At 64.6% G+C, this 54,424-nt stretch carries 46 protein-coding genes and 1 riboswitch; of the genes, 22 read left to right on the top strand and 24 right to left on the bottom strand.

Going from position 1 to position 54,424, the window contains the following annotated elements; translation table 11 throughout:
• Positions 1-296: 296 nt before the first annotated feature.
• Entirely contained in the window at positions 297-902 is a 606-nt protein-coding gene (miaE, locus tag IN820_RS03195) for a tRNA-(ms[2]io[6]A)-hydroxylase (protein ID WP_193679598.1), read from the bottom strand.
• Between the two features lie 178 nt (positions 903-1,080).
• On the opposite strand from miaE, the gene IN820_RS03190 reads away from it, so the two are divergent.
• Positions 1,081-1,941, top strand: a complete 861-nt coding sequence (locus IN820_RS03190; protein ID WP_193679596.1) for a universal stress protein — start codon at positions 1,081-1,083, stop codon at positions 1,939-1,941.
• Between the two features lie 34 nt (positions 1,942-1,975).
• On the opposite strand, the gene IN820_RS03185 is transcribed toward IN820_RS03190, so the two are convergent.
• Positions 1,976-2,452 carry a DUF1289 domain-containing protein gene (locus IN820_RS03185; protein ID WP_193679595.1) on the bottom strand — a complete coding sequence of 159 codons (477 nt, stop codon included), beginning with the start codon at positions 2,450-2,452 and terminating at the stop codon, positions 1,976-1,978.
• 408 nt (positions 2,453-2,860) lie between these two features.
• Here IN820_RS03185 and acnB point away from each other — a divergent pair, with 408 nt between their 5' ends.
• Positions 2,861-5,473 carry a bifunctional aconitate hydratase 2/2-methylisocitrate dehydratase gene (gene acnB, locus IN820_RS03180; RefSeq protein WP_193679597.1) on the top strand — a complete coding sequence of 871 codons (2,613 nt, stop codon included), beginning with the start codon at positions 2,861-2,863 and terminating at the stop codon, positions 5,471-5,473.
• 363 nt (positions 5,474-5,836) lie between these two features.
• Here the strand turns inward: acnB and IN820_RS03175 are convergent, their stop codons facing one another.
• From IN820_RS03175 to ppsA, 7 genes are all read right to left on the bottom strand, one after another.
• Positions 5,837-6,829: an OmpA family protein gene (locus IN820_RS03175; RefSeq protein ID WP_193679594.1), complete on the bottom strand. Its 993-nt coding sequence runs from the start codon at positions 6,827-6,829 to the stop codon at positions 5,837-5,839.
• A 99-nt stretch (positions 6,830-6,928) separates the two neighbouring features.
• Positions 6,929-7,519, bottom strand: coding sequence for an RNA polymerase sigma factor SigX (gene sigX / locus IN820_RS03170; protein ID WP_193679593.1), 591 nt, complete (start codon positions 7,517-7,519; stop codon positions 6,929-6,931).
• A gap of 83 nt (positions 7,520-7,602) precedes the next feature.
• On the bottom strand, positions 7,603-8,427 hold the full coding sequence (locus IN820_RS03165) for a mechanosensitive ion channel family protein (protein ID WP_193679592.1): 825 nt from the start codon (positions 8,425-8,427) through the stop codon (positions 7,603-7,605).
• A gap of 2 nt (positions 8,428-8,429) precedes the next feature.
• Complete coding sequence (locus tag IN820_RS03160; RefSeq protein WP_011913182.1) at positions 8,430-8,672, bottom strand: hypothetical protein; 243 nt, start codon at positions 8,670-8,672, stop codon at positions 8,430-8,432.
• Positions 8,673-8,728: 56 nt separating this feature from the next.
• Entirely contained in the window at positions 8,729-9,724 is a 996-nt protein-coding gene (locus IN820_RS03155) for a zinc transporter ZntB (RefSeq protein WP_193679591.1), read from the bottom strand.
• 80 nt (positions 9,725-9,804) lie between these two features.
• Positions 9,805-10,293, bottom strand: coding sequence for a ribonuclease E activity regulator RraA (gene rraA / locus IN820_RS03150; protein ID WP_193679590.1), 489 nt, complete (start codon positions 10,291-10,293; stop codon positions 9,805-9,807).
• 137 nt (positions 10,294-10,430) lie between these two features.
• Positions 10,431-12,800 (bottom strand): phosphoenolpyruvate synthase, encoded by a 2,370-nt coding sequence (gene ppsA, locus IN820_RS03145; protein WP_193679589.1) that lies wholly within the window; start codon positions 12,798-12,800, stop codon positions 10,431-10,433.
• A 154-nt stretch (positions 12,801-12,954) separates the two neighbouring features.
• On the opposite strand from ppsA, the gene ppsR reads away from it, so the two are divergent.
• Positions 12,955-13,773 carry a posphoenolpyruvate synthetase regulatory kinase/phosphorylase PpsR gene (ppsR, locus tag IN820_RS03140; RefSeq protein ID WP_193679588.1) on the top strand — a complete coding sequence of 273 codons (819 nt, stop codon included), beginning with the start codon at positions 12,955-12,957 and terminating at the stop codon, positions 13,771-13,773.
• Positions 13,774-13,886: 113 nt separating this feature from the next.
• On the opposite strand, the gene prpF is transcribed toward ppsR, so the two are convergent.
• The 6 genes from prpF to IN820_RS03110 form a co-directional block, all read right to left on the bottom strand.
• Positions 13,887-15,074, bottom strand: a complete 1,188-nt coding sequence (prpF, locus tag IN820_RS03135) for a 2-methylaconitate cis-trans isomerase PrpF (RefSeq protein WP_193679587.1) — start codon at positions 15,072-15,074, stop codon at positions 13,887-13,889.
• Between the two features lie 4 nt (positions 15,075-15,078).
• Positions 15,079-15,531, bottom strand: coding sequence for an endonuclease domain-containing protein (locus tag IN820_RS03130; RefSeq protein WP_193679586.1), 453 nt, complete (start codon positions 15,529-15,531; stop codon positions 15,079-15,081).
• A gap of 87 nt (positions 15,532-15,618) precedes the next feature.
• Positions 15,619-18,219 (bottom strand): Fe/S-dependent 2-methylisocitrate dehydratase AcnD, encoded by a 2,601-nt coding sequence (gene acnD, locus IN820_RS03125; protein WP_193679585.1) that lies wholly within the window; start codon positions 18,217-18,219, stop codon positions 15,619-15,621.
• A gap of 76 nt (positions 18,220-18,295) precedes the next feature.
• Positions 18,296-19,423 carry a bifunctional 2-methylcitrate synthase/citrate synthase gene (gene prpC / locus IN820_RS03120; RefSeq protein ID WP_193679584.1) on the bottom strand — a complete coding sequence of 376 codons (1,128 nt, stop codon included), beginning with the start codon at positions 19,421-19,423 and terminating at the stop codon, positions 18,296-18,298.
• Positions 19,424-19,520: 97 nt separating this feature from the next.
• A complete protein-coding gene (prpB, locus tag IN820_RS03115) occupies positions 19,521-20,408 on the bottom strand; it encodes a methylisocitrate lyase (protein ID WP_193679583.1) in 888 nt (295 codons plus the stop codon).
• A gap of 3 nt (positions 20,409-20,411) precedes the next feature.
• Positions 20,412-21,131: a GntR family transcriptional regulator gene (locus IN820_RS03110; protein ID WP_193679582.1), complete on the bottom strand. Its 720-nt coding sequence runs from the start codon at positions 21,129-21,131 to the stop codon at positions 20,412-20,414.
• A gap of 280 nt (positions 21,132-21,411) precedes the next feature.
• Between IN820_RS03110 and rloA the strand changes: the two genes are divergently transcribed.
• From rloA to pabB, 4 genes are all read left to right on the top strand, one after another.
• Complete coding sequence (rloA, locus tag IN820_RS03105) at positions 21,412-21,948, top strand: retropepsin-like aspartic peptidase RloA (protein ID WP_193679581.1); 537 nt, start codon at positions 21,412-21,414, stop codon at positions 21,946-21,948.
• 5 nt (positions 21,949-21,953) lie between these two features.
• Positions 21,954-23,480, top strand: a complete 1,527-nt coding sequence (gene rloB / locus IN820_RS03100; protein ID WP_193679580.1) for an osmotic stress tolerance membrane protein RloB — start codon at positions 21,954-21,956, stop codon at positions 23,478-23,480.
• A gap of 3 nt (positions 23,481-23,483) precedes the next feature.
• Positions 23,484-24,467 (top strand): alpha-L-glutamate ligase-like protein, encoded by a 984-nt coding sequence (locus IN820_RS03095; protein ID WP_193679579.1) that lies wholly within the window; start codon positions 23,484-23,486, stop codon positions 24,465-24,467.
• A gap of 125 nt (positions 24,468-24,592) precedes the next feature.
• Positions 24,593-25,933, top strand: coding sequence for an aminodeoxychorismate synthase component I (gene pabB, locus IN820_RS03090; protein WP_193679578.1), 1,341 nt, complete (start codon positions 24,593-24,595; stop codon positions 25,931-25,933).
• Positions 25,934-26,405: 472 nt separating this feature from the next.
• Here the strand turns inward: pabB and thrH are convergent, their stop codons facing one another.
• On the bottom strand, positions 26,406-27,023 hold the full coding sequence (gene thrH / locus IN820_RS03085; protein ID WP_193679577.1) for a bifunctional phosphoserine phosphatase/homoserine phosphotransferase ThrH: 618 nt from the start codon (positions 27,021-27,023) through the stop codon (positions 26,406-26,408).
• Between the two features lie 195 nt (positions 27,024-27,218).
• Here thrH and IN820_RS03080 point away from each other — a divergent pair, with 195 nt between their 5' ends.
• Positions 27,219-27,953: a phosphoadenylyl-sulfate reductase gene (locus IN820_RS03080; RefSeq protein ID WP_193679576.1), complete on the top strand. Its 735-nt coding sequence runs from the start codon at positions 27,219-27,221 to the stop codon at positions 27,951-27,953.
• 166 nt (positions 27,954-28,119) lie between these two features.
• Here the strand turns inward: IN820_RS03080 and cysB are convergent, their stop codons facing one another.
• The gene (gene cysB / locus IN820_RS03075; RefSeq protein ID WP_193679575.1) at positions 28,120-29,094 is read right to left on the bottom strand and encodes an HTH-type transcriptional regulator CysB; all 975 of its coding nucleotides are present in this window, start codon (positions 29,092-29,094) and stop codon (positions 28,120-28,122) included.
• Between the two features lie 184 nt (positions 29,095-29,278).
• The gene (locus tag IN820_RS03070; RefSeq protein ID WP_193679574.1) at positions 29,279-30,232 is read right to left on the bottom strand and encodes a putative 2-dehydropantoate 2-reductase; all 954 of its coding nucleotides are present in this window, start codon (positions 30,230-30,232) and stop codon (positions 29,279-29,281) included.
• 256 nt (positions 30,233-30,488) lie between these two features.
• Between IN820_RS03070 and IN820_RS03065 the strand changes: the two genes are divergently transcribed.
• Complete coding sequence (locus IN820_RS03065) at positions 30,489-31,565, top strand: 3-deoxy-7-phosphoheptulonate synthase (RefSeq protein ID WP_193679573.1); 1,077 nt, start codon at positions 30,489-30,491, stop codon at positions 31,563-31,565.
• A gap of 41 nt (positions 31,566-31,606) precedes the next feature.
• On the opposite strand, the gene IN820_RS03060 is transcribed toward IN820_RS03065, so the two are convergent.
• A complete protein-coding gene (locus IN820_RS03060; RefSeq protein WP_193679572.1) occupies positions 31,607-31,888 on the bottom strand; it encodes a GNAT family N-acetyltransferase in 282 nt (93 codons plus the stop codon).
• Between the two features lie 407 nt (positions 31,889-32,295).
• On the opposite strand from IN820_RS03060, the gene IN820_RS03055 reads away from it, so the two are divergent.
• The gene (locus IN820_RS03055) at positions 32,296-32,550 is read left to right on the top strand and encodes an Lpp/OprI family alanine-zipper lipoprotein (protein ID WP_003294452.1); all 255 of its coding nucleotides are present in this window, start codon (positions 32,296-32,298) and stop codon (positions 32,548-32,550) included.
• Positions 32,551-32,633: 83 nt separating this feature from the next.
• Here IN820_RS03055 and IN820_RS03050 read toward each other — a convergent pair whose 3' ends face one another.
• The 3 genes from IN820_RS03050 to IN820_RS03040 all read right to left on the bottom strand — a co-directional run bounded on the left by IN820_RS03050 (position 32,634) and on the right by IN820_RS03040 (position 34,597).
• Positions 32,634-33,599 carry a L,D-transpeptidase family protein gene (locus tag IN820_RS03050; RefSeq protein ID WP_193679571.1) on the bottom strand — a complete coding sequence of 322 codons (966 nt, stop codon included), beginning with the start codon at positions 33,597-33,599 and terminating at the stop codon, positions 32,634-32,636.
• 67 nt (positions 33,600-33,666) lie between these two features.
• Positions 33,667-33,948 (bottom strand): hypothetical protein, encoded by a 282-nt coding sequence (locus IN820_RS03045; protein WP_193679570.1) that lies wholly within the window; start codon positions 33,946-33,948, stop codon positions 33,667-33,669.
• Between the two features lie 43 nt (positions 33,949-33,991).
• The gene (locus IN820_RS03040; protein ID WP_193679569.1) at positions 33,992-34,597 is read right to left on the bottom strand and encodes an arylesterase; all 606 of its coding nucleotides are present in this window, start codon (positions 34,595-34,597) and stop codon (positions 33,992-33,994) included.
• A gap of 11 nt (positions 34,598-34,608) precedes the next feature.
• Here IN820_RS03040 and IN820_RS03035 point away from each other — a divergent pair, with 11 nt between their 5' ends.
• From IN820_RS03035 to greB, 3 genes are read left to right on the top strand one after another with little or no spacing between them, the layout of a single operon-like run.
• Positions 34,609-35,310 (top strand): ABC transporter ATP-binding protein, encoded by a 702-nt coding sequence (locus tag IN820_RS03035; protein WP_193679568.1) that lies wholly within the window; start codon positions 34,609-34,611, stop codon positions 35,308-35,310.
• Positions 35,307-37,796: an ABC transporter permease gene (locus IN820_RS03030; RefSeq protein ID WP_193679567.1), complete on the top strand. Its 2,490-nt coding sequence runs from the start codon at positions 35,307-35,309 to the stop codon at positions 37,794-37,796. Before IN820_RS03035 ends, IN820_RS03030 begins: the two co-directional genes overlap by 4 nt.
• 39 nt (positions 37,797-37,835) lie before the next feature.
• Positions 37,836-38,333: a transcription elongation factor GreB gene (greB, locus tag IN820_RS03025; RefSeq protein WP_193679566.1), complete on the top strand. Its 498-nt coding sequence runs from the start codon at positions 37,836-37,838 to the stop codon at positions 38,331-38,333.
• A 129-nt stretch (positions 38,334-38,462) separates the two neighbouring features.
• Here the strand turns inward: greB and IN820_RS03020 are convergent, their stop codons facing one another.
• A complete protein-coding gene (locus IN820_RS03020) occupies positions 38,463-39,875 on the bottom strand; it encodes an MltF family protein (RefSeq protein ID WP_193679565.1) in 1,413 nt (470 codons plus the stop codon).
• A gap of 177 nt (positions 39,876-40,052) precedes the next feature.
• Here IN820_RS03020 and IN820_RS03015 point away from each other — a divergent pair, with 177 nt between their 5' ends.
• From IN820_RS03015 to IN820_RS02975, 9 genes are all read left to right on the top strand, one after another.
• Complete coding sequence (locus IN820_RS03015; protein ID WP_193679564.1) at positions 40,053-40,859, top strand: TatD family hydrolase; 807 nt, start codon at positions 40,053-40,055, stop codon at positions 40,857-40,859.
• Between the two features lie 101 nt (positions 40,860-40,960).
• On the top strand, positions 40,961-42,430 hold the full coding sequence (locus IN820_RS03010; RefSeq protein WP_193679563.1) for a methyl-accepting chemotaxis protein: 1,470 nt from the start codon (positions 40,961-40,963) through the stop codon (positions 42,428-42,430).
• Positions 42,431-42,800: 370 nt separating this feature from the next.
• A riboswitch (guanidine-I (ykkC/yxkD leader) is annotated at positions 42,801-42,899 on the top strand.
• A gap of 163 nt (positions 42,900-43,062) precedes the next feature.
• Positions 43,063-43,878 (top strand): ABC transporter permease, encoded by an 816-nt coding sequence (locus tag IN820_RS03005; protein WP_193679562.1) that lies wholly within the window; start codon positions 43,063-43,065, stop codon positions 43,876-43,878.
• Positions 43,875-44,672: an ABC transporter ATP-binding protein gene (locus IN820_RS03000; RefSeq protein WP_193679561.1), complete on the top strand. Its 798-nt coding sequence runs from the start codon at positions 43,875-43,877 to the stop codon at positions 44,670-44,672. Before IN820_RS03005 ends, IN820_RS03000 begins: the two co-directional genes overlap by 4 nt.
• 1 nt (position 44,673) lies before the next feature.
• Positions 44,674-45,402 (top strand): urea amidolyase associated protein UAAP1, encoded by a 729-nt coding sequence (locus IN820_RS02995; protein WP_193679560.1) that lies wholly within the window; start codon positions 44,674-44,676, stop codon positions 45,400-45,402.
• A 13-nt stretch (positions 45,403-45,415) separates the two neighbouring features.
• Complete coding sequence (locus IN820_RS02990; protein ID WP_193679559.1) at positions 45,416-46,051, top strand: urea amidolyase associated protein UAAP2; 636 nt, start codon at positions 45,416-45,418, stop codon at positions 46,049-46,051.
• A gap of 257 nt (positions 46,052-46,308) precedes the next feature.
• Entirely contained in the window at positions 46,309-49,983 is a 3,675-nt protein-coding gene (uca, locus tag IN820_RS02985) for an urea carboxylase (RefSeq protein WP_193679558.1), read from the top strand.
• Positions 49,984-50,101: 118 nt separating this feature from the next.
• Positions 50,102-51,904 (top strand): allophanate hydrolase, encoded by a 1,803-nt coding sequence (gene atzF, locus IN820_RS02980; protein WP_193679557.1) that lies wholly within the window; start codon positions 50,102-50,104, stop codon positions 51,902-51,904.
• Positions 51,905-52,209: 305 nt separating this feature from the next.
• Positions 52,210-53,181, top strand: a complete 972-nt coding sequence (locus IN820_RS02975) for an aldo/keto reductase (protein WP_193679556.1) — start codon at positions 52,210-52,212, stop codon at positions 53,179-53,181.
• A gap of 82 nt (positions 53,182-53,263) precedes the next feature.
• On the opposite strand, the gene IN820_RS02970 is transcribed toward IN820_RS02975, so the two are convergent.
• Positions 53,264-54,424 (bottom strand): DUF2235 domain-containing protein (locus tag IN820_RS02970; RefSeq protein ID WP_193679555.1); only part of this gene is annotated, 1,161 nt, incomplete at its 5' end.

The following is a 54,424-nucleotide window of genomic DNA, read 5'->3' as shown; positions in this document are numbered from 1 at the left end:
CGGCCCGCTCCTACGGACGCTCAGAACACCTCGACAATTCGAGCAACACGCAATTGGGACAGGGCAAAGGACAATCCGCGCTCATACCCGGCAGACGCGTGGGCAAGGCTTCGCCGTTGCCCACCCTACGAACTCACCGGTCATTAAGTTGTAGGAGCCGGCTGCCGGCGATCATCGGCAATGGTGATCGGGATCGCCGGCAAGGACTAGGCGCCCCAGGCTCCTACGCTCGAAAGGCGCTTGCGCTTCTCCCGAGTCGCGGCAACGCGTGGATAAACGAACGTCAAAGACAGCCACTAGGCTGCCAGTGGCACGCCGCTGTGGAAACGAAACTCGCTGTCCGGGCTCTCGATGAGTTCACGCTCGCGCTCGCGCACCCGGATGATCGTCGCATCCACATCCGTCGCTTCGCCGTACTGGTAGGCCAGCTTCAGATAATCCTGGAAGTGCCGCGCCTCGGACTTGAGCAGGCCGTGGTAGAACTTGCCCAACTCCTCGTCCAGATACGGAACCAGCAGCGCAAAGCGCTCACAGGAACGCGCCTCGATGAAGGCGCCGATGATCAGCGTATCGGTCAGGCGATAGGGCTCGTGATTACGCACCAGTTCGCGCAAACCCGCCGCATAGCGAGAAGAGCCGACGTTGCGCAAGACGATGTCGCGCCTGCGAATGATCGCCAGCACCTGTTCGAAATGACGCAGCTCCTCTCGAGCCAAACGCGACATCTTGTTCTGCAGGTCGGGCTTGTCGACGTAGCGGAACATCAGCTGGAACGCCGTTCCTGCTGCTTTTTTCTCACAGTTGCCATGGTCGATCAGCATGACGTCCTGATTCTGCAGCGCCGCATCCACCCAGGCCGCCGGGGTGGCACAAGCGAGAAAGTCGTTCAGATCAGGGAGCATGTCGAACCTTGCATATTCAGGAGCATGATAAGCGGGTGGCTGCATGGCACCGCCCGACGCCGGGCGGGCATTATTGCGAATGCCGCGCGGAGCAGCCAGCCTTGCTTGATATACGTCACGGCTGGCATCGCAGGCTTGTCTATAGTTGACCAACCCGCATCTGGAAATGGAGCCGATCATGCAAGCCATTCGCTGCATCCTCGTGGTAATCGACCCGAACCAGCCACAAGAGCTGGCACTGAAACGCGCGCGACTGATCTCGAGCGTCAGCCAGTCCCGCCTGCATCTGCTGGCGTGCGATTCCAAGCGCGACCACAGCGGGCATCTGGCAACGCTGCGCGAGCAATTGGAGAGCGAGGGGCACCCGGTCACCACGCAACAGGCCTGGCATGAGAGCGTTCACCAGACCATCATCAGCGTGCAGCAGGCTGAAGGCTGTGGGCTGGTCGTCAAGCAGCACGTGCCGGAGAACCCGCTGAAGCGTGCCCTGCTCACTCCCGAGGATTGGAAACTGCTGCGCTATTGCCCCTGCCCGGTGCTGATGGTGAAAACCGACACGCCCTGGACGGGTGGCAACATCCTCGCAGCAGTGGACGTCGGCAATGCCGACCTCGAACATCGCACTCTTCACGCCACCATCGTCAACCACGGTTTTGATATCGCCAGCCTGGCCGATGGCAAGTTGCACGTCATCAGCGCCCATCCCTCCGCCATGCTTTCGGCAGCCGACCCGGCCTTCCAGCTCAAGGAAACCATCGAGGCGCGCTATCGTGAGGCCTGCAAGCAGTTCCAGGCCGAGTACGGCATCCCCGACGCGCAGCTGCATATCGAGGAAGGCCCGGCCGACGCCCTGATCCCACGGGTCTGCCAACAGCTCAAGGCGGTGGTCACCGTTATCGGCACCGTGGCCCGTACCGGCTTCTCCGGCGCGCTGATGGGCAATACCGCGGAAGTGGTGCTCGACACGCTGGAAAGCGATGTCCTGGTGCTGAAACCCGACGACATCATCGATCACCTGGAAGACCTGGTCCGCCATTGAGCCTGCCGAGCGGAGGCCTCGGCGGTTTCCGCTCTCAGACGCGAAGATCCATACCCTCGGCCAGGAACCGCGGCGCGATGTAGCGCTCGTAATGCGCCTCGGACAACAGGAAGAACTCCCGGTCGATGGCATCCCTCAACTGCGGCAGCGACCAGTCGCGAAATTCGGGGAGCAGCACCAGGCCGTAGGCATCCAGTTGCTGGATGACGCGGGCACCGCGAGCGATCAGCTGGTAGGCCCAGCAATAGGGGGATTGCTCGATGACGAAGCGGATCTGCCGCGCCTCCAGTTGCTGGCGCAGCAGCTGCGCATCGAACACTTCCAGCTTCGCCGCCATCACCTGCGCCAACAGGATCTCCAGGCGTCGCCATACCGCGCGCTTCTCTTGCTCGCCGTAGGCGTTCCAATTCACCACCTCGTGATGGAAACGCTTGCAGCCGCGGCAGACGATATCGCCATAAACGGTCGAGCAGAGACCGATGCAGGGAGTTTTGATGCGCTGGGTCGACATGGGCAGAACAGGCTGATGATCGGTCGCGCATCTTAGACTTTTGTCCAACCAGGGTCACCCGCCTTCACCTCCGACGGCCCGGCGCGAGCGCCTCCAGCCCAGGCCAGCCGGCATCCAGGCCTTGTCGCGCGCAGCTCTGCCTGGCGATGTGGCGCCAGTCGATACTGGCACTCGACTTAACTTTACGGGCCCGTTCCAGTAGAATCAGTCCGCCGTTTTTTGGCGCCACATTCCATACGAAGCTGTTTTCAAAGCGTCACGAGCACAGTTGAACCGGCCGCGTGCCGGGTGCGCAGAACTGCCCGTTCCCTGCCCATCCGGCCTCGCCCATCCGGCGTAAAACTTTGAAAACAGCTTCCGGATGCGCGTCCCGAAACACCCATGGGACCAATGATGAGGGTAAAAACTGTGCTTGAAGCCTATCGCAAACACGTAGAAGAGCGTGCCGCCCAGGGCGTCGTGCCCCAGCCGCTGAACGCCGAGCAAACCGCAGGCCTGGTCGAGCTGCTGAAGAACCCGCCGGCCGGCGAAGAAGAATTCCTCGTTGACCTGATCACCAACCGCGTTCCCGCGGGTGTCGACGAAGCCGCCTACGTCAAGGCCGGTTTCCTGTCCGCCCTGGCCAAGGGCGAAACCTCATCCCCCCTGCTGAGCAAGCAGCGCGCCGTGGAACTGCTGGGCACCATGCAGGGCGGCTACAACATCGCCACCCTCGTAGAAATGCTGGACGACGCCGAACTGGGCGCCGTTGCCGCCGAGCAGTTGAAGCACACCCTGCTGATGTTCGACGCTTTCCATGACGTGGCCGAGAAAGCCAAGGCCGGCAACCCGCACGCCAAGGCCGTCATGCAGTCCTGGGCCGAAGGCGAGTGGTTCACCAACCGCCCTGCCCTTGCCGAAAAGATCACCCTGTCCGTATTCAAGGTGACCGGCGAAACCAACACCGACGACCTGTCGCCGGCCCCGGATGCCTGGTCGCGCCCCGACATCCCGCTGCACGCCCAGGCCATGCTGAAGATGGCCCGCGACGGCATCAACCCGGACGTTCCGGGTTCGGTCGGCCCGATCAAGCAGATGGAAGAGCTGAAGGCCAAGGGCTTCCCGGTCGCCTACGTCGGCGACGTGGTCGGCACCGGCTCTTCCCGCAAGTCCGCCACCAACTCGGTGCTGTGGTTCTTCGGCGATGACATCCCCTACGTGCCGAACAAGCGCGCTGGCGGCTTCTGCTTCGGCACCAAGATCGCCCCGATCTTCTACAACACCATGGAAGATGCCGGCGCCCTGCCGATCGAATTCGACTGCACCAACCTGGCCATGGGCGACGTGATCGACGTCTACCCGTATGCCGGCAAGGTCTGCAAGCACGGCACCGAAGAAGTCATCACCACCTTCGAACTGAAGACCGACGTCCTGCTGGACGAAGTGCGCGCCGGCGGTCGTATCCCGCTGATCATCGGCCGCGGCCTGACCGAGAAGGCCCGCGCCGAACTGGGCCTGGCACCGTCCACCCTGTTCAAGAAGCCGGAAGCGCCAGCCGACAGCGGCAAGGGCTTCACCCTCGCGCAGAAGATGGTCGGTCGCGCCTGCGGCCTGCAGGAAGGCCAGGGCGTACGCCCGGGCACCTACTGCGAACCGAAGATGACCACCGTCGGCTCCCAGGACACCACCGGCCCGATGACCCGCGACGAGCTGAAGGACCTGGCCTGCCTGGGTTTCTCCGCCGACCTGGTGATGCAGTCGTTCTGCCACACCGCCGCCTATCCGAAGCCGATCGACGTCAACACCCACCACACCCTGCCGGACTTCATCATGAACCGCAGCGGCGTGTCCCTGCGTCCGGGCGACGGCATCATCCACAGCTGGCTGAACCGCATGCTGCTGCCGGATACCGTCGGCACCGGCGGTGACTCGCATACCCGCTTCCCGATCGGCATCTCCTTCCCGGCCGGTTCCGGCCTGGTCGCCTTCGCCGCCGCCACCGGCGTCATGCCGCTGGACATGCCGGAATCGGTTCTGGTGCGATTCAAAGGCCAGATGCAGCCGGGCATCACCCTGCGCGACCTGGTCCATGCCATTCCCTACTACGCCATCCAGCAAGGCCTGCTGACCGTCGAGAAGAAGGGCAAGAAGAACATCTTCTCCGGCCGCATCCTCGAGATCGAAGGTCTGAATCAGCTGACCGTCGAGCAGGCATTCGAGCTGTCCGACGCCTCCGCCGAGCGCTCCGCCGCCGGCTGCACCATCAAGCTGCCGGAAGACTCGATCGCCGAGTACCTGAAGTCCAACATCACCATGCTGCGCTGGATGATCAGCGAAGGCTACGGCGATGCCCGCACCCTGGAGCGCCGCGCTCAGGCGATGGAAGCCTGGCTGGCCGATCCGAAGCTGCTGGAAGCCGACAAGGACGCCGAATACGCAGCCGTCATCGAAATCGATCTGGCCGACGTCAAGGAGCCGGTACTCTGCGCGCCGAACGACCCGGACGATGCCCGCCTGCTGTCCAGCGTTGCCGGCGAGAAGATCGACGAGGTCTTCATCGGCTCCTGCATGACCAACATTGGCCACTTCCGCGCCGCCGGCAAGCTGCTCGACAAGGTCAAGGGCGGTATCCCGACCCGTCTGTGGCTGGCTCCGCCGACCAAGATGGACGCCCATCAGCTGACCGAAGAAGGCTACTACGGCATCTACGGCAAGGCCGGTGCGCGCATGGAAATGCCGGGCTGCTCGCTGTGCATGGGTAACCAGGCCCGCGTACAGACCGGTTCGACCGTGGTCTCCACCTCGACCCGCAACTTCCCGAACCGCCTGGGTGACGCCACCAATGTCTACCTGGCCTCTGCCGAACTGGCGGCCGTAGCCTCCATCATCGGCAAGCTGCCGACCGTCGAGGAGTACATGGAGTACGCGAAGAACATCGACAGCATGGCTGCCGACATCTATCGCTACCTGTCCTTCGACCAGATCGCCGAGTTCCGTGAAGCTGCGGAAAAGGCCAAGATCCAGGTCGTCGAAGTCGTCTGACGGTGACGCAATGAAAAGAACCCCGCTTCGGCGGGGTTTTTTTTGTCCATGTCTCAATAGCCCTTGGCGATAAGCCGTGGATTGGGTTGAAGAGCGAAGCGACGAAGCCCAACGCGTCATGTCCATGCCTGTTGGGCTGCGCTGCGCTCAGCGCCAATCTACCGGCGGTGCGCCCGATCACCCGAACATCGGCCTGTCGCACGCACGTTCAACAAGACCCCCCAACATAACGGGGACATGGCCTTGCTGGCCGCCTTTCGCCCGAACGAACGATGCGGAACGATTGGGCAAGCGATCAGAGTCATTTCCCGCAGACAAAGAAAACCCGGCCAAGGCCGGGTTTCTCTCGGAGCGGGAGCCGGGTTACTGAACCTGGGCTTCCACTTCGGCTTCTACACGACGGTTGATCTGACGACCTTCTTCGGTGGCGTTGTCGGCAACCGGACGGGACTCGCCGTAACCTACCGAGTTCACGCGACCGCTTTCCACGCCGTACTCGTTGACCAGGACGTTGCGAACCGCTTCGGCGCGACGCTCGGACAGGCGCTGGTTGTACTGATCGGTACCGACGGAGTCGGTGTGACCTTCGACGGTGGTGCTGGTCTGCGGATACTGCTGCATGAAGTCGGCGAGGTTGCGGATGTCGCTGTAGCTTTCTTCACGGACCTGGGACTTGTCGAAGTCGAACTTGACGTCCAGCTCGACGCGCACCACTTCCGGAGCCGGTTCCGGCTCGGTGTCGACGATCGGAGCCGGAGCCGGTTCCGGAGTCGGCTCGACGGCCGCAACCTGGCGGGCACCGCCACCGAAGTTCAGACCGACACCGACGCCAGCCATCCACTCGGCTTCGTCCGCATCGATGTTGTACATGCCGTCGACGCTGGCCTTGGCGAAGAAGTTCTCGGTGAAGTAGTACTTCAGGCCGGTACCCACGTTGGCGAAGGTGCTGCTGTCACGGCCGCTGCGGGCAGCCTGGCCGATGCTCTGGTGAGCGACACCGGCGGAGACGTAAGGACGCAGGCCGATACCCGGGGCGCCGAAGTGGTAGGCGGCATCCAGGGAAGTCAGGCTGCCCTTGATGTTCTTGTGGCTGCCGTCGGTGCCAACCGGATCCTTGGAGGTCAGGTCGTGGTATTCGCCATAGGAAAGACCCAGCGAGACGTCGTCGGTGAGGAAGTAGCTGACGCCTGCACCGTAGAGTTCACCGTCACGCTGCACGTCGCGCGAGCTGTCGGTGAAGTAGTGCTTGCCGAACGCTTCCACCTCAACGGCGCCCTGCCCCTGGGCCAGCGCGCTGAGAGAAGTGGCGGCAACCATCGAACCGATTACAACGCCTAAGGTGTTTTTAAGTTTCATCCGTAAATCCCCATCTGGTGGTTAGTATCAGAACAATCTAAGGAAACCGGCTGTCTGTATGCCCAAGCTGTTCGCCAGACATAAGACAAGTTCCCCTCATTAAGTTTCAATTTTCTCGGAAAATTTTTCCCGAAGCTTATCGAGCGCCCGCTTGTAACGCATCTTCGTTGCGCTCAGCCCCATATGCATGATGTCGGCAATTTCTTGGAATTCTAATTCGGCAACAAAACGCAGCACCAATATCTCTCGATCGATCGGATTGACATGAACCAGCCAGCGATCCAGCCCGCCTTTGTCTTCGATCTTCGGCGCTTTCTCCTCGGAAGCTTCTTCAAGCGGATCGAGGCTCAGCGCGTCGAGCAAGCGCCGTTTGCGCCGCTCCTTGCGATATTGGGTGATGCATTCGTTGTAAGTGATGCTGTATAGCCAGGTCTTGAATTTCGACTTGCCCTCGAAGTTCTTCAACCCATAAAGGACCTTGAGCATTACTTCCTGACACACATCGTCGGCATCGCGCTCGTTTCCCAAATAACGCGCACATACATTGAACAGCGTACGCTGATATCGGCGCATGAGTTCTTCGTAAGCACGGGTAATATGAAACAGCTCGACATGAGCGTGCTGCACCAGCTCTTCATCGGTGAGCTGGCGAGGGTCGTAGCGCGGAATGGACGATTGGGTTTTAGTCAAGACGCTTCGAGCCGGCAATCATGGTCACGGCCGCCAGTCATGGAAGCCGAAAAAAGGCGACGTACTTTACCAGATATGCACGGCTAACGGCTGCCAACGCGCTGCTCGAGCAGCACTTTGTTGGCCACCGACGCCAGCTCGCCGTCATCGGTCAGCAGCAGTGTCTTGACCGTACCGATCTCCTCGATCTGCCCTTCGACATCCGCCAGCCTCACACGCTGTCCCACCTCGTACAGCTCACGCACGTAGATACCGGCGAGAATCTGCCCGACCAGCTCGCGACTGCCCAGGCCAAGCGCCAGCGCAACCGCCAGGCCAACGCTGATCAGCACGATCGCGATGACGTAGTTGAGCAGTTCGGTCTTGACCTCGAGCTGCCCGATGGCCACCGAAATGCTGATGATGATCACCAGCCCCTGCGCCATCCGGGCAAGCCCGTTGGCGTAGTCCAGCCCGACCCCTTCCGCGGCACCCCGCACCAGCCCGCTGAGCAGTTGTGCGAGCAACACCCCCGCCAGCAGGATCAATGCCGCGCCGAATACCTTGGGCACGTAGAGAGTCAGCATGTCGAGCGTCGCGGACACGCGTTCCAGCCCCAGCGATTCGGCAGCCGAGACCAGGAAGATCAGCAGCACGAACCAGTAGACGACCTTGCCGATCAGCGCCGAAACCGGGATGCGGATACCTGCCCGGCCCAGCAGCTTGGTGAGTCCCGTACCGGCCATCAGCCGATCGAGGCCGATCTTGGCGAGCACCTTGGAGAGCAGCGTATCGAGCAGCTTGGCAACCACGAAGCCGAGCAGTACCACGACCAGGGCGCCGAACAGGCGAGGAATGAAGGCCGCGATGGACGCCCAGAGCGAGCTCATCGCCGACAGCAGACTTTGGGTCCAGGGATCGAATTCCATGATCAATCAGCCTTATCGAACGAAGGGTTGGATGTTTCTCGGCGTGAAACCGGGGACAGATGCCGCGAGCCGCTGTTGAACGCCATCATCAGCGCCGGCAGCCACTGACCCATCAGGGCGAACAGATCTCCGGCACCGACCTGGCGGTTGGCCGTTTTGAGAACGCGCCCCAGACAAGCATCATCATCATGCCCCGATGGCTTGTTGAGGAGGTCTCGCAGGGATTCTTCGAAGGGATCGCGCATGCAAACCTCGCTAGAGTATTCCGTCTAGACGGCCCGGGGTCGGTTGAGAGTCACATTCAGAGCCAGCGCAAACGGCGAAATACCCACCATTGAAACAGCGCAACGGCACCGATGAGCAGACAGGCCAGGACGAACCCGTAGGGATTCTCGGCCCCCGGGATACCACCGACGTTGATGCCGAGCAGACCGGTCATGAAGCTCATCGGCAGGAAAAAGCCGGTGATGATAGCCAGAAGATACATCGTCCGGTTCATGCGCTCGCTGAGCCTGCGCTGCTCCGACTCCAGCACCAGATTGACCCGCTCGCGGACCAGGTCCAGTTCCTCGAGGTAGCGGATCAGTCGGTTGCTCAGCTCGTTCCAGTACTCGGTATCGTCATCGGCGAACCAGCCCAGTCGGTTCCGCGTCAGCTGGCCATAAAGCTCGCGCTGGGGCAGCAGAAAACGCCGCAGGCTGGCGGCGCGCCGGCGCAGGGAAAGCATCGAGTCGTGCTCGGGCGTATAGCGCTCGTCGCCTTCCAGTGCTTCCTCTTGCGCATCGACCCGTTCGGCCAGTTGGGCAACCAGATCGTCGACACGATCGGTCATGGACTCGGCCAGGTACAGCAAAAGCTCCGAAGCGGTTTTCGGCCCCCTGCCCTCGGACAGTAAACGGATCACCCTCTCGGTGGAGTGCAACGGCCTGAGCCGCAGGGATATGACGCGCTGCGGATCGGCGAATACGCGTACGGACACCATGTCTTCCGGCTCGGCATCCGGGTTCAGGTTCACTCCGCGCAGGAATAGCAGCAGCTCCTCGCGTGGCAGGGTCAGCATGCGCGGGCGGGTATTTTCCTCGAGCAGCACGTCGCAGGCGAACGCACTCAGGCCACTGTGCGTGCGCAGCCAGGCCTGCGCCTGTTCATGGCTGCGATCCCAGTGCAGCCAGAGGCTCTCGCGCTCGGCAAGGCGCAGGCTGGCCAGGTCGCCATAGGCGATGGCTCGCGCGCCACCGCTGCCGTCGAGAAGGAAGGCATGGATCAGCCCCCGCTGCTCGCTATCGATCACCAGCATCAGTCTGTCCGTCGCTACTCATGAAAAGCCCGGCATGGCCGGGCTCGAAAAATGGCATGAATCGCCGTGTCGCCGGCGGGTCACTCCGGCATGGACAAGGCCTGGGGCGATACGATGATCCCGTTGTTGTCGGCATAAACGTATTCGCCGGGACGGAACGTCACGCCACAGAAGGTCACCGGCACGTTGAGATCGCCGATGCCGCGCTTGTCGGTCTTCATCGGATGGCTGGCCAGCGCCTGGACGCCCAGCTCGGTCTGCGCGATGACGTCGACGTCACGGATGCAGCCGTAAATGATCAGCCCTTCCCAGCCGTTGCGCGCCGCCTTCTCGGCCAGCATGTCGCCCAGCAGCGCACGGCGCAACGAGCCGCCGCCATCGACCACCAGCACCTTGCCGGTTCCGTCGACATCCACCTGATCCTTGACCAGGGAATTGTCCTCGAAGCATTTGATGGTGACGATTTCCCCACCGAAGGAATCGCGCCCACCGAAGTTGCTGAACAACGGCTCGACGACCTGGACCAGCTCGGGATAGGCGTCGCACAGATCAGGGGTGACGTATTGCATGGGAAGCTCCTTTGCTTGGGAAAACGGCTCGAACCTGATGCAGCGCGCCATCATTCAGCGCAGCGCCCTGACGGGCCGGTGCATCACCAGCGGAAACGGGGCCTGAAGCCCCGTTTCCGCTGAAGCCTGGCAGATGATCAGATCTGGCGATCGGCCAGGAAGAACCAGGTATCGAGCACCGAATCCGGATTCAGGGATACGCTTTCGATACCCTGCTCCATCAGCCACTTGGCCAGATCCGGATGGTCGGACGGACCCTGGCCGCAGATGCCGATGTACTTGCCGGCCTTGTTGCATGCCTGGATGGCGTTGGCCAGAAGCTTCTTCACCGCCGGATTACGCTCGTCGAACAGATGCGCGATGATGCCGGAGTCGCGATCCAGGCCCAGGGTCAGCTGGGTCATGTCGTTGGAACCGATGGAGAAGCCGTCGAAGAACTCGAGGAACTCGTCGGCCAGCAGCGCGTTGGAGGGCAGTTCGCACATCATGATGACGCGCAGGCCGTTCTCGCCGCGCTTGAGGCCGTAGCGCGACAGCAGGTCGATCACCTGGGACGCTTCGCCCAGGGTGCGCACGAAGGGCACCATCAGCTCGACGTTGGTCAGGCCCATGACGTCGCGGACCTTCTTCATCGCCCGGCATTCGAGCTCGAAGCAGTCGCGGAACGAGTCGCTGATGTAGCGCGAGGCGCCACGGAAGCCGAGCATCGGGTTCTCTTCTTCCGGCTCGTAGAGCTTGCCGCCGATCAGGTTGGCGTACTCGTTGGACTTGAAGTCCGACAGGCGCACGATGACCTTCTTCGGCCAGAAGGCCGCGGCCAGGGTGCTGACGCCCTCGACCAGCTTCTCGACGTAGAAGTCGACCGGATCGCCGTAGCCGGCGATGCGCTTCTCGACGCTGCTCTTCACGTCGGCCGGCAGCCCGTCGAAGTTGAGCAGCGCCTTGGGGTGCACGCCGATCATGCGGTTGATGATGAATTCCAGACGGGCCAGGCCCACCCCTTCGTTCGGCAGGTGCGCGAAGTCGAAGGCGCGATCCGGGTTGCCGACGTTCATCATGATCTTGAACGGCAGGTCCGGCATGGCGTCGATGGAGTTCTGGCGCACGTCGAAGCCCAGCTCACCGTCGAAGATCAGGCCGGTATCGCCTTCGGCGCAGGAAACCGTGACGCGCTGGCCATCCTTCAGCAGGTCGGTGGCGTTGCCACAACCGACGACGGCCGGAATGCCCAGCTCGCGCGCGATGATCGCCGCGTGACAGGTACGCCCGCCACGGTTGGTGACGATGGCGCTGGCGCGCTTCATCACCGGTTCCCAGTCCGGGTCAGTCATGTCGGACACCAGCACGTCGCCCGGCTGGACCTTGTCCATCTCGGTGACGTCGTGGATCACCTTGACCGGGCCGGAGCCAATGCGCTGGCCGATGGCGCGACCCTCGACCAGTACGGTGCCCTTCTCCTTCAGCAGGTAGCGCTCCATGACGTTGGCGCTGCTGCGGCTTTTCACCGTTTCCGGGCGCGCCTGGACGATGTACAGCTGGCCGTCGTCACCGTCCTTGGCCCACTCGATGTCCATCGGACGGCCGTAGTGCTTCTCGATGGTCATCGCCTGCCTGGCGAGATTGCTGACTTCCTCGTCGGTCAGGCAGAAGCGCGCGCGATCGGCCGCATCCACATCGACGGTCTTCACCGACTTGCCGGCCTTGGCCTCGTCGCCGTAGACCATCTTGATCGCCTTGCTGCCCAGGTTGCGGCGCAGGATCGCCGGACGGCCGGCCTCCAGCGTCTGCTTGTGAACATAGAACTCGTCCGGGTTGACCGCCCCCTGCACGACGGTTTCGCCGAGGCCGTAGGCGCCGGTGATGAACACCACGTCGCGGAAGCCGGATTCGGTATCCAGGGTGAACATGACGCCGGCGGTGCCGGTCTCGGAACGCACCATGCGCTGCACGCCGGCGGACAGGGCGACCAGCTTGTGGTCGAAGCCCTGGTGCACGCGGTAGGCGATGGCACGGTCATTGAACAGGGAAGCGAAGACTTCCTTGGCGGCGCGGATGACATTGTCCACGCCGCGGATATTGAGGAAGGTTTCCTGCTGGCCGGCGAAGGAGGCGTCGGGCAGGTCTTCGGCGGTAGCCGAGGAGCGCACCGCCACCGCCATGTTGTCGTTGCCGCCGGCCATCTCGGCGAATGCCTTGCGGATGTCGGCATCGAGCTGCGGCGGGAACTGGGCGTCCATCACCCATTGGCGGATCTGCGCACCGGCCTTGGCCAGGGCATTGACGTCGTCCACGTCCAGCGCATCGAGCAGCGCATGGATCTGATCGTTCAGGCCGCTCAATTCGAGAAAGTCGCGATAGGCCTGGGCCGTAGTGGCGAAACCGCCCGGTACGGAAACGCCGGCACCGGCGAGGTTGCTGATCATCTCGCCCAGGGAGGCGTTCTTGCCCCCTACACGCTCAACGTCATGATTGCCGAGCTTATCGAGGGAAACTACGTACTCTACCAAGGTGATCTCTCCACATTAGTGTTGGAAACTCGACCGGAGCCAGACCGCACGACTGTGGTCCGGCCCTGCAAAATAAGTAACAATGCCCGCCAATCGGGCTCGGCGAAGGGCCTACTATAGCTAGGAACCGTTCTCGACTTAAGGCCCAAGGTACATGAAACGAACCGCTTTCTTCATTTCCGACGGTACAGGCATCACCGCAGAAACCCTCGGCCAGAGTCTTCTGGCCCAATTCGAGAACATCACTTTCACGAAACTGACCCGCCCGTACATCGACACCGCGGAAAAAGCGCGGGCCATGGTACAGCAAATCAACAATGCCGCGGAGAAGGACGGCGGCCGACCGATCATCTTCGATACCCTGGTCAACCAGGAAATTCGCGACATTCTCGCCGAATCCAATGGCTTCATGATCGACATCTTCTCCTCGTTCCTTGCTCCGCTGGAGCATGAATTGATGTCACGCTCCTCGTATTCCGTCGGCAAATCCCACTCCATCAGCCACAACACCAACTACATGGAGCGGATCGAAGCGGTCAACTTCGCCCTCGACAACGACGACGGCGCCCGCACCCGCTACTACGACAAGGCCGACCTGATACTGGTCGGCGTTTCCCGCTGCGGCAAGACGCCGACCTGCCTGTACATGGCGATGCAGTACGGCATTCGCGCCGCCAACTACCCGCTGACCGAGGACGACATGGAGCGCCTGCAGCTGCCCAGCGCCCTCAAGACCTACAAGGACAAGCTGTTCGGCCTCACCATCGACCCGGATCGCCTGGCCGCCATTCGCAACGAGCGCAAACCCAACAGCCGTTACGCCAGTTTCGCCCAGTGCGAGTTCGAAGTCCGCGAGGTGGAAAGCCTGTTCCGTCGCGAGAACATCAACTACATCAACTCGACGCATTTCTCCGTCGAGGAAATCTCCGCCAAGATCCTGGTGGAAAAAGGCGTCGAACGACGGCTCAAATAAGTGCCGTTCCGCTAGACAACAAAAAGTCCGCTTGGTGCGGACTTTTTGCGTTTTTTACCCATGCGAATTCGCGACCAGGCCCGAGCCCGAGCGCGCTTCATCGGCGCTGCGCCTCAAAACGCATCGCCCGGCACGCGCACCCAGCCTTCCATCAGCACCCGGGCGCTGCGGCTCATGATCGCCTTGGTCACCGTCCATTCACCATCGACCTGCTTCGCCTCGGCACCAACGCGCAGCGTGCCGGAGGGGTGACCGAAGCGCACGGCCTGGCGTTCGCCACCGCCGGCGGCCAGGTTCACCAGCGTGCCGGGGACCGCAGCCGCCGTGCCGATGGCCACGGCACAGGTGCCCATCATCGCGTGGTGCAGCTTGCCCATGGACAGCGCCCGCACCAGCAGATCGACCTCGCCCGCTTCGATGGTCTTGCCGCTGGAGGCCCGGTAGCTCTTCGGCCGGGAGACGAAGGCGACCTTCGGCGTGTGCTGGCGGGTCAGCGCCTCGTCCGCCGTCCTGATCAGCCCCATGCGCAGCGCGCCAGCCACGCGAATGGCCTCGAAGCGGGCCAGCGCCTCGGGGTTGCCGTTGATGTCGTCGCGCAGTTCGGTGCCCTGGTAGCCGATGGCCTCGGCATCGACGAACACGGTCGGAATGCCGGCGCTGATCATGGTCGCCTCGAGCGTACCGACGCCTGGGACTTCCAACCGGTCGACCAGGTTGCCGGTGGGGAACATCGAGCCGCCCTCTTCGCCATCATCGGACGGATCGAGGAATTCCAGCACGATCTCGGCGGCCGGAAAGGTCACACCGTCCAACTCGAAATCGCCGGTCTCCTGCACCTGGCCGTTGCTGACCGGCACGCGAGCGATGATGGTTTTCTGGATATTGGCCTGCCAGATGCGTACCACGCACACGCCGTTGTCGGGAATGCGCGCGGGGTCCACCAGCCCGGCATGAATGGCGAAGGCGCCGGCACCGGTGGACAGGTTGCCGCAGTTGCCGCTCCAGTCGACGAAGGGCTTGTCGATGGAAACCTGGCCGTAGAGGTAGTCGACATCGTGATCCGGCTGGCTGCTTTTCGACAGGATCACGCACTTGCTGGTGCTGGAAGTCGCGCCGCCCATGCCGTCGATATGCGCCGAGTAGGGATCGGGGCTGCCGATCACGCGCATGAACAGCTTGTCGCGCGCGACGCCTGGCACCTGACAGCTTTCCGGCAGGTCCTGCAGGCGAAAGAACACGCCTTTGCTGGTGCCGCCACGCATGTAGGTGGCGGGGATTTTGATTTGTGCTGCGTGGGTCATTCTCTTACTCCTGCAAAGGTTCGCCCCTCTTCCCCGGCCCCTCTCCCGCAAGGGGCGAGGGGTGACATCCCGCTCGGGCTCCGCGCAAGGCCGCTCCCTCGCCCTTGACAGGAGAGGGCTGGGGAGAGGGTGAACCGACCGCCTCGAATATCACCGCCAACACCTGTTCGGTATTCAGCAGTATCTCGTTGTTCCAGAACCGCAGGCCCCGAAAGCCCTGCCCCTTCAGCCAATCATCACGCCGGGCGTCATGTTGGCTGTCGTTGTGCTGCCCGCCGTCGGCCTCGGCGATCAGGCGTGCCCCGAAGTGCACGAAGTCGACCACATAAGGCCCCAGCGGCTGCTGGCGGCGAAACTTCCGACCGGCCAACCGATGGGCACGTAGATGGCGCCAGAGCAACTGCTCGGCGTCGGTCATGTTGCGCCGTAATTGTTTGGCGAAGTTCTTCTGATCCATGGCGTCCGTGCCTTGCTTGAATTTGTTTACCCCTCTCCCCCGACCCCTCTCCCCTCTGCGGGAGAGGGGCTGGGGAGAGGGAAAGGTCTACGCATTGGTCTCAAGAAAATCCTTGGCAAACCGTTGCAGCACACCACCCGCCTCGTAGATCGACACTTCCTCGGCCGTATCCAGGCGGCAGGTCACCGGAACCTGGACCGTTTCGCCGTTCCTGCGATGGATGACCAGGGTCAGGTCGGCACGCGGCTGACGCTCGCCGATCACGTCGTAGGTCTCGGTGCCGTCGATCTCCAGGGTCTTGCGGTTCACGCCCGGCTTGAACTCCAGCGGCAGCACGCCCATGCCGACCAGGTTGGTCCGGTGGATGCGCTCGAAGCCTTCGGCGACGATGGCTTCCACACCCGCCAGGCGCACGCCCTTGGCCGCCCAGTCGCGGGACGAGCCCTGACCGTAGTCGGCGCCGGCGACGATGATCAGCGGCTGCTTGCGGTTCATGTAGGTTTCGATGGCTTCCCACATGCGCATCACCTTGCCTTCCGGCTCGACGCGCGTCAGCGAGCCCTTCTTCACCTGGCCATCGACCACGGCCATTTCGTTGACCAGTTGCGGGTTGGCGAACGTCGCGCGCTGCGCGGTGAGGTGATCGCCGCGGTGGGTGGCGTAGGAATTGAAGTCTTCCTCCGGCAGGCCCATCTTGGCCAGATACTCACCGGCCGCACTGTCCAGCAGGATGGCGTTGGATGGCGACAGGTGGTCGGTGGTGATGTTGTCCGGCAATACCGCCAGCGGGCGCATGCCCTTGAGCGTGCGTTCGCCGGCCAGCGCGCCTTCCCAATAGGGCGGGCGGCGAATGTAGGTGGACATCGGGCGCCAGTCGTACAGCGGGCTCTCCGCCTCCGTGACGGTGCCCAGGTCGAACATGGGAATGTAGATCTGCTTGAATTGCTCCGGCTTCACCGAGGCGGCAACGATGGCGTCGACTTCTTCGTCGCTCGGCCACAGGTCCTTCAGGGTGATCGGATTACCGTTGCGGTCATGGCCGAGCACGTCCTTCTCGATATCGAAACGCACGGTGCCGGCGATGGCATAGGCGACCACCAGCGGCGGCGAGGCCAGGAACGCCTGCTTGGCGTACGGGTGGATACGACCATCGAAATTGCGGTTGCCGGACAGCACGGCGGTGGCATACAGGTCGCGCTCGATGATTTCCTGCTGGATCTTCGGGTCCAGGGCGCCCGACATCCCGTTGCAGGTAGTGCAGGCGTAGGCGACGATGCCGAAGCCCAGCTTCTCCAGCTCCGGCAGCAGGCCGGCGTCTTCCAGGTACAGCTTGGCGACTTTCGAGCCGGGCGCGAACGAGGTCTTGACCCAGGGCTTGCGCACCAGCCCCAGCTCGTTGGCCTTCTTCGCCACCAGGCCGGCAGCGACCACGTTGCGCGGGTTGGAAGTATTGGTACAGCTGGTGATGGCGGCGATGATCACCGCGCCATCGGGCATCAGGCCGTCCTTCTCCTCGGCCAGGGCCTTGTCCAGATCCACGGCGATGCCGCGCTCGTGCAGGGCGGAGGTCGGCAGGCGACGGTGCGGGTTGGACGGGCCGGCCATGTTGCGCACGACGGTGGACAGGTCGAACTCCAGCACGCGCTCGTATTCGGCGTTCGCCAGCGCATCGGCCCAGAGCCCGGTGGTCTTGGCATAGTTCTCGACCAGCGCGACCTGCTCCGGCTCGCGTCCGGTCAGCTTGAGGTAGTCGAGGGTCTGCTGGTCGATGTAGAACATCGCCGCGGTGGCGCCGTACTCCGGGCACATGTTGGAGATGGTGGCGCGATCGCCGATGGACAGGCTGGCGGCGCCCTCGCCGAAGAACTCGACCCAGGCGCCGACCACGCGCTCCTGGCGCAGGAATTCGGTCAGCGCCAGGACGATGTCGGTACAGGTGATACCGGGCTGGTGCTTGCCGGTCAGCCTGACGCCGACGATATCGGGCAGGCGCATCATCGAGGCGCGGCCGAGCATCACCGTCTCGGCTTCCAGCCCGCCGACGCCGATGGCGATCACGCCGAGCGCATCGACGTGCGGGGTATGGGAATCAGTGCCGACGCAGGTATCCGGGAACGCGACGCCGCCGCGCGCCTGGATCACCGGCGACATCTTCTCCAGGTTGATCTGGTGCATGATGCCGTTGCCGGCGGGAATCACGTCGACGTTCTTGAAAGCGGTCTTGGTCCACTCGATGAAGTGGAAGCGGTCTTCGTTGCGGCGTTCCTCGACGGCACGGTTCTTTTCGAAGGCCTGCGGATCGGAACCGGCATATTCCACCGCCAGCGAGTGGTCGACGATCAGCTGGGTCGGCACCACCGGGTTGACCTTGGCCGGGTCGCCGCCCTGTTCGGCGATCGCATCGCGCAAACCGGCAAGATCGACCAGCGCGGTCTGGCCGAGGATGTCGTGGCAGACCACGCGCGCCGGGTACCAGGGAAAGTCCAGGTCACGCCTGCGTTCGATGATCTGCTTCAGCGAATCGCCCAGCAGCGCCGGATCGCAGCGACGAACCAGTTGCTCGGCCAGTACGCGCGAGGTGTAGGGCAGCTTGTCGTAGGCGCCCGGCTGGATCGCTTCGACCGCCGCGCGGGTGTCGAAGTAGTCCAGTTGGGTGCCTGGCAGAGGTTTGCGGTGTTCTGTATTCATGCCGGAAGAACTCAATCCAGTAATGTTCCGAGGGGCAAGGAAGGAGGCGTCCGCTCATGGACGCCCCCGCTTCCGATCAGCGTTCGCCGATCGGCGCGACCTTGCGCTGCTCCGGACCGATGTAGTCGGCGCTCGGCCGAATGATCCGGTTGTTGCTGCGTTGTTCGAACACATGGGACGCCCAACCGGTGACGCGCGAGCAGACGAAGATCGGCGTGAACAGCTTGGTGGGGATGCCCATGAAGTGGTAGGCGGAGGCGTGGTAGAAGTCGGCGTTGGGGAACAGCTTCTTCTGCTCCCACATGGTCTCGTCGACGGCGACCGATACCGGGTAGAGCACGGTGTCGCCGACTTCGTCGGCCAGCTTCTTGGCCCAGACCTTGATCACCTCGTTGCGCGGGTCGGAGACGCTGTAGATCGCATGGCCGAAGCCCATGATCTTGTCCTTGCGCGCCAGCATGCCGAGGATGCCTTCACGGGCGTCTTCCGGGCTCTTCCACTGCTCGATCATGTCCATCGCCGCTTCGTTGGCGCCGCCGTGCAGCGGACCGCGCAGCGAGCCGATGGCGCCGGTCACGCAGGAATAGAGGTCGGACAGGGTCGAGGCGCAGACCCGCGAGGTGAAGGTCGAGGCGTTGAACTCGTGCTCCGCATAGAGGATCAGCGAGACATTCATCACCTTGACGTGCAGGTCGCTCGGCTTCTTGCCGTGCAGCAGCGCGAGGAAATGCCCGCCCAGGGTGTCTTCGTCGCTGGTGCAGTCGATGCGCACGCCTTCGTGGGTGAAGCGATACCAGTAGCACATGATCGCCGGGAATGCGGACATCAGGCGTTCGGCGACGTCGCGCTGCTGGTCGAAGCCGAGCTCCGGCTCCAGCGTGCCGAGCACGGAAGCGCCGGTACGCATGACGTCCATGGGGTGGGCACTGGCCGGAATGCGCTCGAGCACTTCCTTCAACGCCTGCGGCAGGTCGCGCAGGGTCTTCAGGCGGTTCTTGTAGGCGGCCAGCTGTTCCACGTTGGGCAGTTCACCGTAGAACAGCAGATAAGCCACCTCCTCGAAATCGGCCACCGCGGCCAGATCGCGCACGTCGTAGCCGCGATAGGTCAGCCCGGCACCTTCCTTGCCGACCGTACACAAAGCGGTCTGTCCGGCAATCTGACCGCGCAGGCCCGCCCCGCTCAATACTTTTGCTTCAGCCATTGCTATCTCCTTCTTGGATTTGTTCTGGATACTGCAAATCACGTCGAAAAAATGGATCGGAAAAGCCCCGATGGCAAACCCGTCGGGGTTGGCTCAGTCAGTTTTTCTTCTGGGCGAACAGCGCATCGAGGTGCTGCTCGAACGCGTGGTAGTTGATGCGATCGTAGAGCTCCATGCGGGTCTGCATGGTATCGATCACGTTCTTCTGGGTACCGTCGCGGCGCAGCGCGGTATAGACGTTCTCGGCCGCCTTGTTCATGGCGCGGAAGGCCGACAGCGGGTACAGCACCAGCGAGACGTCGACGCTGGCCAGCTCTTCGGTGGTGTACAGCGGCGTCGCGCCGAACTCGGTGATATTGGCCAGGATCGGCGCCTTCACGCGGTCGGCGAAGGTCTTGTACATGGCCAGCTCGGTGATGGCTTCCGGGAAGATCATGTCGGCGCCCGCCTCGATACAGGCGGCGGCGCGATCCAGGGCGGCGTTCAAACCTTCCACCGCCAGCGCGTCGGTGCGCGCCATGATCACGAAGCTGTCGTCGGTACGCGCATCCACGGCCGCCTTGATGCGGTCGACCATCTCCTGCTGGGAGACGATCTCCTTGTTCGGCCGATGGCCGCAACGCTTGGCGCCGACCTGATCCTCGATGTGGATCGCCGCCGCGCCGAACTTGATCATCGACTTGACGGTGCGCGCCACGTTGAAGGCCGAGGAGCCGAACCCGGTATCGACGTCCACCAGCAGCGGCAGATCGCAGACGTCGGTGATGCGGCGTACGTCGGTCAGCACGTCGTCGAGACCGGTGATGCCCAGATCCGGCAGGCCCAGCGAGCCGGCCGCGACGCCGCCACCGGACAGGTAGATGGCCTTGAAGCCGGCGCGCTTGGCCAGCAACGCATGATTGGCGTTGATCGCACCGACCACCTGCAGCGGATGCTCACTGGCCACGGCGTCACGGAAACGCTGACCGGCAGTAGGAAGAGTCATGCATTACCCCTTTATATGTGGTGTTTGTTCCAGAGCACCCTTGAAGTGGCGCTCGACGTTGCGCTTGGAAGCGGCGATATGGCGGCGCATCAGCAGCTCCGCCAGTTCGCCATCGCGGTCGGCGATGGCGTCGAGGATTCGGTGATGTTCGGCGAAGGCCTGGTGCGGCCGGTTCGGCGTGGTGGAGAACTGGATGCGGTACATGCGCACCAGTTGATAGAGCTCGTCACAGAGCAACTTGGCCAGGGTGCGATTGCCACTGCCCTGAATGATCCGGTAGTGGAAATCGAAATCGCCTTCCTGCTGGTAATAGCCGACGCCGGCCTGGAAGGCCTCGTCGCGCTCGTGGGTGCTCAGCACGCGGCGCAGATCGTCGATCTCGGCCTCGCTCATGCGCTCGGCCGCCAGCCGGCAGGCCATGCCTTCGAGGGATTCGCGAATCTCGTAGAGCTCGATCAGTTCGGCATGGCCGAGCGATACCACCCGCGCACCCACGTGGGGCACCCGCACCAGCAGCTTCTGCCCTTCCAGCCGATGGATCGCCTCGCGCAGCGGTCCGCGGCTGATGCCATAGGTCCGTGCAAGTTCCGGCTCGGAGATCTTGCTCCCCGGTGCGATGTCGCCCTTGACGATCGCGGCCTGGATCAGGCGAAACACGTGCTCGGACAGCGTTCCGCTGTCCAGCTGCTGCGTATTCGAGGGGAGTTCGAGTGAATCCAGCATGATTGTCGACACTTGACCTTATCGATACGCTGAAATTACGCCAAGCACCCCGAGCAGTCAATTCGATAGCCGACAGATTGTCGACACTTTTACTAAAGTCGTAGCCAGCCCAAGCGGAGGCACGGCGCATGGAAGGCAGACCGCGATGCTGTCGCGACCCCGAAACCGCCATGCTAGAATGCCAGCCTTTCGCAGCGTCGGCGCCCGCCTGCTGCCGCATCAAAAGCGCATGGGCCGAGCTCCGGCCACTCCGATCCCACCCTTCAAGACATCAGGTTCCATGAGAGTCAAAGCCTACTCCCTGCTGCTCTGCGCATTTCTCTTGCCCGCTACCAGCCTGGCTGCCGACAACGCCATTTACGGCCTGAGCGAATACGTGGCGCTGCCGGATTTCGCCCTCGAAGTGTCCGCCAAGCTCGATACCGGCGCTCAGACCGCCTCGCTCAGCGCCCGTGACATCGAGCGTTTCAAGCGCGACGGCGAATCCTGGGTGCGCTTCTACCTGGCCCTGGACAGCACCCATGCCCACCCGATCGAGCGCCCGCTGGCACGCATCAGCAAGATCAAGCGCCGCGCCGGCGACTTCGACCCGGAAGAAGAAAAGACCTACACCGCACGCCCCGTTATCGAGCTCGATCTGTGCATGGGCAAGGCGAAACGCACCATAGAAGTGAACCTCACGGATCGTACCGCTTTCCAATACCCGCTTTTGATCGGTTCCGACGCGCTGAGCCGCTTCGGCGCCCTGGTCGACCCAAGTCGCACCCACATCGCCGGCAAGCCCGCCTGCCTCAACGAATCCGACGCTGACGAGTAATACCCATGCGCGCTCTAACCCTGCATCTGAAAATCCTGATCTTCCTGCTCGTCGCCCTGGGGATTTCGATCACGGCCTATCAGATCTTCATCCTCGGCATCCCGGTCACCGAGGATGAAACCGATGACCTGTGGAACATCGATGCCAAGGTCGAGTTCCAGGCCAGCCCACGCGAGCCGGTCAAGCTGCAGATGTACGTGCCGCCGCTGAACCAGGAGTTCGTCAGCCTCAACGAAAGCTTCATCTCCAACAATTACGGCGTCAGCATCAACCGCGTCGATGGCAACCGCCGCGTCACCTGGTCGGCACGCCGCGCCAGCGGCAACCAGACGCTCTACTACCGCCTGGTCCTGACCAAGCGCTACAGCGGTGAGCAGACCAAGGCCAGCGGCCCGATCTTCCGCGACAGCATTCCGGTCGAAGGCGCCGAGAAGATCGCCGCCGAAGCGCTACTCTCCCCCATTCGCCAGCACTCGGCGGACGTCGAAACCTTCATCAGCGAAGCCATCAAGCGGGTCAACAACCCGAACGACGACAACGTCAAGCTGCTGCTGGGCGGCGATGCCTCCATCGCGAACAAGGCACGCGTCATCGAGCTGCTGCTGTCCATCGCCCACGTACCGATGGAGCGGGTGCACACCATCCGCCTGAATGCTGATCAGCCCCAGACGCCCGAACTCTGGTTGCGCAGCTTCAACGGTGACAAGTGGCTGTATTTCAATCCCGGCAGCGGTGAACAGGGCCTGCCAACCGATCGCCTGATCTGGTGGACCGGCGACGAGCCATTGGTCACGCTGGAGGGCGGGCGCAACCCGCAGGTCGTCTTCACCCTGAACAGCAGCGAGATGAACGCCATCCGCCTGGCCAAACTGACCGACGAGAACACCGAAGCGGGCTTTCTCGAATATTCGCTCTACGGCCTGCCGCTGCAGACCCAGCAGACCTACCAGATCATGATCATGATCCCGATCGGCGTGCTGGTGATCCTGATCCTGCGCAACCTCGGCGGCCTGCAGACCCTCGGCACCTTCACCCCGGTACTGATCGCGCTGGCGTTCCGCGAAACCCAGATCGGCTTCGGCATCATTCTGTTCACCTTGATCACGGCGCTGGGCCTGTCGCTGCGCTCGTACCTGGAACACCTCAAGCTGCAGATGCTGCCGCGCCTGTCGGTGGTACTGACATTCGTCGTGGTACTGATCGCCGTGATCAGCCTGTTCAGCCACAAGCTCGGCCTCGAGCGCGGACTGTCGGTCTCGCTGTTCCCTATGGTGATCCTGACCATGACCATCGAGCGCCTGTCGATCACCTGGGAGGAACGTGGCGGCGGCCATGCCTTCAAGGTGGCAGTCGGCACGCTGATCGCCGCGACGCTGGCCTTCCTGCTGATGAACATCCGCGAGCTGACCTATTTCATCTTCACCTTCCCGGCAGTGCTGTTGATCATGGTGGGCTTCATGCTGGCAATGGGTCGCTACCGCGGCTACCGCCTGACCGAGCTGTTCCGTTTCAAAGCCTTTCTGAAGGATTGAGCCATGTTCGGTCTGATCAAGACGTGGAAGGCTCTGGAAGCCAAGGGCATCATGGGCATCAACCGCCGCAACGCGGACTACGTGCTCAAGTACAACAAGCGCAGCCTGTATCCGATCGTCGATGACAAGATCATCACCAAGCAGCGCGCCATCGAGGCCGGCATCCACGTGCCGGAGATGTACGGCATCATCGAGACCGAAAAGGACATCGACAAGCTCAAGGACATCGTCAAGGACCACACCGATTTCGTCGTCAAGCCGGCCCAGGGTGCCGGCGGCGACGGCATCCTGGTGATCGCCGACCGCTTCGAGGGGCGCTACAAGACCGTATCCGGAAAGATCATGACCCACGAGGAGATCGAGCATCAGATCTCCAACATCCTCACCGGACTCTATTCCCTGGGCGGGCACCGCGACCGTGCGCTGATCGAATACCGCGTGACACCGGACCCGATCTTCAAGAGCATCAGCTACGAAGGCGTGCCGGACATCCGCATCATCGTGCTGATGGGCTACCCGGTCATGGCCATGCTGCGCCTGCCCACCCGACAATCCAGCGGCAAGGCCAACCTCCACCAGGGCGCCATCGGCGTCGGCGTCGACCTGGCCACCGGCATCACCCTGCGCGGCACCTGGCTGAACAACAAGATTTCCAAGCACCCCGACACCACCAATGCCGTGGACGGCGTGCAGTTGCCCAACTGGGACGGCTTCATGAAGCTCGCCGCCGGCTGCTACGAGCTGTGCGGGCTCGGCTACATCGGCGTCGACATGGTGCTCGACCAGGACAAGGGCCCTCTGATCCTGGAACTCAACGCGCGCCCGGGCCTGAATATCCAGATCGCCAACGACTGTGGCCTGACCCACCGGGCGCACGCGGTGGAGAACCGGATCGAGGAGCTCAAGGAGAAAGGCATCCAGGAAACGGCCGAAGAGCGGGTGAAGTTCGCCCAGGAGCTGTTCGGGCACGTTCCGACCCATGCCTGAAGACCTCTGCAGCGGAACAGGCTTTCGAGCGTAGGAGCCGGCGTGCCGGCGATCGACGGGCAACCGGATCGCCAGCAAGCTGGCTCCTACGACACACGCTTATGCTTCACGGTACCAAACAGCCCATGCCCATCTGCACGCTGCACGCCCTGCCCTATCGAGCCGACCCCGCGCACTGGTTCGAGCGCATCCGCCATGCGCCCGGCGCGGTGCTGCTGGACTCGGGCCGCCCCGCTGCCGAACGCGGGCGCTTCGACGTATTGAGCGCCTGGCCGCTGGGCATGTTCGAGCCCGGCGCCGGGGAATCCGCCGATGGGTTCTTCCAGCGCCTGCGTCAGGCGCTGGAAGAACTCGGCCCGGCCAGCGCCCCGGAGCATTGCGAACTGCCCTTCGTCGGCGGCCTGATCGGCCTGCTGAGCTATGACTTCGGCCGCCGCCTGGAAACCCTGCCGCAGCAGGCGCAGGACGATACCGGCCTGCCCGTGGCGCGCTTCGGCCTCTATGGCTGGGCGCTGATCAGCGACCATCGACGGCAGAGCAGCCAATTGGTGTTCCATCCAGCGACGCCGGAGGCCGAGCGCCGACGCCTGATCGAATTGTTCGACTCGACCGCCACTGGCGAACAGGCGCCGTTCGAACTGCTCGGCCGTTTCGCCGCCGACCTCTCGGTCGATGACTATCGCCGCGCGATCGAGTGCATCCAGGCGTATATCCAGGCCGGGGACTGCTACCAGGTGAATTTCACCCAGCGCTTTCGCGCCGCGTGCAGCGGCGATGCCTGGACGGCCTATCGCGCGCTACGGGCAGCCTGCCCGACGCCCTATGCGGGCTTCGTCGCGCTGGAGGATGGCGCCATCGCCAGCCTGTCCCCCGAACGCTTCCTGCGCCTGAACCAGAGCGACGTGGAAACCCGCCCGATCAAGGGCACCCGCCCCCGCGGCCACGACGAACGCAGCGACGCCGCACAGGCACAGGCGTTGCGCGCCAGCGACAAGGATCGCGCCGAGAACCTGATGATCGTCGACCTGCTGCGCAATGACCTCGGCCGCAGCTGCCGCATCGGCAGCGTGCGCGTGCCGGAGCTGTTCGCACTGGAGAGCTACCCCAACGTGCATCACCTGGTGAGCTGCGTTACCGGGCACCTGGCCGATGGCAAGGACGCCTTCGACCTGCTGGCCGGCAGTTTCCCCGGTGGTTCGATCACCGGCGCCCCGAAGATTCGCGCCATGCAGATCATCGACGAACTGGAGCCCACCTGCCGCTCCATCTATTGCGGCTCGCTGCTGTATGTCGACGTCAGGGGGGAAATGGACAGCTCCATCGCCATTCGCACCCTGCTCATCCAGAAGGGACAGGCCAGCTGCTGGGGCGGCGGCGGCATCGTCGCCGACTCCGACTGGCAGGCGGAATACCAGGAGTCGATCGACAAGGTGAGCGTTCTGCTGAGAACGCTGGAGGAGCTATAGGCTGCAAGCTGCAAGCTGCAAGCTGCAAGCTTGCGTAGGGTGGATGTCGCTTTTTACATCCACCGTGACTCCGCTCGTCGGGTCGGTGAAGCGCGACCCGACCTACAGCTGCAAGCGAATCAGTGGCGCAGCCGAGCCATCCGTCAAGTTTTTTCCCGTGTCCCAGCCCACCCTACGTCCTTGCAGCTTATGGCTTGCAGCTTGCCGCCGCCTAGGCCTCTTCGATCCAGCTAGCGTAGGGTGGATGTCGCTTTTTACATCCACCGTGACTCCGCTCGTCGGGTCGGTGAAGCGCGACCCGACCTACAGCTGCAAGCGAATCAGTGGCGCGGCCGAGGCATCCGTCAAGCGTTTTCCCGTGTCCCAGCCCAACGCAACGACAGGGCCAGGATTGGGTGGGCTGAAGCCCACCCTACGGGCCGTTGCCTTTACGCTTTTACTTGAAGCTTATGGCTTGCAGCTTGCCGCTGCCTCAGAGCGCGAGCTTGCGATTCGAGGCCTTGATGAATTCCTGCTTGAGCGCGTCGAAGGTATGTACCGCCGGGAACTGCGGGAATTCGGCGATGACATTGTCCGGCGCATGGAACAGGATGCCGGCGTGGGCCTCGCCGAGCATGGTGGTGTCGTTGTAGGAGTCGCCGGCCGCGATCACACGGTAGTACAGGCTCTTCAGCGCGATGACCGACTGGCGCTTCGGGTCCTTCTGGCGCAGCTGATAATCCACCACGCGATCGGACTCGTCGGTGATCAGGCGATGGCAGAGCAGCGTCGGAAAGCCCAGCTGGCGCATCAGCGGCTGGGAGAATTCGTAGAAGGTGTCCGACAGGATCACCACCTGGAAGCGTTCGCGCAGCCAGTCGACGAACTCCACCGCCCCGTCCAGCGGCTTCAGGGTGGCGATGACCTGCTGGATGTCGGACAGCTTCAGGCCATGCTCGTCGAGAATGCGCAGGCGCTGCTTCATCAGCACGTCGTAGTCGGGAATGTCCCGCGTGGTCGCCCGCAGCGACTCGATTCCGGTGGCCTCGGCAAAGGCGATCCAGATTTCCGGAACCAGCACACCTTCCAGGTCGAGACAGGCTATTTCCACGGGGCCACTCCTCAATGCAGAAAATTGAAGGCGGCACTCTAACGGCACGGCGCGGGCGAAGCAACGCAAGGCTTATACCCGAAACACCTGATCGACGTACCCAAAGGTTATTTAGCGGCATAAACAGCTTTTGTTACCATCCGCGGCCTCAGAGCGCCGAAGCGCCGCACGCCCCTATATTAAGGAAGCCGCCCGATGAGCCCAGCTATCGACGTCGCCGCACTGGCCGCCGCCTATGCCGACAAGTCCCCGCAAGACATCCTCAAACTCGCCTTCGACCTGTTCGGCGACGAACTGTGGATTTCCTTCAGCGGCGCCGAAGACGTGGTGCTGGTCGACATGGCCTGGAAACTGAACAGGAACGTCAAGGTCTTCACTCTCGATACCGGACGCCTGCACAGCGAAACCTACCGCTTCATCGAGCAGGTACGCGATCACTACGGCATCGCCATCGAGATCATGACGCCGGACCCGGCGCTGCTGCAGCCCCTGGTCAACGAGAAAGGCCTGTTCAGCTTCTACCGCGACGGTCATGGCGAATGCTGCGGTATTCGCAAGATCGAACCGCTGCGCCGCAAGCTCGCCAATGTCCGCGCCTGGGCCACGGGCCAGCGCCGCGACCAGAGCCCCGGCACGCGCAGCCAGGTCGCGGCGCTGGAAATCGACACGGCCTTTTCCACGACGGAAAATGCGCTCTACAAGTTCAACCCGCTGGCACAGATGACCAGCGAGGAAATCTGGGGCTATATCCGCATGCTGGAGATCCCCTACAACAGCCTGCACGAACGTGGCTTCATCAGTATCGGCTGCGAACCCTGCACACGCCCGGTGCTGCCCAACCAGCACGAACGCGAAGGCCGCTGGTGGTGGGAAGAAGCCACCCACAAGGAGTGCGGGCTGCACGCCGGCAACCTGATCGCGAAAGCCTGAACGCCGAGCCATCGAGACGTAACCCGGCCTTCAGACAGCAGAAGCGCTGGAGCCACCTGTTGGGCTTCGGCGCTGCGCGCCTCAACGGAGCGCCGCCCGACCCAACCTACCCGCCTACCAGCCGCAGGTTGGGCTGAGCGCAGCGAAGCCCAACGCGCGGCCATGCTCAGTAGATCGGCAACTCCACATCGTCGAAGAGTTCGTCCAGCTCCGCCTTGTTCCGGCACTGGATGGCCTTTTCCAGCATGTCGCGATTCAGGTGCGGGGCGAATTGCTGAATGAAGTCGCACATGAAGCCACGCAGAAAGGTGCCGCGCCGGAAGCCGATCTTGGTCACGCTGGATTCGAACAGTTCGCTGGCATCCAGCACCGCCAGATCGGCATCGAGCTTGGCATCCACCGCCATGCGCGCGACGATCCCCACTCCCAGCCCCAACCGTACGTACGTCTTGATCACGTCGGCATCGGCCGCGGTGAACACCACCTTGGGCGATAGCCCGCGGTGGCTGAACGCCTCGTCGAGTTTCGAGCGACCAGTGAAGCCGAATACGTAGGTCACGATCGGATGCTCGGCCACCGCTTCGAGCGTGAGCTTGTCCAGCTTGGCCAACGGATGCCCCTGCGGCACGATCACGCAGCGGTTCCAGCGATAGCACGGCATCATCACCAGATCGCCGAACAGCTCCAGCCCCTCGGTGGCGATGGCGAAATCGACCGTGCCATCGGCAGCCATTTCCGCGATCTGCATCGGCGTGCCCTGGTGCATATGCAGGGAAACGTCGGGGTATTGCTTGATGAAACTGCTGATCACCTGTGGCAACGCATAGCGCGCCTGGGTGTGGGTGGTAGCGATGCTCAGCGTCCCTTTCTTCTCGTTGGAGAACTCCTGGGCGATCTGCTTGATGCTTTCGCACTTGCGCAGAATCTCGCCCGCGGTGGTGATGATCCGCTCCCCCGCCGGCGTCACGCGTGTCAGGTGCTTGCCGCTGCGGGCGAAGACCTCGACACCGAGTTCATCCTCCAGCAGGCGAATCTGCTTGCTGATACCGGGCTGCGAGGTGAAAAGGCTCTGCGCCGTTGCCGAAACATTGAGGTCATGGTGCGCCACTTCCCAGATGTAACGCAGTTGTTGAAGCTTCATAGATATCCCTCAAAGGCAAAGACACCGCTGCGCCTGCCAAATTTCTCTTATAACTATATGAACGATACACCGCCAGATAATAGATCCTTTTTCATTTTCTTGCCGCGCAATCTGACCAGGCTGCCCGCAGCGCCTGGCAAGGTTGAGCTTAGCAGGGCTATGAAAGCTGAACGGGTCGTACCTCTCAGCCTCGACGGCGGCCCTCGACGAAGCGCAGTGCGCGATACAGCAGCTCGGTCCTGGGCATCGCGACGCCCTCCCGCGCCGCCGCTTCCAGTGGCGCGGCATAGATGGCGTCGAGTTCCATCGGGCGCCCATGCGCATGGTCGTGATACATGCTGGGCAGGTAATCCGGCATCCGCGCCGTGCCGAGCAACAGTTTCTCCGGCAACTCCTCGGGCAGCGAATGGCCCCGGGCCTGCGCTGCTGCATAGACCTCCTGCATGATGGCCTTGATCTGCCCGCGGCTATCGGCATCCGCGATCAGCGCCTCGGTGCCGGCCTGGAGCAGGGCCGAAAGGCCATTGAAGGGTACGTTCCACACTAACTTCAGCCAGCGCGCCCGTTCCAGGCTCGGCATGGCCGACGAATCCACGCCGGCCTTCGCGAACATCTCGACCGCCTCGTTCACCAGTGCCAGGCGCTGTGTCTCGCCTTGCGCCGGCCCCGAGTGATAGCCGAGGTTCACGCCGCCCAGCGCCTGATGCTCCACAACGCCGGGAGCCGAACGATGTGCGCAGATTGCGCAAAGCCCACCCAGCAGGTGCACAGTCGCCGGCAACAGCGGCCGCAGGGCATCTTCGACAGCCAGCCCGTTCTGCAGCAGCACTACCTTGCAGCCCGGCGCAGCCGCCTGGACGATCACGGGAGCTAGCGCCTGATTGCTCGTGCTCTTGGCCGCCACGAACAACCAGTCACACGGTGGCATCTGCGCGGCATCGCGATAGATTTGCGCACGCTCCAGCAGCAATGGGCCATGTACCGCGCTGTTCACCCGCAACCCATGCTCGGAAACCGCGGCATACTCGCTACGCAGCAGAAAATGTACGTCATGGCCGGCACGCGCCAGCATCAGGCCGTAGAAACCACCGATGGCGCCGGTGCCGATGATTCCGATACGTGGGCTTGCTGCAGACATAAGCACTCCAGACGAAGTTGGCCAACCGATTGAAAAAGCGAACGATAGCAGACCAGAGGCTCGACACAGGAAACGCCTCGCAAGCATTCGAGCCGATACCGGCAACGACACGAGATGTGCCGCCATTGGCCATCAATCTCGTTGTCGAGCCCGCCCAATAGCGCTAAGGTTCCGTTTCCCCGCTGCGCCCATACGTTCTGCTCCGCCGCACCGGGATGGCTGGCGGACGGCTCCCGTGACCTCTGACGAGTAACAAATGGCTGATTTACCCATCGACGACCTAAACGTTGCCTCCAACGTGACCCTGATCACGCCGGAGCAACTGAAGCGTGAACTCCCGCTGACCACCTCGGCACTGCAGACCGTTTCCCACGGGCGCCAGGTCGTCCGCGACATTCTCGACGGCAAGGATCATCGCCTGTTCCTGGTGATCGGCCCCTGCTCCATCCACGACCTCAAGGCCGCGCATGAATATGCCGAGCGCCTCAAGGTGCTGGCGGAAAAGGTATCCGACAGCCTGTTCCTGGTCATGCGGGTGTATTTCGAGAAGCCACGCACCACCGTCGGCTGGAAAGGCCTGATCAACGATCCCTACATGGACGACTCGTTCAAGATCCAGGACGGCCTGCACATCGGCCGCAAGCTGCTGCTCGACCTGGCCGAGATGGGCCTGCCCACCGCGACGGAAGCCCTCGATCCGATTTCCCCGCAATACCTGCAGGACCTGATCAGCTGGTCGGCCATCGGCGCACGCACCACCGAATCCCAGACGCACCGGGAAATGGCTTCCGGCCTGTCCTCGGCAGTCGGCTTCAAGAACGGCACCGACGGCAGCCTGACCGTGGCGATCAATGCGCTGCAATCCGTTTCCAGCCCGCACCGCTTCCTCGGCATCAACCAGGCGGGCGGCGTCTCCATCGTCACCACCAAGGGCAACAACTACGGTCACGTGGTCCTGCGCGGCGGCAATGGCAAGCCCAACTACGACTCGGTCAGCGTCGCGCTGTGCGAGCAGGAGCTGAACAAGGCCGGCATCCGCCCGAACGTCATGATCGACTGCAGCCATGCGAATTCGAACAAGGATCCCGCCCTGCAGCCGCTGGTGATGGACAATGTCGCCAACCAGATCCTCGAAGGCAACGACTCCATCGTCGGCCTGATGATCGAAAGCCATCTCGGCTGGGGCAACCAATCGATCCCGAAGGACCTTTCCGAGCTCAAGTACGGTGTATCCATCACCGACGCCTGCATCGACTGGGACACCACCGAGAAGGCGGTAATGAGCATGCACGACAAGCTCAGGGACGTTCTGCCCAGGCGGCAGCGCGGCTGAGTGAAAAAACGCCGGTTCGCCGGCGTTTTTTATGAGTTGCGTCAGGACTTTTCCGGCTTCGGGCGATTGCGCTCCATATAGCGCTCCACATAGGAGCATGAAGGGATCACGCTGTAGCCCTCGCGCTCGGCATAATCCAACGCATGCTGTGCGAGCACCCCGGCGATACCACGTCCACGCAGGGCGTCCGGAACGAAAGTGCGATACATGTCCAGCGTCTGCTTGCCCAGATCCATGTATGCCAGGTAGGCACAATGGCCATCGACAACGGCCTCGAAACGGTGCCCGGCCCGGTCGTGGTGCACGCTAACCTTGTCGCTCATTTCGGCTCCTCAGCAGGGATATTCCTGTCTTCTTGTTGTTGTCTGCCGGCTCGCATGGCCCTTCGGGTAGGAGTCGCGTAATGCAGTCAAAAATCCGTAAATGTCTTTTCTACCTGTTTCGACCGCTTTCGACCAGCGTCTTGAACGCAAAGATCAGCGGGCTGGATGCGGGGGAACTTCCAACCCGAAACGCGATCCGGCGATGATGAGGGCTACGACTGCAAGTCCGCATTGGATGTTTTTTATCCAACTTCACAGAGATGAGAGCCAAGGCAACGCCAGTTTGAAAAAAAACCTGTAGTACCCCGGCCTGCTCAGTTTACTTCAGCTAACTTATAGGTAGTATGTGCGCGCAAACTTTCCATATCGGAAGTTGCTTTATGGATTTCCACCTTAAGGGGAACAAGATGAACAACGTTCTGAAATTCTCTGCTCTGGCTCTGGCCGCAGTTCTGGCTACCGGTTGCAGCAACAGCATGACCAAAGAAAGCGAAGCTCGCCTGACCGCGACCGAAGACGCTGCTGCCCGCGCTCAAGCTCGTGCTGACGAAGCCTACAGCAAGGCCGACGAAGCTCTGGCCGCCGCTCAGAAGGCTCAGCAGACCGCTGACGAAGCCAACGAGCGTGCTCTGCGTATGCTGGAACGCGCCAGCCGCAAGTAAGCTTGCAGTAATGAAAAAAGCCGACCTNCTGCATGCAGGTCGGCTTTTTTATGGGCGCTCGTTAAACTTCGGCGCGCCCGGAATCAGAACAGTTGATCCTCATGGGCGGCCACTTGAGCCCGCGGCTCGGCGATCTGGATCGGCAAGCCATCCTCTGCGGCAATGATCTCGCGGACCATCTCCCAGTCCAGGTGCAGGTTGCCGGCGGCCTCGTCACGCTTGAGCAGGGTATTGATGACCGCAGCATGCTTGTCCATCAACGTGAGCGTATTCGCTTCACCTTCTTCCAGCGGCGCATGGGCCTCCAGGTAAACCTTGCCCTCGCTCACGCCAAACTTGTAAGGCTCGTCGATGATGCGCACCGGCGTGCCAACCTTGACCATCTTCGCCAGTTCCAGAACGTTGTGATTGAGCATGCGGAAGCAGCCATGGCTGACGCGCATGCCAATGCCGAACTTCTTGTTCGAGCCGTGAATCAGGTAGCCCGGCAGGGCCAGGCTCATCTTGTACGGTCCCAGGGGATTGTCCGGCCCGGGCGGCACTACGGTGGGCAGCGGATCGCCGTCGGCGGCATGTTCGTCACGGATTGATTGCGGTGGATACCAGGCCGGATTGCTGGTCATCGCGGAAATGCGCGTATTGCCCACCGGTGACCCCCAACCCTCGCGGCCGATGCCGAGGGGGAAGGTATGCACCACGTTCTGGCCCTCGGGGTAGTAGTACAGGCGGTACTCGGCGAGATTGATCACGACGCCTTCGCGCGGGCCCGGCGGCAGAATGAAGCGGGTCGGCAGGATGATGTCCGTGCCCTCCCCCGGCAGCCAGGGGTCGACTCCTGGATTCGCCGCCACCAGTTCCAGATAGCCGAGCTCGTAGGTCTCGCCGAGGGCGGCAAAGGTATCTTCGTACCTGGCCTTGATCACCTGGATCTGACCTACGACATCGTCGCCCTCGGGCGGCAGCGGCAATTCGAGGGCAGCACTGGGGCCTGCCGAGAGCAAAGCAGCGAATGACAAACCGGAAGCGACCGCAAACGCGCGCGAGAGCATTCAGAAAATCCTTGAACGTGGATTACGAAGAAATGGCCATTGTACTTGAAGCCACCGAAACCGTGAGCTACCAGGCGAGCGCGGCAGACGGAAGGCCCTTGCGCCGCGCCTCCAGCAACTGACGGCAGCTCGGGCACAGGCGCCGGTCCTTCAGCGTGGCGCGCTCGAGCTCCTGCCAGCGCGGCCGAGCCGGCAGCAGACCGCCGCACAGCGTGCGGTCCGCGCTGCCGCTCAACTCCAGTTGCCGCAACGCCAGGTGCAGCCGATTCTCGCGGCAGGCGAACAGGTCGAACTGTTCGTCCGGCACGATGAGTCGGTAAGCGTAAAGGGTCCTGGCTGGGCGCGACATCTGAGGCTCCAATCGAGGGCGCGACAGTAGCTGCGCGCACGCCTCAAAGCAAGGGCTCGAGCACCGGCCAGACGGTCTCCAGCAAGCGCGTCTGCGCCTCGGCGGTCGGATGGATGCCATCGGACTGCATCATGCCCTCCACCCCACCCACGCCTTCGAGCAGAAAAGGCACGTAGGCCACCGCCTTTTCTTGCGCCAGCGAGTCGAACGCCTCGGCGAATGCGCGCGTATAGCGCTGGCCCAGGTTCGGCGGCATGCGCATGCCCAGCAGCAGCACCTCGGCCCCGGCCTCGCGGGCATGGTCGATCATGCCCGCAAGATTCTGTTTCAATTGCGCAGGCGGCTGACCGCGCAGGCCGTCGTTGCCGCCCAGTTCGAGAATCACCACGTCCGGACGGTGTTCGTCGAGCAGCGGCGCCAGCCTGGCGAGCCCGCCGGCCGTGGTGTCGCCGCTGATCGAGGCGTTCACCACTCGGCGCGTTGCGTCCCGCTCGGCGAGCCGCTCCTGCAGCAGATGCACCCAGCCCTGGCTGGTTTCCAGGCCGAAAGCCGCGCTGATACTATCCCCGACCACCAGGACGGTCCCGGCCAGAGCTCCCTGAGCCCAGAACAGCAGCGCCAGGACTCCGCATTTCAGCCAACTACGCATCGGACTCTCCATTGAACGCCAGCATTCTCAACGCCCGGCACCTTAGCAAAGTCGTACCCAGCGCGGAAGGCGAGCTGAGCATCCTTGCCGACCTTTCCCTGCAGTTGAACAAGGGCGATAGCCTGGCCATCGTCGGCACCTCCGGCTCCGGCAAATCCACCCTGCTCGGCCTGCTGGCCGGCCTGGACCTGCCGAGCTCGGGGGACGTGCACCTGGCCGGCCATGCGCTCGCGGAACTCGACGAGGACCAGCGCGCCCGCGTGCGCGCCGAGCATGTCGGCTTCGTCTTCCAGTCCTTCCAGTTGCTCGACAGCCTGAACGCATTGGAAAACGTCATGCTGCCGCTGGAGCTCGAAGGCCGCCGCGATGCCCAGGCCCGCGCCACCGAGCTGCTGGAACGGGTCGGCCTGGGCGCGCGCCTGCATCATCACCCGCGCCAGCTGTCCGGCGGCGAGCAGCAGCGGGTCGCGCTGGCGCGCGCGTTCGCCGCGGAACCCGACGTCCTCTTCGCCGACGAGCCCACCGGCAACCTGGACAGCCACACCGGCGCGCACATCACCGAACTGCTGTTCGAACTCAACCGCGAGCGCGGCACCACCCTGGTCCTGGTGACCCACGACGAGCGGCTGGCGCAACGCTGCCATCGCGTGTTGCGCCTGGAAGGCGGCCGCCAGGTCGACACCAGGCCCGGCGAACGGGCCGTACGCCAATGACCCGCCTGCTCGTCCTGGCCCTGAGGCAACTGCTGCGCGACGCCCGCGCCGGTGAACTGCGGGTGCTGTTCTTCGCCCTGCTGGTCGCGGTGGCGGCCAGTACCGCCATCGGCTATTTCAGCGCGCGGCTGAACGGCGCCATGCTGCTGCGCGCCAGCGAGTTTCTCGGCGCGGACATGGTACTGAGCGGCAGCGCCCCCGCCGCGCCCGAGCAGGTCGAAGCCGGCCAGCGCCTCGGGCTCGAGCATGCGCAGGTGGTGGAATTCTCCAGCGTGATCGCCACCGACGAGGCGCTGCAACTGGCCAGCGTCAAGGCGGCCGACAGCACTTATCCGCTGCGCGGCTCGCTGCGCAGTGCGCCTCGTCCCTACCAGGCCGAAGAAGCCACGCCGGGGCCCGGCCCGGGCGAAGCCTGGGCCGAAGCCCGGCTGTTCGCCGCCCTCGACCTGGCGATCGGCGACAGCATAGAAGTCGGCAGCAAGGCCCTGCGGCTGACCCGCGTGCTGACCTACGAGCCGGATCGGGTCGGCGATTTCTACAGCCTCACGCCCCGGGTGCTGATGCACCTCGACGACCTGGCCGCCACCGACATCGTCCAGCCCGGCAGCCGGGTCCGTTACCGCGAGCTCTGGCGCGGCGACGGCGAGGCGCTGGCCGCCTACCAGCAAGCACTGAAAGCGGGCCTGCAAGCGCACCAGCGCATCGAGACCGCCAGCGACAGCAACCGTCAAATCGGCGGTGCCCTGGGCCGTGCCGAGCGTTACCTGAACCTAGCCAGCCTGGCCGCGATCCTCCTGTCCGGGGTCGCCGTCGCCCTCTCGGCGGCCCGCTTCGCCGCCCGCCGTTTCGATGCCAGCGCGCTGCTGCGCTGCCTCGGGCTCTCTCGCCGCGACACCCTGCTGCTGTATGCCCTGCAACTCGGCATGCTCGGCCTGCTGGCCAGCCTGACCGGTGCATTGCTCGGCTGGGGCGCGCAGCATGGCCTGTTCTTCCTCCTGCGCGATCTGCTGGCCCAGGAAATCCCGCCGGGCGGGCTCTGGCCGGCCGCTGCGGGAATCGCCACTGGCCTGGTGGCCTTGACCGGCTTCGCCCTGCCACCGCTCGCCGCCCTTGGCCGGGTGCCGCCGCTGCGCGTTCTTCGTCGCGACCTGCTGCCCGTGCCACCCAGCGCCTGGCTGGTCTATGGCACGGCGATCCTTGCTCTGGGCCTGATCATGTGGCGCCTGAGCCTCGACCTGAAGATCACCCTGGCGCTGCTCGGCGGCGGTCTGCTCGCCACGCTGCTGCTGGGCGGCTCGCTGTTGCTGGGCCTGAAGGCCGCACGGCGCCTGCTGGCAGGCGCCGCGCTGAGCTGGCGGCTCGGGCTGGGCCAGCTCCTGCGCCATCCGCTCGCCGCCGCCGGACAGGCGCTGGCATTCGGGCTGATCCTGCTGGCCATGGCGCTGATCGCGTTGCTGCGCGGCGAGTTGCTGGACACCTGGCAGGATCAATTGCCGGACGACGCCCCCAACCATTTCGTGCTCAACGTACTGCCGGCCGAGAAGGATGCCTTCGCCGAGCGCATCGGCGCCCTGTCCGACCACGCCGCGCCGCTGTACCCGGTGGTTCCCGGGCGCCTGGTGGCGATCAACGACGAGCCGGTGCGCCAGTTGGTCAGCAAGGATTCCCAGGGCGAGCGGGCCATCCGCCGCGATCTCAGCCTGACCTGGTCGGCCGAGCTGCCGAAGGACAACCGGCTGATCGAAGGGCAATGGTGGGATGCGCGCGGGCAGGCGGAGCTGCCCGGCGTCTCGGTGGAGGCCGAGCTCGCCGAAAGCCTGCAGCTGAAGCTGGGCGACCGCCTGAGCTTCAGCGTCGGCGGCCTCGAGCGTGACGCGGTGGTGAGCAGCTTGCGCGAGGTCAACTGGGACAGCTTCCAGCCGAACTTCTACATGATCTTCGAGCCCGACACCCTGCAGGACATGCCCGCCACCTACATGACCAGCTTCCACCTGCCACCCGGCAAGGAACGCGAGCTGGTCGAGCTGGCACGCGCCTTCCCATCGGTGACCCTGCTGCAGGTCGAGGCGCTGCTCGCGCAACTGCGCAGCATCCTCGCGCAGGTTTCCCTGGCGGTGGAGTACGTGCTGCTGTTCGTCCTGGCGGCGGGCCTGGCGGTGCTGTTCGCCGGCCTGCAGGCGACCCTCGACGAACGCATCCGCCAGGGCGCCCTGCTGCGCGCACTGGGCGCCGAACGCCGTCTGCTGCTCAAGGCGCGACGCGCCGAATTCGGCCTGCTCGGCGCGGCCAGCGGTCTGCTCGCGGCGATCGGCTGCGAGCTGGTCAGCGCCCTGCTCTACCACTACGCCTTCGACCTGCGCTGGCAACCGCATCCCTGGCTGCTGGCATTGCCGATCATCGGTGCCCTGCTGGTCGGCAGCGCTGGCATCCTCGGCACCCGCCGGGCGCTGAATGCCAGCCCGTTGGCCGTGCTGCGCGACAGCTGAGCAGGTAGAATCGGCGCTTTTCAGCCAAGCCGGAATCACATGAGCCGCTACCGTCCGCCCCGCCCCGCTGGCACGCCGCTGATCACTCCCGAGGGGGAGGCGCGGTTGCGTGCCGAGCTGCATGAACTCTGGCACGTCAAGCGCCCGCAGGTGACGCAGTCGGTCAGCGAGGCGGCGGCCCAGGGCGACCGCTCGGAGAACGCCGAATACACCTACGGCAAGAAGATGCTGCGCGAGATCGACAGCCGGGTGCGCTTTCTCAGCAAGCGTCTGGAGAAGCTCAAGGTGGTCAGCGAGCGCCCCAGCGACCCGAACAAGGTGTATTTCGGGGCCTGGGTGACGCTGGAGGACGAGGACGGCGAGCAAGCGCGCTACCGCATCGTCGGTCCCGACGAACTGGACCTCAGGCAGGGCCTGATCAGCATCGATTCGCCGCTGGCGCGCGCCCTGGTCGGCAAAACACTGGATGCCGAGGTGCAGGTGCAGACGCCGACAGGTCCGAAGCTCTGGTACGTGGTCGCCATCGACTATCCATGACCGCAGGCGCCTGGAAGCACTGGATCGGCAACAGCACAACGGCACAGCGGGCTACGGCGCAGCGCCAGGAAAAGAACACGCCTGCAGCTGCAAGCGGCCGAGCCGCTCGCCGACAACCAGGGCGCCAGTTCAATTGATCGCGGTTTTTCGGTCCGTTTCGAGCAGATAGCGCTCGCGCTGGTAAGCCAGGTAATACTTGTTGACGCTGTTGACGTAGGCCACGACGCCCATGCCCGCGGTTTCCATGGCGATGCGCTCGACCTGGAAGAACCACTGGTCGGGGTTGAGGCCACGCCGCCGTGCCTCGGCGCGCATGCTCTGCACCCGCTGCGGCCCCATGTTGTAGGCGGCCAGCATGAAGGCCATGCGCTCGCGCTCGTTGAGCCGCGGGCTGGCGAAGAAACCGCGACGGAGGCTGGCCAGGTACTTCGCGCTGGCCTGCACGTTGTTATCCAGTCGCTGGAAGTCGCCGACGCCCATGGCGCGTGCGGTCGCCGGGGTCACCTGCATCAATCCGGTAGCGCCGGCGGCGCCGCGGGCCGCCGGATCGAGGGTCGATTCCTTGAAGGCCAGTGCGGCCAGGTTGAGCCAGTCCAGGTCGATCAGCTCGGCGTGATGCTGCAGCGTCGGGCGCACCTTTTCCAGCCGCTGGCGGCCGATCCGATCGAGCGGATACTGCACCTTGTACAGCCGCCGGTAGACCCGGACGAAGGTGGCATCCTGGTTCTCCGGCGCGCGGTAGCTTTTCAGGAAGCGATCGGCGCTGGCACGCAGCATGTTCGCTTGCTTCGGCAGGAACCAGTGCATGCCGGCCTTCTCGCCCAGGCTCAAGTGATGGTCGATGCGCAATTTGGGCATGACCTTGAGCCAGCGCTCGGCAATCGTCTGCTCCACGGCGGTGACCGGGTAGATGCCCGCCTGGACCATTTCCAGCACATCTTCGACCGCCAGCGTCGGATCGACCCACTCGACGATGATCGGCGCCCGCTTGCGCTCCATCAACTGCCTGTTCATCCGCGCCAACGCCGGCCCGGCGGCGCTGCCGGCCGGCAAGGCGATGCTGCGCCCGGATAGCTGCTCCAGGGTCTGATAGCGGCGACTGCCCTGGCGCGCCACCAGCACCAGTTGGACATCGCTGGCCACCGGACGGGTACGACTGATGCCATGCATACCAACCAGGCCGAGCATCTCGCCCGGCGCCACCATATCGCCCTCGCCCCGCTGCAGGGCGGCGAGCAACTGGTCCTTGGCCTTGGGGATGATCTTCAGCGTGATCGCGCGGCCGGCCGCGGCATCCCGGTTCAGGTATCGCTCGAAGGCGCGCAGACGCGCATATTCGATGCCGATCACCTCGCCTTTCACTTCTCCGGAACTGTTGCGGCTCTGGTTGACCAGCACCCGCAGCACGCCGTTGCGGCGAATCTCGGCCAGATCACGTACCGTGGTCGTTGCCTGCCAGGCCTCCGGTCCCGCCACCCGCGCGCTCGCCGTCACCGGCAACAGCGCCAGCAGGCAGAACAGAAGTGGCAACAATCGTGACATGGAAGACACACCGAAACGTAGACATAGGGAATGTAACGCGGAGCTCCGTGCCGCAAAGGCGGCAAAGATTCTCACAGCATGGGGGCTTCTGCCAATTTCACCTTGATAGGCGGTTTAGCTATATATTCCACACCACTGTTTTCATTGAATATTTATAACCAGCGCGCAGGAGTCCTCATGCAGCTCGTCGACATCGGCGTCAATCTGACTCACCCGACATTCGCCGCCGACCCACGCGCGGTGCTCGAGCGCGCCCGGGCTGCCGGCGTTGCGCAGATGCTGCTGACCGGAACCAGCCTCGCGGAAAGCGAAGCCGCATTGACGCTCTGCCGGGAGCTGGACGAAACGGGCCGCACGCTGTTCAGCACCGCCGGCATCCACCCGCATGATGCCAGCCAGTGGACCGCCGACAGCGCCAGCCAACTGCGCGCGCTGCTGAGCGAACCGGAGGTGCGCGCGGTCGGCGAATGCGGCCTGGACTTCAATCGCGACTTCTCGCCACGCCCGCGTCAGGAGCAGGCCCTGGAAGAACAGCTGCAGCTCGCGGTGGAGCTGCACTTGCCGGTATTTCTCCACGAGCGCGACGCCGATGAGCGGCTGGTGGCGATCCTGCGCCCGTTCCGCGACCGACTCAAGGCCGCCGTGGTGCACTGCTTCACCGGCGACAAGCGGGCGCTCTACGCCTACCTCGATCTCGACCTGCACATCGGCATCACCGGCTGGATCTGTGACGAACGCCGCGGCACCCATCTGCATCCACTGGTACGCGAAATACCTGCAGGCCGCCTGATGCTCGAAAGCGACGCGCCCTACCTGCTGCCACGCTCGCTGCGGCCGAAGCCGAAGAGCGGCCACAACGAACCGGCCTACCTGCCGGAAGTCCTGCGCGAAGTGGCGCGCCATCGCGGCGAGAGCGAAGAGCACCTGGCGGCCCATACGACGCGGTGCGCGCGGGCCTTCTTCGGCCTGCCCGCACTCGACTGATTCACAAAATCCATTCAAGCTCCGCGCGTAGCGGCCGTTAAGCCTTGAGTCCACCGGAGCGACTGCAGCGCCCCGGCAATCACTACAGAAGAAGAGCAGTCATGGCAGTCTGGATTCGCGATCTCTCGCTGAAGTACAAGTTCTGGGCCCTCAACATGGTGACCTTCGTCATCGCACTATTGCTGGTGCTCTATGCCATCCAGCTGGAACAGGGCGCCCGCAGCGAGGATGCGCGAGCCACTGCCCAGGCCCGCGCCGAATTGCTGGCCGCTTGGCCGGCAGCCGCGACGTTGCCGCAGGGCCAGGACCTGATCGTCTTCCAGGCCGGTCAGCGCGCCGTGGTCGACGGCCAGCCCGTCGCCGACAGCGGCTGGACGCCACTGGCACACGACCGTCTGTTCGCCAGCACGCCGCTGACCGGCGCGCAGGTGGTTTCCCGACCCGATGGGCAGAAGCTCGCCGTCCTCGCCCGCACCCCAAGCGCCAGGGAGGTTCTCGGCCAGCACTTCTTCAGCTACGCCGGCGCGGTCGCGGTGCTCATGCTCGGCCTGCTCGCCGCCTCGCAACTGCTGATCCGCTTCCTGCTCAGCCACCTCAACACGCTCAAGGACGTCATGCTGCACGTGGAGCGCAGCGGCGACCTGCAAGCACGCGTGCCGCTGGACAGCCGCGACGAGGTCGGCCAGATGGCCAGCGCCTTCAACGCCATGCAGAGCGGCTACCAACGCGTCGTCGGCACCGTCGCCCAGGCCGCAGCGCGCCTCGACGAAGGCGCCAGCCGCCTGGCCGCGAGCATGGACGAGGTGCGCCAGGGCATGCTCGGCCAGCAGAGCGAGACCGACCAGGCCGCCACCGCCATCAACGAAATGAGCACCACCGTCTACCACATCGCCGAACATGCCGGCGATACCCGCGACCAGTCACAGAACGCCGACCGCCTGGCCGGCGACGGCCACCGTGTGGTCGGGCGCGTGGAGAAATCCATCTCCAGCCTGTCACAGGGCGTGCAGCAGACCGGCGAAATGATCGAGCAGCTCGCCGCCGACAGCCAGAAGATCAACGGCGTGGTCAGCGTCATCCACAGCATCGCCGAACAGACCAACCTGCTCGCGCTCAATGCCGCCATCGAAGCGGCACGCGCCGGCGAGATGGGCAGGGGCTTCGCCGTGGTCGCCGACGAGGTGCGCAACCTGGCCAGACGCGTGCAGGACTCGACCGACGAGATCACCCAGATGATCACCAATCTGCAGGCCATGACCCGCGATGCCGTGGAGTTCATGCAGGAGAGTTCGCTCAAGGCCGACGATTGCGTGCGCGAAGCGGGGGAAGCGGCCCTGGCGCTGGAGGCCATCACCGGCGCGGTGGCGCAGATGCGCGAGAGCAATACCCAGATCGCGGTCGCCGCCGAGCAGCAGAGCCAGGTCGCCGAAGAACTCAACCGCTCGGTGACCGGCATCCGCGACGTCACCGAACGGACCGTCGACCAGACCGTCGCCTCGGCCACCACCAGCGCGGAACTGGCGGCGCTGTCGGCCGAACTGAGCCGGGCCATCCATCAGCTGAAGCTCTGATCCCTCGCGCGTATTCGCAGAAGCGCGCCATGCGCGCGAATCGAGACTCGATATGCACTGGTGGGCTGAAGCCCACCCTACAGCAAGCGACGGGGCAGTTGCCCTGGTCCGGACCCTTCCCCAGCCCTGCGAACAAAGCCCATACAAAGGCGCGCCCACGCCTGCCTGCCAGGCCGCTGCAGTGCTGAATCACTGCCTCACCTGCCGCGCAAGAAAAGCGCGCACTCCTTTCGATAAGAGCACCACGATGGTGCACCCGTATCCCATCAGCTCGCTCCCAGCGTCCCGGAATACGGGCCTCCACCGCTTGGCACCGCTCTTGCTATGACCAGGGTGCAGGAAGCTGCAACTCATGGAACGAGAAAAATCTGAAATAGCCGACTAGGGTTCCGGCTCGCGTTGCGAGTGGCTGGTCCGAGAGTTGGCGACCTCCAGTGAGGTTACACGGCGGGACAAAAGCCCGGGAGAAGAGCGTCATGCCACGCAGCTCCTGCGCTATTCCCACACACTGGAGGGTTTGCCATGTGCCCATTCGAATCGGCTCTGCCGGTCACTGTCCTGCCGCATATTGGCGCATTAGCCGCTCGTAGCGCTATCAACCGCATGCCGCTCGCGGTGCCGGGGGCATGCCCATGCGCCTGATCAATCGCTCACCGAGCCGCAGTGGCTGGCTGGCACTGGCCGTACTGCCCTTCGTCCTGCTGCTGGCGCTCTACCTGACCCACTCGGCCCAGCGCCTGGAACTCAACCCCAACGACAAACTGCTGCCCAGCTTCGGCCAGATGAGCGCAGCCGTCGAACGCCTCGCCTTCACCCCCGACAAGCGTTCCGGCGACTACCTGTTCTGGCAGGACACCGCCTCCAGCCTGAAACGCCTCGGCACCGGCCTCGCCATCGCCGCTGTCGCCGGCCTCTGCCTGGGCGTCGCCGCCGGCACCCTGCCGCTGTTCGCGGCGCCGCTGTCGCCCTTGCTCACGGTGCTTTCGATGGTGCCGCCGCTGGCGATCCTGCCCATCCTGTTCATCGTCTTCGGTCTCGGCGAGCTGTCCAAGGTGATGCTGATCGTCATCGGCATCACGCCGATCCTGGCCCGCGACCTGGAACAGCGCGCCCGGGAAATCCCCCGCGAGCTGCTGATCAAGGCGCAGACCCTGGGCGCCAACACCTGGACGCTGATCCTGCGCCTGGTCCTGCCGCAGCTGATGCCGCGCCTGCTGATCAGCCTGCGCCTGGTGCTGGGTTCGGCCTGGCTGTTCCTCATCGCCGCCGAAGCCATCGCCTCCACCGACGGTCTGGGCTACCGCATCTTCCTCGTGCGCCGCTACATGGCGATGGACGTGATCCTGCCCTACGTAGCCTGGATCACCCTCCTGGCCTGGGCCATGGACTACCTGCTGCGGTGCCTCACCCGCCTGCTGTTCCCCTGGTACGAAGGAGCCAAGGCATGAGCGACAAGAAGAGCGAAGCCGGCGCATTCATCCAGGTCAAAAATGTCTGGCAGCAGTACGGTGACCAGGTGGTGCTGGAACGCCTGAACCTGAGCATCGCCGAAGGCGAGTTCTGCACCCTGGTCGGCGCCTCCGGCTGCGGCAAATCCACCTTTCTGCGGTTGCTGCTCGGCCAGGAAGCCCCCAGCCGCGGCGAAATCCTGCTGGACGGCCAGCCGCTGGCCGACGAGCCGGACGCCAGCCGTGGCGTGGTCTTCCAGCGCTACTCGGTGTTCCCGCACCTGTCGGTGCTGGACAACGTCACGCTCGGCCTGGAGCTGCCGCGCGCACCGCTGCTGGGCCGCCTGCTCGGCCGCGGCAAGCGCGACGCCCGCGAACAGGCGGCGCAGATGCTGCACAAGGTCGGCCTCGGCCACGCGCTGGACAAGTACCCGGCGCAGCTTTCCGGTGGCATGCAGCAGCGCCTGGCGATTGCCCAGGCACTGATCATGAAACCCCGCGTGCTGCTGCTCGACGAGCCCTTCGGCGCACTCGACCCGGGCATTCGCAAGGACATGCACGCGCTGCTGCTGGAACTGTGGCGGGAAACCCGGCTGACGGTGTTCATGGTCACCCACGACCTCTCGGAAGGCTTCACCCTCGGCAGCCGCATCCTGGTCTTCGACAAGCCGCGCATCGATCCCCACGCACCGGGCGCCTATGGCGCACGGGTGACCTACGACATTCCGCTGAACGATGGCCGCCGCGCACCCGCCGCTGCCGGCCCTTTTCGAACTGCCTATCAAGGAGCCTGACATGAGCGCTTCCCTCAGCCTGCGCCCGACTCTCTACGAGGAAGCCGTCCCCGGTGGCGGCCATACCTCCTTCGTGCTCAAGCGCGGCCAGTTGCTGCGCATCACCGACATCCAGGGCGGTGCCAACGTCAGCCTGCTGCTGTTCAACGCCCAGGAGAAGAGCGAACGGCTGAACCTGCCGGACACCCTCAAGTGCCAGCACACCGCCAAACTCACCGCCGGCCACTGCCTGTACTCGGACATGGGCCGCGTGCTCGCCGCGATCACCGCCGACACCTGCGGCTGGCACGACAGCTTCGGCGGCGTGCTGAATGCCGAGGAGGTGCGGGAAAAGTACGGCGAAGGCCGCTACCAGGAACTGCGCAACGGCTTCTTCCGCAACGGCACGGACAACCTGCTGGTGGAAATGGGCAAGTGGAACCTGAACGTCCAGGACCTGCTGATGGTGCTCAACCTGTTCAGCAAGGTCACCGTGGATGCCGACGGCGGCTTCGCCTTCGAGCCCGACAATTCCCGCGCCGGCGACTACGTCGAACTCTACGCGCCGATGGACACGCTGGTGGTGCTCACCGCCCTGCAGCACCCGCTGGATCCGAACCCGGCCTACGCGCCCAAGCCGGTGCAGCTCAGCTGGCAGAGGGTCGAGAGCGACGGCATCAGCGTGCTCTGCCGCACCTCGCGCCCGGAGAACGGCCGCGGCTTCCACAACACCGAACGGCTGTACATCTGAGGAGGATGCCGACATGACTATCGTGGAAAGCAGTCTGCACCCCGAAACGGCGGTGTTTCGCCATACCATCCCCGCCGGCGAGCCCTACCTCTTCGAGGTCAAGGCCGGCCAGACCCTGCGCCTGCTGGACGTCGAGGGCAACCAGGCCATCGACACCCTGTTCTTCGCCGCGAACAACCCACGCGAGCGCTTCGACCCGCAGCGCACCCTGCGCCGGCAGAACAAGGTCTACCTCACCACCGGCACGGTGCTCTATTCCAACCTCGGAAATCCGCTGGCGACCATCGTCGCCGACACCTGCGGCCGCCACGACACCCTCGGCGGCGCCTGCGCCCAGGAAAGCAACACCGTGCGCTACGCGCTGGACAAGCGCTACATGCACAGCTGCCGCGACAACTTCCTGCGCGCCAGCCTGCACGACGGCCGCCTGGGCAAGCGCGACATCGGTGCCAACATCAACTTCTTCATGAACGTCCCGGTGACGCCCGAAGGCGGCCTGACCTTCGAGGACGGCCTCTCCGCCCCGGGCAAGTACGTCGAACTGCGCGCCGAGATGGACGTGATCGTGCTGATCTCCAACTGCCCGCAGTTGAACAACCCGTGCAACGGCTGGAACCCGACCCCGGCCGAGGTGCTGGTGTGGGATTGAGGCAGCCGCAAGCGGCAAGCAGAGCAAGAGCAAAGCAAGCTCCGTAGGGTGGGCTTCAGCCCACCATGGGGGCCGAATCGCTGGCTGGTGGGCTGAAGCCCACCCTACGACTACGAACCCGACGCCAGCGGCTCAGGCCAGGGCAGAACAGCTTGTCGCTTGCAGCTTGAAGCTTGTCGCTATCCATCCCCCCGGACGGCCGGGGCGATGAACGAATGAAGGCGGGACGACCCGCCCAGCCCTTCGAGGGTAATGGAATGTTTGAAAAGCTCCTGATCGCCAACCGCGGCGCCATCGCCTGCCGCATCCTGCGCACCTTGAAGGCCCTGGACTGCCAGGGCGTGGCCGTCTACTCCGAGGCCGATGCCGCCAGCCTGCATATCCAGCAGGCCGATGAGGCGTATTCGCTGGGTGACGGTCCCGCTGCGCAAACCTATCTGCTGGTGGACAAGATCCTCGACGTCGCCCACAAGACCGGCGCCAAGGCCATCCACCCCGGCTACGGCTTTCTCTCGGAGAACGCCGCCTTCGCCGAAGCCTGCGAGGCGGCCGGTATCGCCTTCGTCGGCCCGACGCCCGAGCAGTTGCGGGTGTTCGGCCGCAAGCACACCGCCCGTGCCCTGGCCAAACAGCACGGTGTACCGATGCTCGAAGGCACCGAGTTGCTGGAAAACCTCGACGCGGCGCTGGCCGCAGGCGAAACGGTCGGCTACCCGGTGATGCTGAAAAGCACCGCCGGCGGCGGCGGCATCGGCATGCGCGTGTGCCGCTCGGCGACCGAACTGTCGGACGCCTTCGAAGCGGTCAAGCGGCTGGGGCAGAACAACTTCAGCGACTCGGGCGTGTTCATCGAAAAATACATCCAGCGCGCCCGCCACCTGGAGGTGCAGGTGTTCGGCGACGGCGCCGGCGAGGTGATCGCCCTCGGCGTGCGTGACTGCTCGGTGCAGCGGCGCAACCAGAAGGTGCTGGAGGAAACCCCGGCGCCGAACCTGCCGGCGGGCATGGCCGAAGCGTTGTGCGCGGCGGCGATCAAGCTGGCAAAAGCGGTCAACTACCGCAGCGCTGGCACCGTCGAGTTCGTCTACGACGCCGAGGCCCAGCACTTCTACTTCCTCGAAGTGAACACCCGCCTGCAGGTCGAGCACGGCGTCACCGAGCAGGTCTGGGGCGTCGACCTGGTGCGCTGGATGATCGAACTGGCCGCCGGCGACCTGCCGCCGCTGGCCGAACTGGTGAAGGATCTCAAGCCCAGCGGCCACGCCATCCAGGCGCGCCTGTACGCCGAGGATCCGGGCCGCGACTTCCAGCCGAGCCCGGGCCTCTTGACCGCCGTGGATTTTCCCGAGGCCGACGGCAAGACACTGCGCATCGATACCTGGGTCGAGGCCGGCTGCGAGATTCCGCCGTACTTCGACCCGATGATCGCCAAGCTCATCACCAGGGCGCCGGATCGCGAGGCGGCCCGCGCCGCGCTCGACGCCGCGCTGGGCGATTCCATCCTGTACGGCGTGGAGACCAACCGCGACTACCTGCGGCAGATCCTCGCCTACGCGCCCTTCGCCGAAGGCAACCCCTGGACCCGCTGCCTGGAAGGGCTGAGCTACCAGGCGACCACCTTCGAAGTGATCAGTGCCGGCACCCAGACCAGCGTGCAGGATTTCCCTGGCCGCCTCGGCTACTGGGCCGTGGGCGTGCCGCCGTCAGGCCCGATGGACAGCCGCGCGCTGCGCCTGGGCAACGCCCTGTTGGGCAACCCGGCCGATGCCGCGGGCCTGGAAATCACCATGAGCGGGCCGACCCTGCGCTTCAACTGCGACGCCGTGGTGGCGGTGACCGGCGCCGAGATTCCGGTCAGGCTCGACGACGTGCCGCAGCCCATGTGCACCGCCCTCTTCGTTCCGGCCGGCAGCACCCTGGCCATCGGCACCATCGCCGGCGCCGGTGCACGCAGCTACCTCTGCCTGCGCGGCGGTGTACAGGTGCCGGATTATCTGGGCAGCAGGAGCACCTTCACCCTCGGCCAGTTCGGCGGGCATGCCGGCCGCGCCCTGCGCGCCGGCGACGTGCTGCACCTTGCCCCGCTCGCCGACCCCACGGCCGGAGCCAGCCTGTCGCCCGCGCAGTGCAACGCGCTGCCGGCGGTGCGCGAACTCAGGGTTATCTATGGCCCGCACGGCGCGCCGGAATACTTCACCCAAGGTTATATCGAGACCTTCTTCGCCACCGACTGGGAAGTGCACTTCAACTCCAGCCGCACCGGCGTGCGCCTGATCGGCCCCAAGCCGGAATGGGTGCGCGACAGCGGCGGCGAGGCCGGCCTGCATCCCTCCAACATCCACGACAACCCCTACGCCATCGGTGCGGTGGACTTCACCGGCGACATGCCGGTGATCCTCGGCCCGGACGGCCCGAGCCTGGGCGGCTTCGTCTGCCCGGTGACCATCATCGAGGCCGACCTCTGGCAGCTCGGCCAACTGAAAGCCGGCGACAAGGTGCGCTTCGTGCCGGTGGATATCGCCACGGCGCGGGAGTTGGCCAAGGCGCTGGATGAGGAATGCACCCGCTTTTGTAGGAGCGAGCTTGCTCGCGAAGGCTTCACCTCCGAGGTCGACCGGTTCGCGAGCGAGGGCTACGGCGCCCCCCTCGCTCCTACGATGACGGCAAGGGCTTCGGCCCTCACCTCCCCCATCATCCTCGACCTCGGCCAGGCCGACACCCGCCTGGTGGCACGCCTGTCCGGCGACACCCACCTGCTGCTGGAAATCGGCCAGCCCGAGTTGGACCTGGTGCTGCGCTTTCGCGGCCACGCGTTGATGCAGGCGCTGCAAGCCAAGGCGCTGGCGGGCGTAATCGACCTGACACCCGGCATCCGTTCGCTGCAGGTGCACTACCAGCCGGAAACCCTGCCGTTGCAGACGCTGCTCGACACCGTCGCCGGCCTGTGGGACGCGGTGTGCTCGGCGCGCGACCTCAAGGTCCCCTCGCGTATCGTGCACCTGCCGTTGTCCTGGGACGACCCGGCCTGCCAGCGGGCCATCGAGAAGTACATGACCACGGTGCGCAAGGACGCCCCCTGGTGCCCGAGCAACCTGGAGTTCATTCGCCGCATCAACGACCTGCCGAACCTCGACGCGGTGCATCGCACGGTGTTCGAGGCCAGCTACCTGGTGATGGGCCTGGGCGACGTCTACCTCGGGGCGCCGGTGGCCACCCCGCTGGACCCACGACACCGGCTGGTCACCACCAAGTACAACCCGGCACGCACCTGGACCGCGGAAAACTCGGTGGGCATCGGCGGCGCCTACATGTGCGTGTACGGCATGGAAGGCCCCGGCGGCTACCAGTTCGTCGGTCGCACCCTGCAGATGTGGAACCGCTACCGCGCGGTCGCGGCGTTCGGTGGCCAGCCCTGGCTGCTGCGCTTCTTCGACCAGATCCGCTTCTACCCGGTCTCGGCTGAAGAACTGCTGAAGATCCGCCGCGACTTCCCGCTGGGGCGCTACCCGCTGAAGATCGAGGAGACCGAGTTGCGGCTGTCCGACTACCAGGCCTTCCTCGACCGCGAAGCCGAGGGCATCGACGCCTTCCGCACCCAGCAGCGCGCCGCCTTCGACGCCGAGCGCCAGCGCTGGATTGCCTCCGGCCAGGCACATTTCGAGAGCGAGGAAGTCGCCGCCGACCTCGGCGAAGACACCCCGCTCGGCACCGGTGAGCACGGCATCGAAAGCCACATCGCCGGCAACCTCTGGCAGGTCTCGGTCGCCGAGGGCGAGCGAGTGGAAGCCGGCGACGTGCTGGTGATCCTCGAAAGCATGAAGATGGAAATCCCGCTCACCGCCCCGGTCGCCGGCGTGGTGAAGGAGGTCCGCGTGCAACCCGGCTCGCCCGTGCGCGCCGGCCAGCGCGTGGTGGTGATCGAGGAAGCCTGACGCCGAACAACGTAGGGTGGATCACGCTTCACCGATCCACCAACCGGCCCGCAGGGCCGGCCCGAACATCAACGGTGGAAAAGGCTGCGCCGTTTTCCACCCTACGAAGGACACGAGCATGAACGACACATTCGACCTGCGCCTCGACACCCTGCGCGCCGCCTATGTCGCCGGTGAAACCACCCCGCGCCGGCTGATCGCCGAACTGCGCGACAAGGCCGCCGCCCTCAATCCCGAATTCAAGCTGTTCATCCACCTGCTGACCACCGAGGAGCTGGAACCCTACCTCGCCGCCCTCGACGGCAAGTCGCCCGCCGAGCTGCCGCTCTACGGCATCCCCTTCGCCATCAAGGACAACATCGACCTGGCCGGCATCCCCACCACCGCCGCCTGCCCGGCCTTCGCCTACATGCCCGAGACCAGCGCGACCCTCGTCGAGCAACTGATCGCCCTCGGCGCCGTGCCGCTGGGCAAGTGCAACCTCGATCAGTTCGCCACCGGCCTCAACGGCACCCGCTCGCCCTACGGCGAATGCCGCAACAGCGTGCACCCGGACTACCCGTCCGGCGGCTCCAGCGCCGGCTCCTCGCTGGCCGTGGCGCTGGGCGTGGCCAGCTTCGCGCTGGGCACCGACACCGCCGGTTCCGGCCGGGTGCCGGCGGCGCTGAACAACCTGGTGGGCCTCAAGGCCAGCAAGGGCCTGGCCTCCACCGCCGGCGTGGTGCCGGCCTGCCGCACGCTCGATTGCGTCACCTACTTCACCGCCACCGCCGCCGAGGCCAGCCAGTTGCTGGCGCTGACCGCCCGGCTCGACCCGCGCGACGAATACAGCCGCGCCAACCCGGCGTGGAACGACGGCTCGGCCTTCGGCAAGGTCGCCCGCTTCCGCTTCGGCGTGCCGAAGCCGCTGGAGTTTCTCGGCTGCCCGCAAAGCCCCGCGCTGTTCGCCGCCACCGTCGAGCAACTGCAGGCAATCGGCGGCGAACGGGTGGAGATCGACTTCGCGCCCTTCCTCGAAGCCGCCCGCCTGCTCTACGAAGGCCCCTGGGTCGCCGAGCGCTACAGCGTCGCCGGCGAGCTGATCGAACAACAGCCCGACGCCGTGCTGCCGGTGATCAAGGCCGTGCTGGAAAAGGCGCCCGGCACCACCGCCGTGCAACTGTTCCGCGCCCAGTACCGCCTGCAGCAGCTCAAGGCCATCTGCGACCGGATCATGGCCGAGGTGGACTGCGTGCTCACCCCGGCCTATCCGCGCCCGGTGACCCTGGACGAGCTGCATGCCGAGCCGGTCAAGCGCAACTCGGACCTGGGCTACTACACCAACTTCATGAACATGCTGGACTATGCCGCGGTGGCGGTACCGGCCGGGGTCATGGACAACGGCCTGCCCTGGGGCGTGACCCTGTTCGGCCGGGTGTTCACCGACCAGTACCTGCTGAGCCTGGCCGACGCCCTGCAGCGCCGGACCGCGCTGCCGCTGATCGGCGGCAACGCCTTCGTCACCCCCGCGCCGACCACGCCGGCGCGCAACGACCGCGCCCGTATCGTCGTCTGCGGTGCGCACCTGGATGGCCTGCCGCTGAACGGGCAGCTCAGGCAGCGCAGCGGCCGGCTGCTCGAATCCACCCAGAGTTCGCCGGACTACCGGCTCTACGCCCTGGCCGGCGGCCCGCCGTTGCGCCCAGGCATGGTGCGCGTCGCCGAGGGCGGTACGGCGATCGAGGTGGAGGTCTGGGAGATTCCCGGCAGCGAGCTCGGCTCCTTCCTCACCGGCATCCCTGCGCCGCTCGGCCTGGGCAAGGTGCAGCTGGCCGACGGGCGCTGGGAGACCGGGTTCATCTGCGAACCCTATGGCCTGGAGGGTGCACAGGACATCAGCGCATTCGGCGGCTGGCGCGCCTACCTGAAGAGCCGGGGCTGAGCGCCCCGGTCACCACGTTCGGAATCCTGCATCCTCAGGCGAAGAAATGTTTTCATGCCCACCGTTTGGCTCGGTGCCGGCCATGTTCGGCGGGTTATAACCCGCCCTGCATTCGGCTGAAGCGCCCCGACTGGGACGCGATCATCCCTGAGCCAGCTTGCTGGCGATCCGTCGACCAACCGCCAGCAAGAACCAGGCATCCCCCAGGCTCTTCCCCCCAACGGCCCGGAACATCCGTTCGGCGCTGTCCTCCCATGCAATACCCGGCCGATCTCGGCCTCGACTGCATCGTAAGGAGGACCGCCATGCGCATCACCCTGCCACGTATCGGTCTCGGCGGCGCGCCGCTGGGCAACATGTTCCACCCGATCAGCGAAGAAACCGCCGACGCCACGCTCGATGCCGCGTGGGACGCGGGTTTCCGCTACTACGACGTATCCCCGCATTACGGTGCCGGCCTCGCCGAAGCCCGCTTCGGACGCCTGCTCAGCCACAAGCCGCGCGACGAATTCGTGCTGAGCAGCAAGGTCGGCCGCCTGCTACGGCCGAGCGACCAGCCGGAAAACGCCAAGCCCTTCGTCGACGAACTGCCCAACGAACGCGTGCCGGACTATTCCGCCGACGGCGCGCGCCGCTCCATCGAGGACAGCCTCAAGCGCATGGGTGTCGATCGCCTCGACCTGGTGTTCATCCACGACGTCTCCGAGGATCAATGGGGCCCGCAGTGGCGCGATTACTTCCAGCAGGCCATGAACGGCGCGGCCAAGGCGCTCACGCAGATGCGCGAGGAAGGCGCGATCCGCGGCTGGGGCCTGGGGGTCAATCTGGTCGAGCCGTGCCGCATGGCCCTGGAGCAGAGCGACCCGGACCTGTTCCTGCTGGCGGGGCGCTATTCGCTGCTGGAGCACGACGAAGCGCTGGATACGCTCTTCCCGGCCTGCCGCGAGCGTGGCGTCGGCATCGTCGTCGGCGGGCCGTTCAACTCCGGCGTGCTGGCCGGCGGCAGCCACTACGAATACGACCAGATCCCGGCGGCCATCAGCGAACGCAAGCAGCGACTGGAGGCCATCGCCGAACGCCACGGGGTCGACCTGCGCACCGCCGCCCTGCACTTCTGCCTGGCCAATCCGGTGGTGGCTTCGGTCATTCCCGGCACGGCAAACCCCGCGCGGCCGCAACAGTACATGGACTATTTCAACGCCCAGGTGCCCGCCGAGTTCTGGCGGGACCTGGTCGACCAAGGCCTGTTGCGCGCGGACGTACCGCTGCCAACGTGAAGCATCGCAGACATATCGCCCCCGCTTCGGCCGCGAGAACCCGCCGCATCGGCAGGAGCGCGGCCGAAGCGCGAGCAGGCGCTCATACCGCATCCGCAAGGTCGAAGCCGCGGATATCGAAGTAGCGCTGCCCGCCCAATGCCTTCGCCGAGCGCTGGGCCGTGCTCTGTACCAACTGGTCGTGGACGAAGTGGCCGAACAACAGGCTCACCTCGTCCGGCAGCGGCTGGGGTCGTTCGTTGAACCACTCGTGATCCAGCAGTACGTTCCACACGTCGAGTTGCCGCGCGCCGCCCGCCGCCGCGTAAGCGTACTCCGCCCGGGCGGCGCGCATGCGGCGGGCCTCGCTGTCCACGTCCTCCAGCCAGCCCAGTTGCGCCCGCAGCGCCTCGCGTTCGGCCTGCAGCGCCCCGCTGCGTTCGAGGCGGGCCAGTTTGTGCTCCCGGCTTTCCTGCGGGAGCCCAAGCAGGCCGCGGCCATTGCCTGACTGGAACTGGCTGGCATGCAGGCGATCCTCCTCTTCGCCGATCTCGCGCAGGCGCTGCGCATAGGGTCGCCAGAGCGCCGCCAACCAGCGGATATACAGGCGCATATGGCCGAGGAAGAGGCCCTGCTGGCCCAGACCCAGCCCACGCAGTTGCGCGATGCTGAGTTCCGCCGCGCGCTGGTAGTGCCTGACCAGTGCATGGGCGTTCTTGCCGGCGATATGGTCGTTGAAGGTGAACAAGGCGGCGGTATCGGCATCCTTTTCATGCAGATCTTCGAGATGAGGGAAAGGCACACCGGCGCGGAACGCCGCCTGGTACATGCGGTGCAGGCTGACCAGCGCCAGTTCGGCGCTGGGCTTCTGCTCGCCGGGCAACAGGCTACCGCCGACGTCCTCGCTGACGCCGGGCATCAACTCCTCGCGCCATTTCGGATTACCCGTGCCAAGCAGATGGGCGCGACGATAGAAACGCCGTTCATGGGCCGCGACCAGATGCAAGGCCTGGCGTACCTGTGGGGGCAGGCCATCGGCATTGCCCAGCACGTTACGCAACGGGCCGAGCAGCAACTCGTCGAGTAGCGGAACCTCGATATGGCTGCGATCCACCGCATCGAACAAGCCGGCGAACAGCACCACCAGACGAATGCCCTGGTACTCCACCTTCTCGCCATCGATCAGGCAGCGCGCCAGCAGGCGGTGCAGAAAGCCACGTGCCAGGGTGACGCCGTAGTCGAAGCCATGGACCGACAGTTCGAT

Origin of the sequence: Pseudomonas lopnurensis (assembly GCF_015070855.1) — a bacterium.
GTDB lineage: Bacteria > Pseudomonadota > Gammaproteobacteria > Pseudomonadales > Pseudomonadaceae > Stutzerimonas > Stutzerimonas lopnurensis.
This window is presented reverse-complemented; position numbering and strand designations above follow the sequence as displayed.

Coding starts and splice junctions, on each gene's coding strand:
- miaE (WP_193679598.1), bottom strand. CDS start 902: ATGCTCCCTGATCTGAACGACTTTCTCGCTTGTGCCACCCCGGCGGCC.
- IN820_RS03190 (WP_193679596.1), top strand. CDS start 1,081: ATGCAAGCCATTCGCTGCATCCTCGTGGTAATCGACCCGAACCAGCCA.
- IN820_RS03185 (WP_193679595.1), bottom strand. CDS start 2,452: ATGTCGACCCAGCGCATCAAAACTCCCTGCATCGGTCTCTGCTCGACC.
- IN820_RS03175 (WP_193679594.1), bottom strand. CDS start 6,829: ATGAAACTTAAAAACACCTTAGGCGTTGTAATCGGTTCGATGGTTGCC.
- IN820_RS03165 (WP_193679592.1), bottom strand. CDS start 8,427: ATGGAATTCGATCCCTGGACCCAAAGTCTGCTGTCGGCGATGAGCTCG.
- IN820_RS03160 (WP_011913182.1), bottom strand. CDS start 8,672: ATGCGCGATCCCTTCGAAGAATCCCTGCGAGACCTCCTCAACAAGCCA.
- IN820_RS03155 (WP_193679591.1), bottom strand. CDS start 9,724: ATGCTGGTGATCGATAGCGAGCAGCGGGGGCTGATCCATGCCTTCCTT.
- rraA (WP_193679590.1), bottom strand. CDS start 10,293: ATGCAATACGTCACCCCTGATCTGTGCGACGCCTATCCCGAGCTGGTC.
- ppsR (WP_193679588.1), top strand. CDS start 12,955: ATGAAACGAACCGCTTTCTTCATTTCCGACGGTACAGGCATCACCGCA.
- prpF (WP_193679587.1), bottom strand. CDS start 15,074: ATGACCCACGCAGCACAAATCAAAATCCCCGCCACCTACATGCGTGGC.
- IN820_RS03130 (WP_193679586.1), bottom strand. CDS start 15,531: ATGGATCAGAAGAACTTCGCCAAACAATTACGGCGCAACATGACCGAC.
- acnD (WP_193679585.1), bottom strand. CDS start 18,219: ATGAATACAGAACACCGCAAACCTCTGCCAGGCACCCAACTGGACTAC.
- prpC (WP_193679584.1), bottom strand. CDS start 19,423: ATGGCTGAAGCAAAAGTATTGAGCGGGGCGGGCCTGCGCGGTCAGATT.
- prpB (WP_193679583.1), bottom strand. CDS start 20,408: ATGACTCTTCCTACTGCCGGTCAGCGTTTCCGTGACGCCGTGGCCAGT.
- IN820_RS03110 (WP_193679582.1), bottom strand. CDS start 21,131: ATGCTGGATTCACTCGAACTCCCCTCGAATACGCAGCAGCTGGACAGC.
- rloA (WP_193679581.1), top strand. CDS start 21,412: ATGAGAGTCAAAGCCTACTCCCTGCTGCTCTGCGCATTTCTCTTGCCC.
- rloB (WP_193679580.1), top strand. CDS start 21,954: ATGCGCGCTCTAACCCTGCATCTGAAAATCCTGATCTTCCTGCTCGTC.
- IN820_RS03095 (WP_193679579.1), top strand. CDS start 23,484: ATGTTCGGTCTGATCAAGACGTGGAAGGCTCTGGAAGCCAAGGGCATC.
- pabB (WP_193679578.1), top strand. CDS start 24,593: ATGCCCATCTGCACGCTGCACGCCCTGCCCTATCGAGCCGACCCCGCG.
- IN820_RS03080 (WP_193679576.1), top strand. CDS start 27,219: ATGAGCCCAGCTATCGACGTCGCCGCACTGGCCGCCGCCTATGCCGAC.
- cysB (WP_193679575.1), bottom strand. CDS start 29,094: ATGAAGCTTCAACAACTGCGTTACATCTGGGAAGTGGCGCACCATGAC.
- IN820_RS03070 (WP_193679574.1), bottom strand. CDS start 30,232: ATGTCTGCAGCAAGCCCACGTATCGGAATCATCGGCACCGGCGCCATC.
- IN820_RS03065 (WP_193679573.1), top strand. CDS start 30,489: ATGGCTGATTTACCCATCGACGACCTAAACGTTGCCTCCAACGTGACC.
- IN820_RS03060 (WP_193679572.1), bottom strand. CDS start 31,888: ATGAGCGACAAGGTTAGCGTGCACCACGACCGGGCCGGGCACCGTTTC.
- IN820_RS03055 (WP_003294452.1), top strand. CDS start 32,296: ATGAACAACGTTCTGAAATTCTCTGCTCTGGCTCTGGCCGCAGTTCTG.
- IN820_RS03050 (WP_193679571.1), bottom strand. CDS start 33,599: ATGCTCTCGCGCGCGTTTGCGGTCGCTTCCGGTTTGTCATTCGCTGCT.
- IN820_RS03045 (WP_193679570.1), bottom strand. CDS start 33,948: ATGTCGCGCCCAGCCAGGACCCTTTACGCTTACCGACTCATCGTGCCG.
- IN820_RS03040 (WP_193679569.1), bottom strand. CDS start 34,597: ATGCGTAGTTGGCTGAAATGCGGAGTCCTGGCGCTGCTGTTCTGGGCT.
- IN820_RS03030 (WP_193679567.1), top strand. CDS start 35,307: ATGACCCGCCTGCTCGTCCTGGCCCTGAGGCAACTGCTGCGCGACGCC.
- greB (WP_193679566.1), top strand. CDS start 37,836: ATGAGCCGCTACCGTCCGCCCCGCCCCGCTGGCACGCCGCTGATCACT.
- IN820_RS03020 (WP_193679565.1), bottom strand. CDS start 39,875: ATGTCACGATTGTTGCCACTTCTGTTCTGCCTGCTGGCGCTGTTGCCG.
- IN820_RS03015 (WP_193679564.1), top strand. CDS start 40,053: ATGCAGCTCGTCGACATCGGCGTCAATCTGACTCACCCGACATTCGCC.
- IN820_RS03010 (WP_193679563.1), top strand. CDS start 40,961: ATGGCAGTCTGGATTCGCGATCTCTCGCTGAAGTACAAGTTCTGGGCC.
- IN820_RS03005 (WP_193679562.1), top strand. CDS start 43,063: ATGCGCCTGATCAATCGCTCACCGAGCCGCAGTGGCTGGCTGGCACTG.
- IN820_RS03000 (WP_193679561.1), top strand. CDS start 43,875: ATGAGCGACAAGAAGAGCGAAGCCGGCGCATTCATCCAGGTCAAAAAT.
- IN820_RS02995 (WP_193679560.1), top strand. CDS start 44,674: ATGAGCGCTTCCCTCAGCCTGCGCCCGACTCTCTACGAGGAAGCCGTC.
- IN820_RS02990 (WP_193679559.1), top strand. CDS start 45,416: ATGACTATCGTGGAAAGCAGTCTGCACCCCGAAACGGCGGTGTTTCGC.
- uca (WP_193679558.1), top strand. CDS start 46,309: ATGTTTGAAAAGCTCCTGATCGCCAACCGCGGCGCCATCGCCTGCCGC.
- atzF (WP_193679557.1), top strand. CDS start 50,102: ATGAACGACACATTCGACCTGCGCCTCGACACCCTGCGCGCCGCCTAT.
- IN820_RS02975 (WP_193679556.1), top strand. CDS start 52,210: ATGCGCATCACCCTGCCACGTATCGGTCTCGGCGGCGCGCCGCTGGGC.